The organism is Chloroflexus sp. MS-G, from assembly GCF_000735195.1.
In the GTDB taxonomy this organism is placed as follows: domain Bacteria; phylum Chloroflexota; class Chloroflexia; order Chloroflexales; family Chloroflexaceae; genus Chloroflexus.
On record NZ_JPIM01000019.1, the window covers coordinates 1 to 51,194 of the forward strand.

General features: G+C 55.7%; 39 protein-coding genes and 2 pseudogenes. 31 read left to right on the top strand and 10 right to left on the bottom strand.

Going from position 1 to position 51,194, the window contains the following annotated elements:
* Positions 1–48: 48 nt before the first annotated feature.
* The gene (locus JE47_RS0105225; protein ID WP_031458738.1) at positions 49–2,007 is read right to left on the bottom strand and encodes a tRNA uridine-5-carboxymethylaminomethyl modification enzyme MnmG/GidA; all 1,959 of its coding nucleotides are present in this window, start codon (positions 2,005–2,007) and stop codon (positions 49–51) included.
* Positions 2,008–2,082: 75 nt separating this feature from the next.
* On the opposite strand from JE47_RS0105225, the gene JE47_RS0105230 reads away from it, so the two are divergent.
* The gene (locus JE47_RS0105230; protein WP_031458739.1) at positions 2,083–3,036 is read left to right on the top strand and encodes a response regulator; all 954 of its coding nucleotides are present in this window, start codon (positions 2,083–2,085) and stop codon (positions 3,034–3,036) included.
* A gap of 76 nt (positions 3,037–3,112) precedes the next feature.
* On the opposite strand, the gene JE47_RS0105235 is transcribed toward JE47_RS0105230, so the two are convergent.
* Both JE47_RS0105235 and JE47_RS0105240 read right to left on the bottom strand, forming a co-directional pair.
* Positions 3,113–3,652, bottom strand: coding sequence for a cob(I)yrinic acid a,c-diamide adenosyltransferase (locus JE47_RS0105235; protein ID WP_031458740.1), 540 nt, complete (start codon positions 3,650–3,652; stop codon positions 3,113–3,115).
* Positions 3,653–3,816: 164 nt separating this feature from the next.
* Positions 3,817–4,077, bottom strand: a complete 261-nt coding sequence (locus tag JE47_RS0105240) for a BglII/BstYI family type II restriction endonuclease (protein ID WP_031458741.1) — start codon at positions 4,075–4,077, stop codon at positions 3,817–3,819.
* Positions 4,078–4,210: 133 nt separating this feature from the next.
* Between JE47_RS0105240 and JE47_RS0105245 the strand changes: the two genes are divergently transcribed.
* Positions 4,211–5,173 (top strand): cation diffusion facilitator family transporter, encoded by a 963-nt coding sequence (locus JE47_RS0105245; RefSeq protein ID WP_031458742.1) that lies wholly within the window; start codon positions 4,211–4,213, stop codon positions 5,171–5,173.
* A 275-nt stretch (positions 5,174–5,448) separates the two neighbouring features.
* Here JE47_RS0105245 and JE47_RS0105250 read toward each other — a convergent pair whose 3' ends face one another.
* From JE47_RS0105250 to JE47_RS0105260, 3 genes are all read right to left on the bottom strand, one after another.
* Positions 5,449–7,320, bottom strand: coding sequence for a DUF5671 domain-containing protein (locus JE47_RS0105250; RefSeq protein ID WP_031458743.1), 1,872 nt, complete (start codon positions 7,318–7,320; stop codon positions 5,449–5,451).
* Complete coding sequence (locus JE47_RS0105255; protein WP_031458744.1) at positions 7,317–7,811, bottom strand: hypothetical protein; 495 nt, start codon at positions 7,809–7,811, stop codon at positions 7,317–7,319. Before JE47_RS0105255 ends, JE47_RS0105250 begins: the two co-directional genes overlap by 4 nt.
* An 82-nt stretch (positions 7,812–7,893) precedes the next feature.
* Entirely contained in the window at positions 7,894–8,469 is a 576-nt protein-coding gene (locus JE47_RS0105260; RefSeq protein WP_031458745.1) for a metal-binding protein, read from the bottom strand.
* A gap of 190 nt (positions 8,470–8,659) precedes the next feature.
* Here JE47_RS0105260 and JE47_RS0105265 point away from each other — a divergent pair, with 190 nt between their 5' ends.
* From JE47_RS0105265 to JE47_RS0105295, 7 genes are all read left to right on the top strand, one after another.
* Positions 8,660–10,030: an ATP-binding protein gene (locus tag JE47_RS0105265; protein ID WP_031458746.1), complete on the top strand. Its 1,371-nt coding sequence runs from the start codon at positions 8,660–8,662 to the stop codon at positions 10,028–10,030.
* Positions 10,027–10,740 (top strand): RNA methyltransferase, encoded by a 714-nt coding sequence (locus tag JE47_RS0105270; RefSeq protein WP_031458747.1) that lies wholly within the window; start codon positions 10,027–10,029, stop codon positions 10,738–10,740. The genes JE47_RS0105265 and JE47_RS0105270 overlap by 4 nt, the downstream gene beginning before the upstream one ends.
* A 109-nt stretch (positions 10,741–10,849) precedes the next feature.
* Positions 10,850–12,106, top strand: coding sequence for an MFS transporter (locus JE47_RS0105275; protein ID WP_031458748.1), 1,257 nt, complete (start codon positions 10,850–10,852; stop codon positions 12,104–12,106).
* Between the two features lie 205 nt (positions 12,107–12,311).
* Positions 12,312–13,760, top strand: a complete 1,449-nt coding sequence (locus tag JE47_RS0105280; RefSeq protein WP_031458749.1) for an isochorismate synthase — start codon at positions 12,312–12,314, stop codon at positions 13,758–13,760.
* An 11-nt stretch (positions 13,761–13,771) separates the two neighbouring features.
* Positions 13,772–15,535 carry a 2-succinyl-5-enolpyruvyl-6-hydroxy-3-cyclohexene-1-carboxylic-acid synthase gene (gene menD, locus JE47_RS0105285; RefSeq protein ID WP_031458750.1) on the top strand — a complete coding sequence of 588 codons (1,764 nt, stop codon included), beginning with the start codon at positions 13,772–13,774 and terminating at the stop codon, positions 15,533–15,535.
* 28 nt (positions 15,536–15,563) lie between these two features.
* Positions 15,564–16,754, top strand: a complete 1,191-nt coding sequence (locus tag JE47_RS0105290) for an aspartate aminotransferase family protein (RefSeq protein ID WP_031458751.1) — start codon at positions 15,564–15,566, stop codon at positions 16,752–16,754.
* Between the two features lie 143 nt (positions 16,755–16,897).
* Entirely contained in the window at positions 16,898–17,371 is a 474-nt protein-coding gene (locus tag JE47_RS0105295; RefSeq protein WP_031458752.1) for an NUDIX domain-containing protein, read from the top strand.
* 73 nt (positions 17,372–17,444) lie between these two features.
* Here JE47_RS0105295 and dprA read toward each other — a convergent pair whose 3' ends face one another.
* A complete protein-coding gene (dprA, locus tag JE47_RS0105300; RefSeq protein ID WP_031458753.1) occupies positions 17,445–18,530 on the bottom strand; it encodes a DNA-processing protein DprA in 1,086 nt (361 codons plus the stop codon).
* A 185-nt stretch (positions 18,531–18,715) separates the two neighbouring features.
* Here dprA and JE47_RS0105305 point away from each other — a divergent pair, with 185 nt between their 5' ends.
* On the top strand, positions 18,716–19,003 hold the full coding sequence (locus JE47_RS0105305; RefSeq protein ID WP_031458754.1) for a DUF427 domain-containing protein: 288 nt from the start codon (positions 18,716–18,718) through the stop codon (positions 19,001–19,003).
* A 256-nt stretch (positions 19,004–19,259) separates the two neighbouring features.
* Here JE47_RS0105305 and JE47_RS0105310 read toward each other — a convergent pair whose 3' ends face one another.
* Positions 19,260–20,141, bottom strand: coding sequence for a LysR family transcriptional regulator (locus tag JE47_RS0105310; protein WP_031458755.1), 882 nt, complete (start codon positions 20,139–20,141; stop codon positions 19,260–19,262).
* A gap of 335 nt (positions 20,142–20,476) precedes the next feature.
* On the opposite strand from JE47_RS0105310, the gene JE47_RS0105315 reads away from it, so the two are divergent.
* The 3 genes from JE47_RS0105315 to JE47_RS0105325 are packed head-to-tail and all read left to right on the top strand — an operon-like array spanning position 20,477 to position 26,082.
* Positions 20,477–22,156 carry a 4Fe-4S dicluster domain-containing protein gene (locus JE47_RS0105315; protein ID WP_031458756.1) on the top strand — a complete coding sequence of 560 codons (1,680 nt, stop codon included), beginning with the start codon at positions 20,477–20,479 and terminating at the stop codon, positions 22,154–22,156.
* A gap of 12 nt (positions 22,157–22,168) precedes the next feature.
* Positions 22,169–25,138 carry a molybdopterin-dependent oxidoreductase gene (locus tag JE47_RS0105320; protein WP_031458757.1) on the top strand — a complete coding sequence of 990 codons (2,970 nt, stop codon included), beginning with the start codon at positions 22,169–22,171 and terminating at the stop codon, positions 25,136–25,138.
* On the top strand, positions 25,135–26,082 hold the full coding sequence (locus JE47_RS0105325) for a TorD/DmsD family molecular chaperone (protein ID WP_031458758.1): 948 nt from the start codon (positions 25,135–25,137) through the stop codon (positions 26,080–26,082). Before JE47_RS0105320 ends, JE47_RS0105325 begins: the two co-directional genes overlap by 4 nt.
* A gap of 346 nt (positions 26,083–26,428) precedes the next feature.
* Here JE47_RS0105325 and JE47_RS0105330 read toward each other — a convergent pair whose 3' ends face one another.
* A complete protein-coding gene (locus JE47_RS0105330) occupies positions 26,429–27,217 on the bottom strand; it encodes an ABC transporter substrate-binding protein (RefSeq protein WP_442856916.1) in 789 nt (262 codons plus the stop codon).
* Between the two features lie 153 nt (positions 27,218–27,370).
* Here JE47_RS0105330 and JE47_RS0105335 point away from each other — a divergent pair, with 153 nt between their 5' ends.
* The 16 genes and pseudogenes from JE47_RS0105335 (at position 27,371) to JE47_RS0105410 (ending at position 45,718) form a co-directional block, all read left to right on the top strand.
* Positions 27,371–29,350, top strand: coding sequence for an AAA family ATPase (locus tag JE47_RS0105335; RefSeq protein ID WP_031458760.1), 1,980 nt, complete (start codon positions 27,371–27,373; stop codon positions 29,348–29,350).
* Positions 29,351–30,171: 821 nt separating this feature from the next.
* Positions 30,172–31,002 (top strand): NADPH-dependent oxidoreductase, encoded by an 831-nt coding sequence (locus JE47_RS0105340; RefSeq protein ID WP_031458761.1) that lies wholly within the window; start codon positions 30,172–30,174, stop codon positions 31,000–31,002.
* A gap of 108 nt (positions 31,003–31,110) precedes the next feature.
* The gene (locus JE47_RS0105345) at positions 31,111–31,737 is read left to right on the top strand and encodes a MerR family transcriptional regulator (RefSeq protein ID WP_236631141.1); all 627 of its coding nucleotides are present in this window, start codon (positions 31,111–31,113) and stop codon (positions 31,735–31,737) included.
* Positions 31,738–31,740: 3 nt separating this feature from the next.
* Positions 31,741–33,090 (top strand): BCD family MFS transporter, encoded by a 1,350-nt coding sequence (locus JE47_RS0105350; protein WP_031458763.1) that lies wholly within the window; start codon positions 31,741–31,743, stop codon positions 33,088–33,090.
* Between the two features lie 117 nt (positions 33,091–33,207).
* Positions 33,208–33,960 carry a DsbA family protein gene (locus JE47_RS0105355; protein WP_035419047.1) on the top strand — a complete coding sequence of 251 codons (753 nt, stop codon included), beginning with the start codon at positions 33,208–33,210 and terminating at the stop codon, positions 33,958–33,960.
* A 422-nt stretch (positions 33,961–34,382) separates the two neighbouring features.
* Entirely contained in the window at positions 34,383–34,664 is a 282-nt protein-coding gene (locus JE47_RS0105360; protein ID WP_031458765.1) for a 4a-hydroxytetrahydrobiopterin dehydratase, read from the top strand.
* Complete coding sequence (locus JE47_RS0105365) at positions 34,664–35,434, top strand: alpha/beta fold hydrolase (protein ID WP_031458766.1); 771 nt, start codon at positions 34,664–34,666, stop codon at positions 35,432–35,434. The genes JE47_RS0105360 and JE47_RS0105365 overlap by 1 nt, the downstream gene beginning before the upstream one ends.
* Before the next feature lie 63 nt (positions 35,435–35,497).
* Positions 35,498–36,637, top strand: coding sequence for an acyl-CoA dehydrogenase (locus JE47_RS0105370; RefSeq protein ID WP_031458767.1), 1,140 nt, complete (start codon positions 35,498–35,500; stop codon positions 36,635–36,637).
* 39 nt (positions 36,638–36,676) lie between these two features.
* Positions 36,677–37,306, top strand: a complete 630-nt coding sequence (locus JE47_RS0105375; protein ID WP_031458768.1) for a histidine phosphatase family protein — start codon at positions 36,677–36,679, stop codon at positions 37,304–37,306.
* 4 nt (positions 37,307–37,310) lie between these two features.
* On the top strand, positions 37,311–40,112 hold the full coding sequence (gene ppc / locus JE47_RS0105380; RefSeq protein ID WP_031458769.1) for a phosphoenolpyruvate carboxylase: 2,802 nt from the start codon (positions 37,311–37,313) through the stop codon (positions 40,110–40,112).
* A complete protein-coding gene (locus JE47_RS0105385; RefSeq protein WP_031458770.1) occupies positions 40,112–41,167 on the top strand; it encodes an L-threonylcarbamoyladenylate synthase in 1,056 nt (351 codons plus the stop codon). The genes ppc and JE47_RS0105385 overlap by 1 nt, the downstream gene beginning before the upstream one ends.
* A 37-nt stretch (positions 41,168–41,204) precedes the next feature.
* Positions 41,205–41,813, top strand: coding sequence for an IS607 family transposase (locus tag JE47_RS0105390; protein ID WP_031458771.1), 609 nt, complete (start codon positions 41,205–41,207; stop codon positions 41,811–41,813).
* A gap of 18 nt (positions 41,814–41,831) precedes the next feature.
* Positions 41,832–43,172 (top strand): RNA-guided endonuclease InsQ/TnpB family protein, encoded by a 1,341-nt coding sequence (locus JE47_RS0105395; protein WP_031458772.1) that lies wholly within the window; start codon positions 41,832–41,834, stop codon positions 43,170–43,172.
* A gap of 66 nt (positions 43,173–43,238) precedes the next feature.
* Entirely contained in the window at positions 43,239–44,063 is an 825-nt protein-coding gene (locus JE47_RS0105400) for a DNA-methyltransferase (RefSeq protein ID WP_031458773.1), read from the top strand.
* Positions 44,060–44,802: pseudogene (locus JE47_RS20360) on the top strand (PmeII family type II restriction endonuclease). The gene JE47_RS0105400 and the pseudogene JE47_RS20360 overlap by 4 nt, the downstream one beginning before the upstream one ends.
* Positions 44,803–44,836: 34 nt before the next feature.
* Positions 44,837–45,718, top strand: a complete 882-nt coding sequence (locus JE47_RS0105410; protein WP_031458774.1) for a DNA recombination protein RmuC — start codon at positions 44,837–44,839, stop codon at positions 45,716–45,718.
* A gap of 31 nt (positions 45,719–45,749) precedes the next feature.
* On the opposite strand, the gene JE47_RS0105415 is transcribed toward JE47_RS0105410, so the two are convergent.
* A complete protein-coding gene (locus tag JE47_RS0105415; RefSeq protein WP_031458775.1) occupies positions 45,750–46,790 on the bottom strand; it encodes a patatin-like phospholipase family protein in 1,041 nt (346 codons plus the stop codon).
* A 345-nt stretch (positions 46,791–47,135) separates the two neighbouring features.
* Here JE47_RS0105415 and JE47_RS0105420 point away from each other — a divergent pair, with 345 nt between their 5' ends.
* Together JE47_RS0105420 and JE47_RS22110 are read left to right on the top strand one after the other, a co-directional pair.
* Complete coding sequence (locus tag JE47_RS0105420) at positions 47,136–47,450, top strand: caspase family protein (RefSeq protein ID WP_031458776.1); 315 nt, start codon at positions 47,136–47,138, stop codon at positions 47,448–47,450.
* A 1,933-nt stretch (positions 47,451–49,383) separates the two neighbouring features.
* A pseudogene (locus tag JE47_RS22110) lies at positions 49,384–51,194 on the top strand (hypothetical protein); the annotation flags it as partial.

Below are 51,194 nucleotides of genomic sequence, written 5' to 3' on the forward strand. Positions count from 1 at the left end.
AGTGGGAGAGGAAGGGGGCTGGGGGGAAGGGGAGGGAGACCAGCCGAATTATGTCACCTCACTCGATGACATCTGCCGTCGTTCGAGCGCGAAGAGCAAAATTGCCACATCTGCCGGGTTGATCCCGGCTAATCGTCCGGCCTGGCCCAACGTTGCCGGACGAAAACGCATCAAGACCTGCCGCGCTTCGTTACGTAAACCCGGCAACGAAGCATAATCAAAATCGGGAGGAATACGCCGATGCTCCATCTTCTGCATGCGCGCTATCTCGCGCTCTTGGCGGGCAATATAGCCGCTGTACTTACAGGCAATTTCTACCTGTTCCACGACTGCTGCCGATAGTTCCGGTAAATCAGGCACTACGTTCCGTAGTTGGCTATAATGGGCATCGGGCCGGGCCAACACCTCGGCCACGGTGGCGGGCTGGTTTAGTGGCTTCAACCCCTGCTCTTCCAGAGCGATATTCACCGCCGCCGAAGGAAAAATACGGCGCTCACGCACCTGGTGTAAGGCCTGCTCGATCTGCCGCCGACGCTCTTCGACCACAGCGGCGCGATCACCATCAACTAGCCCCAACTTGTACGCTAGTGGTGTCAACCGTAGATCGGCGTTATCACCACGCAAGAGCAAACGGTACTCGGCCCGCGAGGTAAACATTCGGTACGGTTCACGAATCTCTTTGGTCGTCAGATCATCAATCAAGACGCCAATATATGCCTCGGCCCGACCCAGAATAACCGGTGGCTTACCCTGCACATAATGCGCCGCATTAATCCCCGCCATCAGTCCCTGCGCTGCTGCCTCTTCGTAGCCGGTGGTTCCGTTGATCTGACCGGCGAAGAACAACCCTCGCATACGGCGCGTCTGCATATCGGCGGTAATCTCACCGGTTGCTACAGCGTCATACTCGATTGCATACCCAATGCGCATCAGCTCTACGTTGCGCAGCGCAGGAATCGAGCGCAGCATTGCCCACTGCACATCTTCGGGCAACGAGGTATTGCACCCCTGCACATAAACCTCGGCAGTCGTCCAACCCTCCGGTTCTAGAAACAGACTATGGCGTTCTTTATCGGCGAAACGCACAATTTTATCTTCAATACTCGGACAATAGCGTGGGCCAACACCCTCAATGATCCCGCTAAAGAGCGGCGCCCGATGCAGGTTTTCCCGAATGATCGCATGAAATTCCGGCGTGGTATGAATCTGATAACATGGCAACTGCGGCCGCCAGCCATCGAGCTGCGGGTGCGGATAGACCGGCGCCGGTGGGCCGTAGTATTCGGGAGGCGGGATCGACTCACCGAGTTCGGCGTAGTAGTGCCCGAACGCCAACGGCGTTGTACTTCCCGGTTGCAATTCGGTCAGCGAGAAGTCAATGGTTGCAGCAGCCAGGCGAGGCGGCGTACCGGTTTTGAGCCGTACCAGCGGAAAACCGAGCGCAGCCAAATCCTGACTCAGCGTCATTGCTGGCGCTTCACCTGCCCGCCCGGCGCCCCATATCGCCTCGCCGGTAATAGCCCGTCCACGCAAGAACGTACCGGTGGTTAGAATGACTGCTGGCGCCGTATACTGCCAGCCGGTATGGGTCGTGATCGTAAAGCATTGGGTGTCAGCGTTTGGCGGCGCAATGTGCTCAACCATTGCCTGCCGCAGATCGAGATTGGGCACCCGTTCAAGGGTCTCTTTCATCAGCCGGGCGTACAGGCGTTTATCACACTGCGCTCGTAATGACTGCACCGCAGGTCCTTTGCTCTCATTGAGCAGCCGAATCTGTATCGCACTGCGGTCGGTAATACGAGCCATTAGACCACCCAGCGCATCAATCTCGCGCACCAGATGGCCCTTCGCCGGCCCGCCGATACTCGGATTACACGACATATGGGCCAGCTTGTCGAGGTCTATGGTCAACAACAGCGTCCGGCATCCCAGCCGGGCCGCCGCATGGGCTGCCTCACAACCGGCATGACCGGCGCCAACCACAATCACATCATAACGTGTCTGCATATCTCTGAACATGGTATAATGACGCATCGTGCAACAAAGGTCTCTGCTAAGTATGTTATCTATAATATTATACGTATGCGCACCATTCTTATTATAGACGATGACGTCGCCTTTACGGCGAAACTGAAAGAACAGTTAACCGAAGCTGGCTATCGCGTCTTGACCAGTAACTTCATCGCGCCAGGTGAGAGTCTCTGCGTTCGGGAACATCCAGATCTCGTCTTGCTTGAAGGACAAACCGAACGCGGCGCCGGTTGGGACGCATTACCGCGCCTATCCGCACTCCAACCGGTCATCGTTCTAAGCAGCATCGGCCTGGAGGAGCAGGTGATGAAAGCCTTTGCCAACGGAGCTGCCGATTATGTCACCAAACCCTACCGTACCGGCGAACTGCTGGCGCGAATCCAGGCGCGCATGCTCCCAGAGGCGCCGGTGATGACCCCATCATCACCGCCGACAGCCAGTGCCGCCGCTGTCGCACCGCCAATCGCATCGGGCAAGCGGCGTCCTGCTGAAGAGGAGAGCGAGTCGGTCTTTATGAGTGAAGCGGAGGAGATGGCCTTACTCCGCAGCACCGAAGGAGCGAGCGAAATCCGCCAACTGAGCGAGAGCGAAGAACGGGCCAGCTTTGGCCGTCGGTTACGCGCCGAACGGCAACGCCGACATCTCACCCTCGTTCAAGTAGAGAATGAGATCAAAGTTCGCATGTACTATCTGCAAGCCATCGAAGACGAACAATGGTCTCTGCTACCACGTGGCCCGGCTGCTCTGCGCATGATGCGCGCCTACGCCAACTTCTTTGGCATCGACTCATCTGCTGCCGAAGCTGAATACCGTTCGCGCTACCAGGTAGAAGAGAAACCGCAGCCGTTTTCGTTCATTGTCGGCAATGTCAACACGAGGGTCAGACAGGCCACTTCTGCCCGCTGGCTGATCGTGCTGCTGGCAATTGTGTTAGCGCTGGTAGTTGCCAGCGGGGCAGTGTATCTCTTCGACCCAACCCTGTTTAGCCGGATCGTGGGTGGATAAGTCGTCTTGTACCATCGCTGTGTCCTACAACGGTAGGGGTGCATAATCGGTACCCCTACCGTAGCGTGCCATAGCATCAACTCTTCTGCCAGGGTACATCGCCAAGCCCGGCCCGGGCATTCGCAACGCGAGCAGCCACAAACAGAAAATCCGACAACCGGTTAAGGTAGGTCAGAATCTCGGCCCGCACCGATTCCTCGGCCGCCAGCGTCACCGTGACCCGTTCCGCTCGTCGACAAACAGTACGGGCCAGATGCAGATGGGCCGCCATGAGCGTCCCACCGGGCAAGATAAACTGCTTAAGGGGTGTCAATTCAGCCTCCATCGCATCAATCTGCGCTTCGAGGAAGGCGGTCATTTCTTCGGTGACCCGTGGAATATACGGCGACTCATCTGGTGAAGCGAGATCGGCTCCAAGCACAAAGAGCTGATTTTGCACCACTGCGAGCACAGCATCGAGCGCCGGATCAGAACCACTGGCGCGCGCCACACCGATTGCCGCATTACATTCATCAACGGTTCCATACGCCTGCACTCGCAGATCATCTTTCCGAACCCGCTGCCCGCCGAACAAACCGGTTTCGCCATTATCTCCCGTGCGAGTATAAATTTTCATGCCGTGGTTCACCTTTCACAGACCTTGAGGTAATGTGTGATGTACGATTCTGTTCTATTGCCTTGCAACATCTTTGCTTGGTTCATTTCGTAGTATACACCACCACTCGTATCTTTTCTGGCATGCCTGGGAGATAATGTGTTCAAACACAATGATGTCGCTCACTACGTTTCTGCTACTCCCAATATCAGCACCGGTATATCTATATCAGTAACGCCGCGCTGTTCCAAATCCCACACAAACTGCTCGAAATACGACACGCCTGTTGACATCTCTTCTGCAAAGCATTGGATCGGCACAATCTCAATCCCTACGTTGATTACTTCCAGCTTATGGAAAATAGTCATTGTGGCACAAACGTTGTAGACCATAAAAGCATACTTGCAGCATAGCGTTCCACAGAAGCCAAGAGCAAGTTCAGACATCCCAGATGTCCTTTTTTCGTGGTCACGAAACCATCAGATTGTGGCAACCAAAGATTTGCCTGCGATCTTGCCAAAATCACCGCTTACCGGTTATCCTGAAAACCGGAATGTAGAACATCTGTGAAGCAGAACCGTGATTGAACGACAAACCCTGACCCGCTATGCCTGGCTGTCTATTGGCACTGCAGCAGCCACTATCTGCCTAAAACTCAGCGCCTGGTGGCTTACCGGATCGATCGGTATGTTGGCCGATGCGATGGAGTCACTGACAAATCTAGTTACAGCAGGGATGGCGCTTCTCGTGTTAACGATTGCTGCCCGCCCCGCTGATGAGGATCATGCCTACGGTCACGGCAAGGCTGAATACTTTGCCGGTGCCCTGGAAGGCATTCTTATCATGTTGGCTGCGGCCGGTATTGGCTGGACGGCTGTGCAGCGCCTGTTTACTCCCCAACCACTCGAACAAACGGTTGCCGGTTTGCTTGTTGCTGGGGTGGCGACCGCAATCAACGGAGTTGTCGCATTCATCCTCTTACGAGCCGGGCGGCGCTACGATTCGCTCACGCTTGAAGCTGACGGTCAACACTTGCTGACCGATGTCTGGACATCGCTGGGTGTTGTGGTCGGGATTGGGCTGGTTGCGCTGACCGGCTGGTATGTTCTCGATCCGGTGATCGCATTGGTGGTAGCGCTGCATATTACCGTTACCGGTATTCGGCTGGTACGGCGCGCCGTAGCGGGTCTGATGGATACAGCATTGCCAGCAGAAGAACTGACTGCCATTCACAATGCACTTGCCAATCTGAATGATCACGGATGTGATTATCACGCGCTCCGTACTCGTCAATCAGGAGCACGGCGCTTTATCTCGTTCCATTTGCTGGTGCCCGACACCTGGAGTATTCAGCAGGCTCACGCAATGGCCGAGCAGGTGGAGGCTGCTGTACGGGCGGCTGTTCCCAACAGCACGGTCTTCACCCACCTTGAACCACGAAACGATCCGACGGCATTGGCCGATGTGACGTTGGATCGACACGATCCTGCGACGGATGCCGAACCGACCCTCGCCGAAAGTCACTCATCATCTCCCTGTTAACCTTTTCGATATATGGGAGTCATCAGCACTTCTCTCTCCTCACCGACGAGGGATTCGATCACGCTTTCAAAATAACTTCACTGCAAAAAGGTGATCTTCTCACCACAGAGACCACGGAGATCACGGAGACTAAAGATAATGTTATCTTTCATTGAATATAGGGTTGTGAATTTTTTTCTTCTTACATGCACCCAATGGCCAAAAATTATCCTTTTACTCATAAATCTTAGATGCTCTGCGCTCTGTGTGCTCCATGGTGAGTTTTTGCAGTGGACTCAAAATACAAATAACGAGAATAGAAATATCAGTGTGCCGCTGAGGAGCAGGATAATCAATAAAACGGCAATCACCCCTCCTAGCACGACTCCAGCACTCAGCCCGCGTTGCGGACGAAGTGGCTCACCGGCCAGAAACTGACGTACAGCCTGTACCAACTGGCGCGAGATGTCGGTTTCGGTCGCCGGTTCAACACCAATCCACATCCAATTCTGGTCGGCGAGTGGGACGAGCAATTTGTACGCCGGGGAACGGGTAAGCTGCGAGAGATCATCGGATGGTCGCCACGCACCGACAATCATGTCGGCAGTCGCCAGTTGCTGTGCGTCATCGGTACCCGGCTCTTGTCTGGCAATAGCCAGCTTCAATTCTGGAAATTGCTGCTGCAATGCCGTCATAATCTGCTGCGCCAGTGCTTCCTCGGCAAAGATCACAGCCCGCTTCTGCGCCTGGCGCGCTCGTTCAGCCGCTTCGCGTAACCGATTGTCGGTTCGCAACGCAAGGCTGTGGGTCGCCAGTACACCACCGGCAATCAGACTGTATGCGATGGCCTGGGCAAGATCGGCAACCAGGTCACCGGCAAACGTTTGACCAAGGGCAATGCTGATCAATCGGAAGAGAATGTACATCAGCGCGATGAGGATGGTTAACGAGGCGACAAACAAAAAACCAAAGAGATAGATTCGGCGGGTAAGCGAGCTACGTTCCAGCAACCCTATCTCACCGCCGAGGGCAGCCATCTGTTGCACTCGACGCCAACACCATCCCCAGACCACAATACCAACGATGATCATAGCGCTGAACCACGCCAGCGGTTCACGCAGATCGCTCACGACACCGGCACCCGCAAGACTGCGAATGAGGACGCTGAGCAGTCCGCCCAGGCCGGCGACCATAGCCAGTTGACCGACCGCTGCCACCAGATACCACGCCACACGACGAATACCGGCCTGTCGTGGCGCCTCGGAAACGAGAGTTGCGTCAGTCTGCAAGATATGGCCGTGGTAGAGCGCAATCAGCGTCGCGACGATAACCGGCGCTAACCCATCGATCAGTTGACCAAAGACCGGTAGACCGAGGGCCTGGCGGAAGAGACTGGCCAGGATTATCGTAGCATTCGTGACGGCTACCATGCTGGCGATCACGATCACCAGGTAGAGGTACACTTTGCGTAAGACCGACTGCTGTTCTATTTCATCGGCGCCGACGAAGAGTTGCTGGAGAAGCATCCAGTGCCCGACCCAGACCCCTAGACCGACAATGGTACCGACACTCGCATCGACGAGCCGTGACAGAGAAGATACACTGCTTGCGCCAAGCACCTGGATGAGACCGACAGCACCACCGGCATAGACGATCAAGCCGACACCTGCCGCAACGAACAGGTAGAGGCGGCGAAGAAAGGCGCTCGCATCTGGCAAGAACACCAGCCGGGCATCGTTACGAGCGACCAGACCATGATAGGTGAAGAGGACTCCCAGGGTACATGAGGCAATGGTGCCATACCAGAATTGGGCCATCGGATCGGCTGGAGGCCGATTGACGAGCAAGCGCAGCAGAACGCTCAACAGGTCGGTGACACTCCCGATCAGCGGCAACAGAAACGCCGTCAAATGACCGTACAGGTACAGTTGACGGATCCCCGAAGCACGCTCATCAGGATAACGGTCAGCCAATCGCTCTGCCCACCACCAATGGCCTAACCAGAGCGGTAAACAGACGATCAAAGCAGCCAATTGCAGTGCCGTTGTCTCAATGAGTTGCCCGCTGGTGACAAAAACACCGTAGAGCAGCCAGATGAATGACCAGGTAAAGCCCTGCAAGCCGATTGTAGCGCTGACAAACAGGTACCACCGTCTGACCACCATCATCGGCAGCCCCCTTCCTGCTCCCAACACCAGCTCCACGTTCGCCAATTCGTATTGCTCACCAACTGCCAGATGCCATCACGTCGCTGAAGTCCAACGGTAAATACAGACGTGGCGGTATTGCTACCAAACAGTCCACTCCGATAGACAGTCGTTTCGCGCACGTCCACCGTTGCCCAATCACCGTCGATCCGCAAACTGATCACCGTAAAACTGACATCTTCGTTGGAAAAATTCGCCGGTGGCAGTTGGGAACGCATCTCTTGCACATTGCGCGGGTACCCCGGCAGCGTTGGTGAGAGGAAGCTATAAGCGCGCTCATAATCTCCCTGCTGAACAGCCAACAGATAATTGAATACCACATCAGCCGGTTCATTACCGGTACGGTACGCTGGCGTGGCACGATTCAGCACGATCACCACCGCAATGATGATCAACAGCACCGATCCCACCACGATCCCGATCAGAAAGCGATCACTCGCCGGGAGACGCATCGTATGTACCCTTTCTGTTCACCGCTTCTCCATATCTGAACGTACACCGTATGCGACGCTGCCAGAGACAAGAACGTTCCCCTCACTGGTGATCGCGGTAGCGACGTCGCAAGCGCCGACCATACCTACCGAGCAACCAATACCCCTTTGTTACCAGCCAATCGGCGATAGTATGAGCAGCGCTACCGGTGCAGAAGCCTATCACAAATGCCCCAACCTCATCTGGCCTGGTTTTGATCAGCGTGTATATCTGCTCAACAAACTCGCGGTGAAACGCCGGCGGTATTAAACCGATCTGACTCATCCCCAAACTCATCACGAAGAGCAGGCCGTAGACTACGATGACAAAATAGCCGAGTCGGAGAAGTGGGGAAATAATCAAACTATGGCTCCAGAACGACCGGTGCGGGATGAACCACATATAGGGTCGCCAGATCCAGAAAAAGATCCCCCAGCGATTATCAATGGTCGAGTCGATGTCGAGATCGGGTGAAAACATAATACCCGATAGCAGATGTGCGCTGCCCAGCCAGAAACTGCATGCTAGTGCTGTTGATGGGCCGAGTTGAGTGTACTCAAGGGCGGCGTAATAGGTGATGGGCGTCATGATGGCCCCACTGATAATGGTAATAGTATCATGCGTTCGTGCAGATGGCATAACCAACCTGTAACGATGTATCTGTCGAGCTTTCTCTCTACTTCCCCGAGATTGCCGACCAGCGACCCATGTCATGCAGAAGGTGGAGTATGTGGCCGGAAATCTTCAGTTGGTGCATCAACTCTCGGCTGCGGTAGTTGTTCACTTCTGTTATAATAGCACGTGTGTTCGCGCCATGGCGGAGGTTTGTATGGACATGCCACCTCTCACCGAACTTCCCGGTCAACCACCGGGACCAAGGCTTGCTTTTGCCCATGATCGGCAGAGTATCGCTGAGATTGCCGAAACCCTGGCCGCGCTGGCAAATGCCCACGGCGGTGCTGTCGTCGTGAGTGGTGGGCGTGGCACACATCTGGCTGCTCTCCACAATCCCGCCGCGGCAACCGAGCTAGTGCTGGCCGCAGCTCTATCGTGTACTCCGCCTTTAATCATCCCACTTCCCCAACTGGTTGTCTACCACGAGATACCGGTGCTAGTCGTGGAGGTACCGGCTGGCCTTCCCTACGTGTATGCCGTCAATGGGCGGTACCTGCGTCGTGAAGGGGCAAGCAATCAACCACTTTCCCCAGCAGCACTGCACCGGCTGTTTAGCGAGCGCGCCGACCTCGGCTGGGAACGTCAGATTCCACCCGGTGCTTCCTTAAAAGAATTGGACGATGAGCTGGTGAGAGCTTACGCCCGGCGGGTAGGGCCACCTGCCGGTGATGATCCGCTAGCACTCTTAACCAGACGTGGCTGTCTGATCGACAACATTCCGACCAATGCTGGCCTCCTGCTCTTCGGGCGCGATGTCGCTGCTCGCTTTCCCCAGGCTGAGCTAACCCTGGTACGGTACCATGGTCGCGAACCGGCAGACATCTTCGAGCGAACAGATATTTGTGCTCCGCTTCCAGAGGCTATTCGGCGCGCTGAACGTTGGTTGAACGACCATATGCGTAAGGGTTCGCGCATGGTGGGGCTGGAGCGGGAAGACTGGACCCAATTCCCGCCTGGAGCCGTTCGTGAAGCCTTGGTCAATGCAGTGGCACACCGTGACTACAGCAGCCGGGGGGAAGGGATTCGGATTACGATGTTCAGTGATCGGCTTGAAGTCTACTCGCCGGGTCGCTTACCCGGTCATGTTACGCTCGAGAATCTTCGCGCCGAACGATTTTCGCGCAATCCGGCTATCGTGCAGGTGCTGGCCGATCTCGGTTTGGTTGAACGGCTCGGCTATGGGATCGACCGGATGCTTCGTCAGTTGGCGGCAGCCGGCTTGCCGCCGGCCACCTTCCGCGAAACAGCAGCCGGCTTTCTGGTCGTGTTGCCGGGTCAACCAATGGCCGAAGCGGTGCCCGGCGGGGTCGATACCAGCGCCTGGCGTCGGATGGGCTTGAACGACCGCCAGATCGCCGCCTTACTGTTTGTAGTAGAACAGCAACGAATTACCAACCGTGATCTGCAAGAGATGCACCCCGATGTCAGTGCCGAGACGATTCGACGTGATCTGTCCGATCTGGTCAATCGCGGTCTCTTACTCAAAGTAGGTGATAAGCGAGCAACCTATTACATCCTCAAATGAAGAACATCATCGTTGTGCTTCATCAACCGCGTGATCCACGCAATATCGGCGCCGTCGTGCGGGCAATGCTCAATACCGGCGTTCACCACCTGCGTCTGGTTGATCCATGCCCGTTCGAGCCAGAGGTGATTACCGCTGTAGCTCATCGCCCTGAACCGGTACTGGCGAACCTGGCGGTATATCCCGATCTGCAACAGGCCATCGCCGATATACAACATCTTGTCGGTACCACCGACCGACCGCACCCCAATTTGCCGTGGCGCACCGATATTCGGCAATGGGCGGGTGAGATTCGTCAACGTGCAACTAGGTTCGGCCCGGTCGCTATCCTTTTTGGCAGCGAAGGCAATGGCCTGAGTCGACGTGAACTCAGCCTGTGCCACGAGATCATCGGCATCCCGATGGCGCCGGAATACCCTGTCTTAAACCTTGCTCAAGCCGTCTTGATCACACTCTACGAGTTGCAACAGGCAAGCCCTCCCTCTCCACCATCACCGGGAACAGCCGAACCTCCGGCGTCACTGGCTGCACTCGATACGCTTGCAAGCATCCTTGACGAACTGATCACGGCAACCAATTTTGTGAAAAGCGGAAACGGCTATGCGTTACGTCACCGCCTGCGCGCCATTATGACCCGTGCTGCACTGAGCGAACGTGATGCCGCCATCCTGACCGCTCTGCTGCGTGAGGCGGTGCGGCAGATACGGTAGTAGCGTTGCACGATAACTGTATACTGCAATCCCGCCGGTTTTCTGTTTTTGGTTATTATTGTATTATCAAATATGTACTTGACCATTTTTGAATGGGACCTCATTTTGTATGGCTACTACTGTTCCGTTTGCGGCATTCTACTCACGTGATTTTCGTCTGCTCTGGTTTGGTAACTTCGTTTCTTTAACCGGTACCGAGATGACTCGAGCCGCAGTAAGCTGGCATATTCTCGAACTTTCTAACGGTGATCCACTGGCGCTTGGTGCGATTGGTGCAGCACGGCTCATCCCATTAGTCTTACTAGCGATTGGTAGTGGGGTATTGGCTGACGCTATTGATCGCCGCCGCCTCATGATTGGCGCCCAGGTCGCTATGATGGTTTGTTCGTTGATCCTGGCACTTACAACCAATGTTGGTCTGTCAGCACTTTGGACGATTTACACGGTTACTGCACTCGCAGCAGCAGCCAATACGATCGGTCTTCCTGCTCGTCAAGCCCTGATACCTTCGTTAGTTCCACGCGAACACCTTGCTAATGCGCTGAGTCTCAATATCGTTGCGTGGCAATTGGCGACCATTGTTGGCCCAACGATTGGTGGCATCTTGATCGAATATGGCGGGGTTGGGTTAGTTTACTGGATAGACGTGGTGAGTTTCACTGCTATCTTGCTTGCCCTATTGCTCATTCACCCAAAACGAGTTGTTACCGAGAAACGTGATATTAGCTTGCAAGCCGCGATTGAGGGATTACGATTCGTGTGGCGCACACCACTGATCTGGAGTACCATGATACTCGACTTTCTCGCCACCTTTTTCAGTGCGGCCACCACTTTATTGCCAATTTATGCGCAATCTATTTTACAGGTTGGGGCTCAGGGGTTGGGTCTGCTTTATGCTGCACCGTCGGTTGGAGCTGTGATTGCCAGTATCATCTGCTCAATTCGAGGTGTCGGCAAGCGTCAGGGAGCGTTGCTGTTGTGGTCTGTCGCCATCTACGGTTTCAGTACAGCAATTTTCGGACTGAGTACTCATTTTTGGTTATCGCTCTTCATGCTGGCAATTAACGGCGCTGCTGATACGGTAAGTATGGTCGTGCGCGGCAACATCCGTAATCTTGAAACTCCTGATGAATTGCGCGGACGTATGGTGGCAGTGAATATGCTCTTCTTCGCTGGTGGGCCACAACTTGGCGAGATCGAGGCCGGCATCGCTGCCCGTCTACTCGGCACCCAACTTTCTGTGGCGGTCGGTGGTTTAGCTTGTGTCCTTATGACCGCAGTAGTTGCTGCGAAGGTACCAATTCTACGCTGCTACACTGATGGTCACAGACCAACACCAGCCTCAACGGTGAGCACAACTGGATAAAATACGTACCTGCTTACGAATCCTTACCTGAACGCCAAACTCCGAGAGAAGCCAAGAGCTACTTCGGACAAGATGAAAAACGGACAGTAATTTACAGATGCGCTCGCAAAACTGCTGGTCTATCGAAACGTGATACAATGCATACAGGAAGTTTACAGCCCTCCCTTACGTGAACTCTGCAGGGAGGGTTATGATATGTAGTAGTATGACAAATCCTCTCATCGGGGTGCGGGTAACAACCGCTACCTTGCGCGAAGTCGCTCGGATGGAAGCCGCGGCAGAGATTGCGCGGCAACGGGCTCGTGAACTAGGACGACCGGTGCTGGTCAGCATCACAACTCGGGTCGGGCTGCGCGATCCGCTAGCACTGTTTGCGCGTGGCGCCGGAGTGACGCATAACCGGTTCTTCTGGAGCACACCAGCGGCTGATGTCGAACTGACCGGTCTCGGTGCAGCGTGGAGTTTTACACCAGCACCATCGGAAAACCGCTTTGCCGCCAGTGCAGCAGCATGGCGACAACTGGTGTCTGAGGCGGTCATTGATGTTGATCCCAATCTGCCGGTACAGGGGCCGCTGGCAGTAGCCGGTTTCCGTTTTGATCCTGACCAGCCTCCGAGTGAGTTGTGGCGCGATTATCCGCTTGGGTTACTCGTCGTGCCACGCTTGTTGATTGTGCGCCACGGCGACCTGACTACGCTGACAGTCAATGGCATGGTTGATGAGCGCAGTTCAACGTTGGCGCTGGGTGCAGCGGCTGCCCGCCGTCTGCAAGCCTTGATCGGCTTACCGTTTCGTCCACAGCGGTTGCCGACCGATGTACAAGTTGATGTATCGCTCGATCCAGACGAGTGGAAAGCAATTGTCGCTGATGCAGTAGCCGATCTGCGCGCCGGTCGGTTAGAAAAAGTGGTGCTGGCTCGTGCTGTTCGCCTGCGCAGTGCTGAACCGTTTGATACGGCAGCCACACTTGATGTATTGCGTAAGAATTATCCGCACACGTTCGTCTTCGCGGTTGCTCGTGGCGGTCGTACCTTTCTGGGTGCGTCACCAGAACGATTGGTTGCGTTGCGTCATGGTGCAGTAGCAGCTTCAGCTCTGGCCGGTTCAGCGCCGCGTGGCAAAACGCCTGAAGAGGATCGCGCCTTCGCCGAGGCCTTACTGAAGAGTACAAAGGATCGTACCGAGCATGCCTTTGTGGTACAGATGATCTGTTCGGCGTTAGCCGAGTTTTGTGACCAGGTGTCTGCGTTAGAGTCACCCGAAATAATGCGGGTGCGGAACGTTCAGCATCTATTTACTCCCGTCACTGCCCGCATCCGCCCTGGCTACGACATTTTCGATCTGGTCGGTCGGTTGCACCCAACGCCAGCGGTCGGTGGTAAGCCCGGCCCAACGGCACTGGCCTGGATTCGCGCCCGTGAACGGCTTGATCGTGGTTGGTACGCAGCACCGGTTGGTTGGGTTGATGCTCGTGGTGACGGTGAGTTTGCTGTTGCGCTTCGTTCGGCACTGATCGGGCGACACGAGGCAATGCTCTTTGCCGGGTGTGGGATCGTGGCTGCTTCTAATCCCGAACGGGAATTAGCCGAAACCCGCATCAAGCTACGGGCAATGTTGGAAGCCCTCGGTGCAAGTGATGAGATGATCGGCTGAGTGAGGTGGGTATGGAGGTCACAGCGCATATCGAGGCGCTGACCCACTGGGTGGTTGAAATTGCGCAAAGTCTGGCAGCCCATGGGGTGAAAGATGTGGTTGTGTGCCCAGGTTCGCGGAGCACGCCACTAGCGTTAGCCGTAGCACGTCATCCGGCGTTGCGGGTCTGGATGCATCTCGATGAGCGCTCGGCCGGCTTTTTCGCGCTGGGCATAGCGCGTGCTCGTCATCGCCCCGCCGCTGTTCTTTGCACCTCCGGCACCGCCGTTGCCAACCTCTTACCCGCCGTCGTCGAAGCCCATCTTGCTCGCGTCCCATTACTGTTGCTTACTGCCGACCGCCCACCGGAACTACGCGACAATGGTGCGCCGCAGACAATTGATCAGATCGGTATTTTTGGTCGCAATGTGCGCTGGTTTATTGATCTACCCGTCCCGCAGATGACGCTCTTGCCGTTTCTACGCGCCACGTTGGGCCGGGCCATTGGGCTGACCCAGAGCGCTCCGGCTGGACCGGTGCATCTCAATCTGCCCTTCCGCGAACCACTTGTGCCCGATCGTTCACTGATGGTAACACTGCTGGCTCAGACACCGTCATCGGTGCAGGTAACTCCGGCGCGGCGGATGCTCGGTGGCGCTGAGCTGGCAACGCTGGCGAGCAGTTTGATTGAATATCGACGCGGTCTGATCATCGCCGGTCCTGATTGTCCTGCCGATCTCGGACCTTTACTGACCATCCTTGCTCACCGTTTACGCTTCCCTGTCCTGGCCGATCCACTGTCAGGGGTGCGCTACGGTCCGCATACCGATGACTACATCCTTGGTGCCTACGATGCTTTCCTGCGTGATGAACGTTTTGTTACCCATTATGCTCCAGAAGTCGTGTTGCGTTTTGGTGCGATGCCAACCAGTAAACCGCTCTTGCTCTATTTGCAGCACCATCCGCAAGCGCGTCAGCTAGTAATCGACGGCGGCGCCGGCTGGCGCGAGCCAACCAGCCTGGCCCGAGAGCATCTCCAGGTTGATGAACACTGGTTTTGTTTGGCGCTGGCCGATGCTTTGGCGTCATCGCAACGTGAGGGACCAACACTCTGGCTGCGGGCATGGCAAACTGCCGAGCAAACGGCGCGCACAACGATACAAGCCCATTTGCTGGCGCAGGAGACGATCAGTGAACCGGGGTTGTTTGCACGCCTTGGTACCTGGCTGCCCAACGGAACAACACTTTTCGTTGGCAATTCGATGCCGGTGCGCGATTGCGACACGTTTCTTGCTCCTCGTTCGACACCGTTGTATGTCATTGGAAATCGCGGCGCAAATGGGATCGATGGCTTAGTTTCCACCGCACTTGGCCTTGCGGCTGGCGACGCTACGCCCCTGGTGATGGCGCTCGGTGATCTCTCGCTGATCCATGACACCAATGGCTTGATCGCCGCTCGTCTCCATCGACTCAATGCAACCATCTTACTCATCAACAACGACGGCGGTGGTATCTTCTCATTTTTACCCCAAGCCAGTGAAACCGATCAGTTTGAACTCCTCTTCGGTACGCCTCATGGCACTGATTTTGCGCCACTGGCGGCCCTGTACGACGCACAGTATACCCTCGCCTCCGATTGGGCAACAGTGCATGCCGCACTACAGACCAGTTTCGCCGGAGGATTGCATCTCATCGAAATTCGGACTCGGCGCGATCAGAATGTTCGCGATCACCGCACGATCTGGCCATTGGTCAGTGCAGCCTTAGAGCGCGTTGGTGTGATACAACCTACCTGATATGCAGCAAGTATCTAAGGATACACCCATGACGAACATTACGCTCAGTACAAATGCCGAAATTATTGCGCAAGAGAGTCGGTACACTACCGGACTATACCCGAAACGGCCGCTCGCGATTGTGCGTGGCGCGGGTGCTCATCTCTACGATGCCGAGGGTCGGATGTACATCGATTGTGTTGGCGGTCAGGGGGCCGCCAACCTCGGTCACGCTCATCCGGTTATCGTGGCAGCAATTCGTGAACAGGCTGAACGTTTGATCAGTTGTCCCGAAATTTTTCCCAATGATGTGCGGGCTGCGTACCTGAGCGAGCTGGCAGCAGCACTGCCATTCCCTGCTCGTATCTTCCTTTGCAACAGTGGCGCCGAAGCGGTGGAAGCTGCGCTCAAGTTTGCCCGTCTGTTGACCGGTCGTCCTGGTATTGTGGCGACAATGCGCGGATTTCATGGGCGCACCATGGGGGCCTTAAGCGCCACCTGGGAAAGTAAATACCGTGAGCCATTTTTGCCACTCGTACCCGAATTTAGCCACGTACCCTACGGCAATCTTGAGGCCCTACAATCGGCAGTTGGCCCGCACACAGCGGCTGTAATCGTTGAGCCGGTACAAGGTGAAGGTGGTGTACGTCCGGCGCCGGCCGGCTATCTCGAACAGGTTGCTGCCATCTGCGCCGCTAATGGTTCGCTCTTGCTGGTTGATGAAGTCCAGACCGGTTTTGGCCGTACCGGTAAGCTCTTTGCAATTGAACATAGTGGCGTTACACCCGACATCCTCATTCTTGCCAAGAGTATTGCTGCCGGTGTACCGATGGGTGCGGTAGCGATTCACGAACGGCATGGCACGTTACCGGCGGGAGCTCACGGCTCAACTTTCGGTGGCAACCCACTGGCGTGCGCTGCGGCACGGGCTGCCCTTCAGGTCTATCAGACTGAACGTATTCCCGAACAGGCGGCAAGGAAAGGTGCCTGGCTGATCCAGGCGCTGCGCGATCTGCGCTTGCCGGCGGTGCGAGAAGTACGCGGATTAGGCTTGCTGGTTGGCCTTGAGCTGAAGAGCCGTGTCCAACCGGTGATTACTTCCTTGATTGACCAGGGTGTGCTGGCATTGCCCGCCGGACCCAATGTTCTACGTCTGCTCCCCCCATTGGTGATTGAACAGACCGATCTTGAGCGGGTTGTAACGGCCATTGCGACTGTGCTACGTGGCGAGGAGCATTAGGAGCGCGAAAGGATTACCAGCGCAAACACGACTAACGACGAAAGTGGCGAGTTCCACGAGGCCACTGCCCAACCCAAGCCCGGCAGCGTGATGCTGAAGCACAATCTGTTATAATGACCGGCAAACGAGCAAAGGAGCCAGGTATGACGGTCAAGTATACGCGCTGGTTGCGTAGCTATGTTGGTCACCAACGAATCTTACAGGTACGTGCAAGCGGCTTTGTTCGCAATGAAGCCGGTCACATCCTACTCTGCCGCCGGGCCGATGTCATGCTCTGGGATGTACCAGGAGGAACGATTAACCTCGACGAATCACCGGCCCGTGGCCTGGTTCGCGAAGTGTACGAAGAGACCGGCCTGATCTTAAAACCAGAAAAGCTCATCGGCGTCTACAGCGGCCCTGATTTCGCCTGGAGCTATCCCAACGGCGATCAATCCCAGATTCTGGCGATCTTCTTTGCTGCCCGCATCGTCGGCGGTGAACTCCAACAAGTCGGTGATGAAAATGTCAACGTAAAATTTTTCGATCCCGATCACTTGCCGCCGTTACTCAACCGCACCCGCCGCATGCTAGCCGATGCGTTTGCCAATCGTGTAGAAGCACATTTTGATTTTTGACAACCGTGCCGAGGCGGGTATGGGCAAGTCCTAACACCGAACAGACATCAAACCACATTACCCGCCGAGCATTTCACCTCCCCCGTGCGTAGTAGAGCGGTGCGACCTGACGCACCAATCCCTTCAACTCCAACAGTGCCAGTGCCGCAGCCGTCGCTGCTGCCGACTGACCGGCAGCGCGACCGATTACGTCAATATGCTGCGGTTCTGCCGAAACTGCACCGTAGATCGCCTCCTCTTCAGGCGTTAGCGCTATGTCGAGTGGCGCGTCGTGCAAAGGAGTCTGCTGATCAAGGTTGAGCACCGCCAGCACATCATCGGCATTGGTAATGATCGCCGCGCCATCACGGATCAGGCGATGCGGCCCGGCACTAAGCGGGCTAAAGATCGACCCCGGCACTGCCATGACCTCACGTCCCTGATCGAGGGCAAATTGTACCGTTATAAGTGCACCACTGCTTTCGCCTGCCTCAACTACCACCGTTCCCAGACTCAACCCGGCAATAATGCGGTTACGTGGCGGAAAATTGAGTGGCGCCGGTGGGGTGCCAAGCGGATAATCACTCAAAAGCGCACCGGATGTGGTGATCCGCTTAGCCAGAGCCAGATTTCGTTCTGGATAGATCCGATCAACACCACTGGCTAGCACGGCAATCGTGCGCCCGCCAACCTCAAGTGCGGCAGTATGGACAATCGTATCGATCCCTATTGCCAGCCCACTGACAATCGTTATTCCGGCAGCCGCCAGATCATGTGCTAGCCGTCGTGCTACTTCACGGCCATAATGACTGGGATGGCGCGTTCCGACAATCGCAACTGCTCGCTGATCGACAGGCGTAAGCGTGCCGCTCAGATAGAGCAACGGTGGCGGCGCCGGAATCATCCGCAAGAGTGGTGGGTAACGCGGATCGGCAATCGCTATCGGTGTCACCCCGGCTGCACGGAGACGTTCCAGTTCGCCATCAAGATCGATCCGCTGGCGAACCTCACGTAATCCGGCCATACTCCGTGCATCAAGACCGGACGCGATCATCATCGTTTCATCGGCATGCCAGGCAGCCGCTACCGATCCACACCGTTCGATCAAGCGCGCTAAGCGCAGTGGTCCAATTCCTGGGACGAGGTTGAAACCAATGTAGTAGCGAATAACATCTTCCATACGTTTCATCTTTCGTTCCTAATGCGAGGGTACCCGCGCATCATCCTCCAACCTCTCTCCTGGGAGTACCACCGTATACGAAAGGCGAGGTTAGATGCTCTATAAAGAAACCGTTTATCAGCCGCAAAAGATACGCAAATTGTGGCATCATGGAGAAAAATGTTTACCGAAACAGGGAGAACGCTATGCCACGTGCAATCTGGAACGGAGCCGTCATCGCCGAGAGCGATGCAACCATTGTGGTTGAGGGAAATCATTACTTTCCGCCCGATTCGGTCAAGCGTGAATACCTGCGCGACAGCCAGACACATACCGTCTGTCCGTGGAAGGGTACTGCCAGCTACTACGACGTGGTAGTAGATGGGCAGGTTAATCGTGATGCAGCCTGGTATTATCCAACCCCGAAAGCGGCAGCCAGCCAGATTGCTGGCTACATTGCCTTTTGGCGCGGCGTTCGGATCGAGCCAACGTGAGATTATTGACTAGATGACGTGTAGATGCACCGATTGGTGGGTTTAGGTAGGGGCGCGGCAGTACCGTGCCCACGCTGCCCACTGCACAGCGCTGCTATCAGGTGCATGCCGTGACCATCATCATCCCCGCATCGATGATGGATTATGCGGATAGGCTCTTAACAGGAGCGAGTTTTCAATCTGCTCAGATAGTACACTGATGTGCCGGTCGCCAGCAGAATGTCGCATCCGCACGTTGCCTGTAAGTATCTTTATGTCAACCGCGAGATTTAAACCATGCCTCGAGTGCCTGACTCAGAGGCCGGTCGTTCAGGCGTACTCGGCTCAACTGACGTTGAACTGTCAGATCAGGGATGTTGAGCACCCGCAGTCTGCCGGCAATCAACTCCGATTGAATAGTCACCCGCGAAACCATACTCAGACCCAAACCGGCACTTACTGCCTGCTTGATGGCTTCAGTGCTGCCCAGTTCCATAACCGGTCGCACTGTAATCCCGCGCGATGCCAGGGCCTGCTCCATCACTTCGCGGGTGCCTGAACCGGGTTCACGGAAAACAAATGGCGCATCCTGCAGATCGGTACAACTGATGGTCACCCGTCGCGCAAGAGGATGATCGGGAGAGGCAATAACGACCAGCTCGTCACTCCGCCAGGGCATAATATCTAAATGCTCGTCAGGGGCTACCGGCCCTTCGACATAGGCGACATCAATCCGATATGCAAGCAGATGTTCCATGACTTGCTGTGTGTTGCCGATGTCGAGAAAGAGTTCGATGCCCGGATAACGACGGTGATAGTGGCCGAGGAGAGGTGGTAGGAGATAGATACCAATCGTACTGCTAGCGCCAATTGCCAACCGTCCTCGCTGAAGACCGCGCAGTTCGTTCAGGGCCTCGATAGCCAGCCGTTCATGTGTAAAAATACGTCGAGCATGTTCGCCCAGAATAGTGCCGGCTATCGTTGGCGCTACCCCCCGTGAACGCCGTTCGAGCAAGACTGTTCCCAGTTGCCGCTCGAGTTCTTGCACTGCACGAGATACAGCCGACTGGCTCATGGTTAGTACCTCGGCTGCCCGTGTAAAACTACCCTGCTCGAGCACGGCAACGTAGATCCGCAACAGATGCAGGTTGAGCGTCACACTTCCTCCTAACAACCTCTTGCAGACGAGTGTGATCACGTGACCGAGACAACAGCGATGGTGCCGTCGCGCTCCATGCTGTTTACAGACAGGTATCGCTGCTTAGGCTTTCGGCGTAATTGCTTTATTGTACCGCAAAATAGACGGTGTCGGGGTGTGGTTGTTGCGTGTCGTGAATGGACAAGGCGCAGAACCGATTCCCGTGCGGAATCCTCCAACAATCTATGCACAGCTTCGATACTATTTATCGAAAATATCTGCTTGTTCGATAACTTTCTTTTTGCTAAGATACCTGATAGGCATAAGTATTATTCCATAGCCAGAAAGAGCTGGCCATGACAAATTACGGCTTCCTCATCGATCAGCGGAAGTGTATCGGGTGCCACGCATGCAGCACTGCCTGCAAGTCGGAAAATGAAGTTCCGCTTGGGGTCTATCGCACGTGGGTGAAATACGTTGAAACCGGTACCTTCCCTCACACCCGTCGTCATTTTCAGGTGACGCGCTGCAATCACTGTGCCAATCCGCCCTGTGTCCGCATTTGTCCGGTTACCGCCATGTACCAGCGCACCGACGGGATCGTGGAGTTCGATCCGAAGGTGTGTATCGGCTGCAAAGCCTGTTTGCAGGCCTGTCCCTACGACGCGATTTACATCGATCCAGAATCGCACAATGCAGCGAAATGCCATTTCTGCGCCCATCGCATCGATCAGGGGCTGAAACCGGCTTGCGAGATTGTCTGTCCTGAACAGGCGATTATCTCTGGCGATCTCGATGATCCCAACAGTCTTATCAGCCAGTTGATCGCTCGTGAGCCGATAGCAGTGCGCAAGCCTGAACAGGGAACGGCGCCGAAGTTGTTCTACATTGATGCCGATCAGACAACACTGACGCCAACGGCGCCAGCGGTCGCATCAACGTTTATGTGGGCTGATGTGGTAAGTGAGCAATTGGTCGGTCATCACAACGGCAACGGTCATCGCCGGTCAGGGCGTGAAGTGATTCCACTTACCGCTGCCTCCGGCGCAAAGATACGTCCGCCACGTGAGCAGGGACTGGGAATTGGTCAGAGTGCCTTAATGCTTGGTGGGCGAGTCGCCGGTCATATGGTGCAAACCGGCTATAACGCGCAACACAAGATACCTTGGCATTGGCCGGTGCCAGCTTATCTGGTCACGAAAGGGATCGGGAGTGGTATCTTCATGGTCGTGGCTGCCGCTGCTGGTTTGGGGCTGGCTCCACTAGCTGCACCATTTCTGGCGATCACGCTCTTTGTCAGTCTACTCTTTATCGGTATCACCACTGGCTTGCTGGTCTTCGATCTGGAACGGCCACACATGTTCTTTACCATTCTCACCCGACCCCAATGGCGAAGTTGGTTGACCCGTGGTGCCTTTATCTTGATCGCTTTCTCTGCTGTGGCTGGCATCTGGTTCCTATCTGAAGCTGGTGCTGCACTGAATATGTGGCCAGAAACCGCCATTTCAGCATTCCGCCCTGCTCTGGCCTGGATCGGCATCCCATTGGCGGTGTTGGCTGCTATCTATACGGCATTTCTCTTCGCCCAGGCCGAGGGGCGCGATCTCTGGCAGAGTCCGCTCTTACCGGCCCATCTTTTGGTGCAGGCACTGATGGTTGGAAGTGGCACCCTGCTGTTGCTTGCGCCCTTCGTTGCGATGCCAGCAGCGTTGTTCGAACTGTTCGGCTGGACGTTTGCGGGTAGTCTGTTGCTCGATCTCTTCATGCTCTTGCTCGGCGAGTTCGGTATTCCGCACGCCAGTGAGGTAGCTGCCCGCGCCGCCCACGACATCAGCCACGGTCGCTTCCGCCGCCATTTCTGGCAGGGGTCTATTCTCCTTGGTCATGTTGCACCGGCAGCATTGATCGGTCTGGCTGTATTGATACCAGCTCTTGCCGTTCCGCTGCTGGCTGTCGCCGGTTTGACTTCTATTGCCGGGTTGTACGCCTTTGAATACGCTTTCGTCATGGCGCCGCAACACGTGCCAAACAGTTAGAAAGGTGTGGTCATGACGACATCATTGCTCAATCGGTTGTTAGGAACTTTCAGTCAGCGCTCGCAATCGCGGGTTGAGCCGCTGACCCCGCCAGTGCAGGCCTATGTGAAGAGCACAGCACCTGCTGCAACACCGATCAGCAGCCAGGAACTGCGCGATTATCCACCGGTGGAACGGTGGAATGATTGGACAGAATACGACCCAAAGGAATGGCCACGAAAAGTTGCTCGTCGTTACACGTTGGTGCCAACCGTCTGTTTCAACTGCGAGAGCGCTTGTGGTCTGCTGGCGTATGTTGATGTCGAGACGCTCAAGATCAAGAAATTCGAGGGTAATCCGCTGCATCCGGGCAGTCGTGGTCGCAACTGTGCCAAAGGCCCGGCAACCCTCAATCAGGTCTACGACCCTGACCGTATCTTGTACCCGCTAAAGCGCGCCGGGAAGCGCGGTGAAGGAAAATGGGTGCGTGTTTCCTGGGATGAAGCGCTTAACGAGATTGCCGGTCGGATCCGCAAGGCGATTATCGAACAGCGACAGACAGAGATTATTTATCACGTGGGCCGCCCCGGTCACGATGGCTTTATGGAATGGGTATTACCGGCTTGGGGCGTCGATGCGCACAATTCCCATACCAATGTCTGTTCGTCTGGTGCCCGTTGTGGGCAGGCTATGTGGATGGGCCTTGATCGACCATCGCCTGATCATGCCAATGCTCGTGTCATTCTGCTGATCAGTTCTCATCTCGAAACCGGCCATTATTTTAACCCACACGCACAGCGGATTATGGAAGGTAAAATGGCTGGCGCCAAGTTAATTGTGCTCGATACCCGTCTCTCCAACACGGCCTCACTCGCCGACGAATGGCTCTCACCGTGGCCGGGCAGCGAGACGGCTATCCTCCTGGCGATTGCCAATCACCTGATCCGCACCGGTCAGTACAATCGCGATTTTGTCCGCCGTTGGGTGAACTGGGCTGATTATCTCCGCGCTGAGCACCCCGACCTACCGGTCAGTTTCGAGCATTTTGAAATGAAGTTGCAAGAGCTTTACGCTCAGTATACCTTTGAATTCGCCGCCCAAGAGAGTGGGGTCAGCGCCGAGCAAATTGAACGGGTGGCGAAGATCATTGCCCGCTGTGAAGGGAAACTGGCGACCCATAGCTGGCGCAGCGCTACGAGCGCCAACCTGGGTGGCTGGATGGTTGCCCGTTGTCTGTGGTTCCTTAATGTCCTGACCGGTTCAATCGGCGTTGAAGGTGGTACCTCAGCTAACGTTTGGGATAAATGGATTCCTCGCCACCCCAACATGGCGCCACACCCCAAAGTCTGGAACGAGCTAACATGGCCGCAAGAGTATCCGCTCAACTTCTACGAGATGAGCATCTTACTGCCACACTTCCTCAAAGAAGGACGGGGCAAGGTCGATACTTACTTCACCCGCGTCTACAACCCTATTTGGACCAACCCCGACGGCATGAGCTGGCTGGAGGTGCTGACCGATGAGAGCAAAATCGGTTTGCACGTCCATCTCTCGCCGACGTGGAGTGAGACGGGTTGGTTTGCCGACTATATTTTGCCGATGGGAGTGGGCGCCGAGCGACACGATATGATGAGCCAGGAAACTCACGCCGGTTGCTGGATTGCCTTCCGTCAACCGGTACTCCGTGAGGCTATGCGTCGGTTGGGGAAGCCGGTGAAAGATACCCGTGACGCGAATCCTGGTGAAGTCTGGGAAGAAGTTGAGTTTTGGATCGAGTTGTCATGGCGGATTGACCCCGATGGAAAGCTGGGCATTCGTAAAACCTTCGAGAGTCCGTACCGCCCCGGCCAGAAGATTACGGTTGATGAACTCTACGGCTGGATGTTCGAGAACCACGTTCCCGGTCTGCCGGAGGCAGCCGCGAAAGAGGGCCTGACTCCACTTGAGTATATGCGCCGCTACGGTGCGTTTGAGATTCGGAAAGGAGTGCAACCTACGTTCGATAAGCCGCTCAGCTCCGCTGAGCTGGCCGATGCGACCATCGATCCAGATACCGGGATTGTCTACACCAAAGCCCCGGCACCGCCATCGTCGAACATCACACCACTACCATATTTCGAGCCTGATCCCGAACGGGGCCGACCGATTGGTATCAAGCTAGAGGATGGTTCCATTGTGGCTGGTTTCCCAACACCCTCGCGTCGACTTGAGTTCTATTCAACCACGCTGCGCGATTGGGGATGGCCGGAATATGCGATCCCGACTTACATCCATAGCCACGTCCATCCGAGTAAGATTGATCGCAGCAAGAACGAGGCTGTGCTTCTCTCGACATTCCGCCTGCCCACCCTGATCCACACGCGCAGCGGTAACGCGAAATGGCTGTACGAAATCAGCCACAAAAATCCGGTTTGGATTCATACCAGTGATGCCGAACGGCTTGGTTTACGCACCGGCGATCTGGTGAAGGTCATTACCGAGATCGGTTACTTCGTGGATCGGGTTTGGGTAACGGAAGGCATTCGTCCCGGTGTGATCGCCTGTTCACACCATCTGGGGCGGTGGCGATTACAGGAAGACGGTGGTGGTCGGCTGTCTACTGCGCTGGTTGAACTCAAGCAAGAGGGGCAAGGGGAATGGCGTATGCGCCAGATTCATGGTATCCGCCCCTACGAGAGTGATGACCCCGATACCGCTCGCATCTGGTGGGAAGATGCCGGTGTCCATCAAAACCTGACCTTTGCCGTCCATCCTGATCCAATCAGTGGTATGCACTGCTGGCATCAGAAGGTACGGCTTGAGCCGGCCGGCCCGAATGATCGCTACGGTGATATTTATGTCGATACCAAACGAGCGCACGAAGTCTACCGCGAATGGCTGGCAATGACCCGCCCGGCTTCAAAGGTATCGCCCAACGGCATGCGGCGTCCGCATTGGCTCCTGCGCCCCTTCCGCCCGGCTCGCGAAGCGTATTTCTTACCCGGGAAGGGAAAGAAGTCGTGAACGACCATACGACACTGGTAGCACGTCAGGCCATGGCCGATATGATTGGCCGTCTCCTGCTTGCGCCGCCTTCGCCTGCTCTATGGGAGGAGGCGGCCATACTGGTCGATCTGGCTGCGGTGACCGATAACCGGCCAGAAGCGCTGGCAATTGCTTACGAATACGTTTTCGGGCGTAACGTCTATCCCTACGAGTCGCTCTACTGCGACGAAGAGCTTATGCTCAACACGGCGACCGCCGAGCAGGTTGCCGCTACGTACAATACCTGTGGGTTCTTGCCAACGCAAAACGTGGGTGCGCCCGATCATCTCGGCCTGGAGTTCATCTTTCTGGCGCGGCTGATCGCCACCGAAGCAACCGCACTCTCCGCCGAGAACCTTGATCGGTACTACTGGGCACGGCAACAGATGGCTGCTTTTCTTGCCGACCATCTTGCGGTCTGGGTGCCGATCTGGGCGCGGGCCGTGCAACGTATTCCGGCCCATCCGTTCTACCAGACTCTGGCAAGTCTCACGGTTGAATTCATCGGGAGCGAACTGGAGAGGCTCTCTCCGCCGATGCCTGTGTCCCCGACATACATCCCGCTCCAGTCAGCAACAGCTCCGGCGGAAGTCGATGAACTCGGTGCTCTGGTTCGCCACCTGATCACACCGGTGCGAGCAGGAATCTTCCTCAGCCGCGCCGATTGTACAATGCTTGCCCGTCAGTTGGGCTTTTCGGTTCCTATCGCTGATCGCTTTACGATGGTGCGAACCCTCTTCGAGACAGCGGGGCAGTTTGAGCAGGTGATCGATCTAGTTACTACACTTGAAAATGTTATGTCAAATGAAATACAGGAACTGCACCGTCTGATCACTACTCAATCGGTCTGGCAACCGCTCCTGCAACCGTGGGCGCAACGGCTTACGCAGAGCATCCACATTGTTCGCACCGGTTTGGGGTAAACCCAGACGCAGGACATATGCCAATGCTGGCAAACCGTACCGGCTAGCATCGTACCAACCGCCGGATGCACCAATCTCATCACATGCACTACCTTCCGTGCACCGACAATTGAATTTGGTGTAGTGGGAACAGGCTTTTTATATCAAGACGATGCTGGGAAAGAGGAGAGTGCAGCACGTTCGCCGGTGGACAATCACTGGCTGGCTATTCACTGCTTCTTGACGGGAGACGACGGGGTTAGTAGTGAGTGAATCTATCCCCCTCTCCTCATTTCTCTTTCTGCTCGGTAAGCTAGAGGCAGCGCATCCAAATGATTACGTGAATGCGGGAACTATCGGTAGCGCCTCACCGATCATGCATCATCCAGCGACGCTGCAACTCGATCAGCACACCCTGTTCTTCCAAACGGGCGAGAGCACGATTGATCTCGTGCTCAAGCTGAAACGCTGCTGCTGGCATCGCCAACACATACGGCTCATAACTCAGGGCCGTGGCAATACGGAGATCGCCAGCGGCTACGGCACCTAATGCGGAAACATGATCGAGAATCACCGCATCGATCACGCTGGATCGTAGCGCATCAACCAGAGGACCGACTTCATCGGCGGTGTAACGAACCACCGACGCCGTCGAAGCAAACCGGCGAACCAGGGCATCGCCCTCACTCCCCAACACAACACCGATTGCGCGATCACGAAGATCGTCGAGACCGGTAATCGTACTCTCGGCAGGAGTTACTAACATCAACCCACCATCGAAATATGGACGCGAAAATCGGGCGCGGTACCCCTGTTCCGGCGCATATGGCAATGCTGAGGCGATCAGGTCGGCCTGGCGACTGGTCAATTGATCGTACAGCGCATCGAATCCACTTCGCACGAACATCACCTCTACCCCCAACTCGCTTGCCAGCGCCTGCACCAGGTCGATGTCGAAGCCAACCAGCTTATCGTTACGCTCTTCGACAAATGGCCGATACCCGACATCAACGGCGACCCGCAAGATACCCTGCTCGCGTATGCTGGCGTAAACCGGATCAATAGCCGCTGTGCCGCTCTGTACACTCAATGCCAACCAACCGTAAGCCAGCAAAATGACCACTGCCAGAGCATCGATCCATCGTCGCCAGCGCACCACTCGCATTTCCTTAGAGCTTTCTCATTTTTTTGCCTTGACCGAATATCTTTCCGTCGGTATACTTCATTATACAGTAGCTATAAAAGTCCCCTTATACTCGTTGGTGCTGTCCTGATTTAGTTTAGTTATCCTGAAAAACGGGAGTCGTGCATGGCAATCGAGCCTTACCGCCCAACCCCTGACCAAAATCCTGCCAACCGCGAGCAAGAGCTGGAAAAGAAGATCGCCAAACTCTTCGAGCGCTGGAATTGGAAACTTTTCCGGTTCTTGCGAGCAATGCTGTTTTTGGCCATCGGTGTCTGGCTGGCAGTGAATCTGTTACCGGGAATATTCAATGTCATCATCACCGGTGAAATCGGTAACATTATTCTACAAATCATCCCGGTAGCCGTCTATCTATTCTTCTTCATTGGCTTTCAATTCTGGCTCATGTACTTTTTCATGGCCCGCACCCGCATTTACTGGGTAAAACCCGGTGAGACTGGAGTGAGTTTTAAGGATTATCGTGGTAATCCAGAAGTCCTGGAAGCTGCCCGCCGGGTGGTAACCCTGCTCAAGGGGGCCAAAGAGTTTAAACAGATGGGTGGCGAAGTTACCCGTGGCATTCTGCTAGTTGGCCCGCCCGGTACCGGGAAAAGCTACCTGGCACAGGCTATTTCTACTGAAGCTGGCGTGCCGTTTGGTTATCTCAGCGCCCCATCGCTGCTCTCGGCATGGATGGGTATGGGCAACATTAAGGTGATGAACCTGTACCGCAAGGCTCGTCGTTTGGCGCGTGAGTACGGTGCGTGCATCCTCTTCATTGATGAAATTGACGCTATCGGGATGGCTCGTAGCCCAAATCTCATGGGCGCAGGGGCAGCCGGCGCCGGAATGAACAACCGCGAGAACGTGGTGATGGGGGTCGGCGGTATGATGGGTGGCGGCAGCAGCCTGCTCAACGAGTTGTTGCTCCAGATGGATCCACCACCACAGGAGCAAACCTGGTGGGGGAAACTCCTCCGTATTGTTGGCCTGCGTCGTGGAAAGGCAGAGATGCCCCCCGTGCTGACGATGGCGGCTACCAATCTAGCTGAGACTCTTGATGCTGCGCTCCTCCGCCCTGGTCGTTTCGACCGCAAGATAGCAGTAGAGCCACCCGATGCTGATGGTCGCCGTGAGGTGATCGAATATTACCTGAGTAAAGTCAAGCACGAACCAATGCCGATTGATCGCATGGTTGCCGATACAATAGGCTATACACCCGTGGCGATCAAATACGTCATCAACGAAGCGACAATCCACGCGCACTTCGATGGCCGGTCGGCGATCAACTATTGGGATTTCACTCAGGCTCGCGAGGTTCACGAGTGGGGCTTGAAGCAACCGATCCGTAGTATGTCGTATGAAGAGCGGCGTCGTATCGCTTACCACGAGGCAGGTCATGCTTATGCAGCCGTGAAACTGCTCAAGAAAGAGCGGCTGACCAAAGTGACCATCGTGCGGCACGGGAATGCACTCGGTTTCGCAGCCTGGAAACCTGAAGAGGAGATTCATACCCGCACCCGCGAAGAGCTGCTTGATCGGATCAAGATTGCGCTGGCCAGCCGAGCAGCCGAGGAACTCTTCCTTGGCACGCAAATGAGCGGCGTTACCAGCGATCTCCAGAGTGCTACCGGTATCGCTGCCATGATGGTCGGCGCCTACGGTATGGATAACAGCTTCTTCTCATATCTCCTGTTTGGAATGCAGGGACTGTCGGCACCCGATGTCAAACCGCGCGTCGAAGCAATTCTGCAAGAGCAGTACCGGATCGTGAAGCAAATGCTCGAGCAGAACCGCATGGCCGTGATCGCTATCGCTGAAGCGTTGATCCTGCGCAATGAGCTGACCGACATTGATGTGAAAGAGATACTGGCACGTGTTGAAGCAGAGCATCCGTATCTGCCGCCAAACGAGAAGCCTGAACGACCAGCCTTCGGTTTCGCTGCTGCGCTGAACCGCTCGCAAACCACGCTGGTTCGCCGTCGCCGTGAGACGGTTGCGCTGCCAACACCAAATCGACCGAAGCCGGAGATCACGATTATTGATGCCCAACGTCGAGATGATCCGGCAGGTGAACAGTCGTCGGCACCTGACTCGGGCAACTGAGAGCCTATCCGTGATACCCTGACGTAGAAGAAGACGGGCGCAGCGGCGCTGCGCCCGTCCATCTATCAGATTTTATCTGCCGTACCGTGAGACGATTATTTGGATAGGCTCTTAGAGCGCGTCTGAAAAAATGTTGAGTTATGTACAACACTGAGACTTGACTTCAGCAAGCCAATCATTCCGTCAATCCTTGGTCAGCAAGGGAATATTCAGAGACACGCTCAGGGAATTGAAGCAGAGCCTGATGCCGCACCGCTGCATCTCCGGCCCCGTCTCCCATATCGATACCCCGTCCTAATGCCTGAAATCGCTCTCCCCCCTTTTTAACCCATTGTCTGGGGATCGTCCTGATCCTGCATACGTGCCTCATCGCCGTTGTTGCCAATCTCTAAGGTTGGTAGGATATGATGTTCGTCTGTTCTGTTCGTTCAGATCATCACGTATCCATCAAAACCCTCAACCAGATACATTTCAGACACTCTCTTGGTGTCACCGCCGTACACCTCTACTCTTCCTCGCAACCGTTGAGACGGGTTCCCACCTACCTGCATACTGTTGGCGCATACTCATGCCCATCTTCGCCGCCGTTGAAGTGGGTTCCTCATTCCATCCACATACCGTCGCTAACCACCCCTCTCAGTCTCCAAAACTTATCTACCCCTGGCCTGGCGGCGTTGAAAGAGGCGCTTCCCCCTGGTTGAACGATGTTGGGAGGAGTCACCTCATCCCTAGTGGAAGTTGCGTCACATCGATGTCAAGCTATCGAGTATAATCCGTAGTATATTTGACATGACAGCAACAAAGACGAGGAACAACAACGTATGACCGAGACCACAATAACAACTCAGGAACTCCTACGCCAACGTTACGGAAACGATATTCCGCCATCAATTATCAGCAGTCCGGTTATCGACCTGTTACTGAGCCACCGCTCGGTACGTTCATACAGCAACGAGCCGCTCCCAGAAGGGACGCTTGAAACCATGATTGCCGCTGCGCAGTCGGCTGCTACTTCTTCAAACTTGCAAACCTGGAGTGTGGTAGCAGTCACCGATCCCGACCGGAAACATCGGTTGGCGACCCTGGCGGGCGATCAAAACCAGATTCGACGTGCCCCTCTCTTTCTTGTCTGGTTAGCCGATTTAGCCCGCATTGCTCAGGCGGCAGCAGACCGTCACATGCCGCACGAAGGTCTTGACTACCTCGAAATGTGGTTAGTTGGGGTCATCGATGCAGCACTCGCCGCCCAAAATGCCGTCGTTGCCGCTGAATCGCTCGGTCTTGGCACTGTCTACATCGGTGCTATTCGCAATCACCCACTCGAAGTAGCCGCCGAGTTACAGCTTCCTCCACTGGTGATGCCTGTGTTCGGGATGTGCGTTGGCCGCCCCAACCCCGCTCGACCGGCGGCCATCAAGCCGCGCCTTCCGCAGGATGCCGTTCTTCACCGTGAAGTATACCGACCTGAACAGATTCCACCAGCAGTAGAGCGTTACAATGAGACAATGAAAGCATTCTACGCCGCTCAACAGATGAACGTTGAAGGCGATTGGGTCGATCACTCGGCTCGCCGTGTAGCCGGACCACATACGTTATCGGGTCGCGATGTGCTGCGCGAGGTCCTTCACCGCCTTGGTTTTCGGTTGAAATAAGACAACATTTCGCACGATCATTTCGCTCTCCCGCCTGGTAGTGAAGAACCTGGCGGGAGATATGTTATACTTTAACATGTAGTTTTATGCAGCTTTATGTAGATTACGATGATGGACGACAAGGAAGCACCAACCTATCTCTCGTTATCGGCAGCCAGTCGGTTACTCGGCGTCCACGCCTCGACGCTCCGGCGCTGGGCGGATGAAGGTGCGGTACCGGTGTACATTACGCCGGGCGGTCATCGTCGTTTTGCGCGTGCCGACATTTTAGCGCTGGCATCACGCCGACCATTGCCGACCCAGTCGATCAGTAGCGTTCTCGCCAGCAAAGCGCTGGCGCAAACACGCACTGAACTAGCGCATTCGCCCTCAGTGCCGGCATGGATGGCAACGATGAGTGAACAGGAACGGCTGGCATGGCGGCGAGTCGGTCAGCAACTGATGGGAATTATTTTGCGGTACGTAAGTACCCATGACGAGCAAAGTCCACTCTTGGAAGAAGCACGCGCAGTCGGCCAGAGCTATGCTCGTCTGGCACGTAACGCTGGTCTCTCGTTGAGCGATGCCATCGCCGCCGCGCTGTTTTTCCGCGACTCGCTGGTTGAAGCGACGATGGACCTTCCCGAAGAAGCGCATGTACGACCGTCAGAGAGTGCTCGCCTGCTGCGCCGAATCAGTCGGGTTGCCAACGAGGTACAACTGGCAGTCGTTAATGGATACGAAACGGAGGAGTAAGCTGTGAAGACCGACACCGATCAACGTCTGAACGTACCTCGCACGCTCAAGTTGGGCACCTTTCACATCGGTTCATCATTTATCGATCTGTTGACCTCAGGAGTGCTCAATCGCGTACTGATCACGGATCTGGCTCTCCCTGCAACACCGGTCGCGCTCCTTTCGGCCTTGCGGTATCTATTGGCGCCGCTGAGTATATGGGCGGGTTACCGTTCTGATCTCCGTCCCCCCGGTACGTTACGTCGCTTGCCCTTCATCTGGGGAGGACGCTTGCCAATGCTCCTTTCGCTCCCGCTGCTGCCAATTGTGACCGCGTTATTGGCTACCGATCCCGCATCGGTGGCAGGTTGGACGTTAGCGCTATTCGCCTTTCTCATCTATGGCGTCGGTACCCTTATTTCTGGCAGTACGTACCTCAGTCTGGTACGTGATAGCGCACCACCAGCCCGCCGTGGGCAAGCCCTGGCTATTGTGCAGGTCTTCCTGGTGATCAGTTTTCCGGTAGCCGGTGTGGTCTATGGTCTGCTGATGCCGGTCTACGACCAGGAGAGCTTCTGGCGCCTGGTGTTGATTGGCATGGCGATTGCCTTTGGCTTTATTGCCTTTGCTCTCTGGGGTGCTGAAAAACCGGCTAGCGTACCTGCCGGTGTTGATCCAACTCCACCTGAGCCATTCCTGCCCCTCTTACGCCAGATGTGGTCTGATGTGCGAGCACGCCGCTTTTTCCTCTTTCTGGCTCTGGGCGCCGTCAGTGCCTTTGCCCAGGATGCAGTCCTCGAACCGTTTGGCGGTGATGTGTTTGGGCTGGATAACGGCCAGACCACGCGCTTCAATGCCTATTGGGGCATTGGTGTCGTGATCAGTCTGTTGGCAACTGTCTATTTCACCCGCCATCGCGCTGCACACGAGCAGACCGGAGTAGCCAAGATTGGATTGGCACTGACTGCTCTGCCGCTCTTTCTCCTAAGCGTTCTGGCAGTCACAGAATGGCAGGTGCTTCTAATCCCGGTACTGGTGATGTTTGGCCTGGGCTTTGGTATTTACACCGTAGGAGCGGTTTCGCTCTTAGCCGCAATGACCACCGAACGCCATGCGGCAGCCTACCTCGGCCTCTGGTCGATGACCCAACTCCTTTTCCGCGGTCTGGGGATTTTTGCCGGTGGTGCGGTACGCGATGTTGCACTCGGCATCAGCGGGTCGTATGCCATTGCCTACGCCAGTGTGTTTCTGCTAGAGGCGATTGGCCTGATCGCCTGTATCGCGATCTTGCAACAGGTTGATGTCCCTGGCTTTGCCCGTGGTGAAGCAAAACCACTCGGTGCCACTGTTACATTAGCGGCTGCAGATGGTTGACGCCACAGCCTGATGCGGGTATAAAGAACGACAACCTATCGCGCTGCTCGTCCTCACTCAGCGTTGAGTGAGGACGAGACGGCGAACCGCCATTATTTTATTTTGCGCCGGAACCTTATGCAAGTACTCAAACACTGGTCAATCGTATTCGTTCTCCTGATCGTCGGTTGTGGCAGTGCTGCACCACCAGTACCAACCCGTTCAGCGGTAGAAATCCGTCAGACCCAACTCGCCCTCCAGGGTCTACCGACAGTGCCGCCAGCACCCGATGAATTACGCCGACCAACGGTAACACCTTCACCACCTATTGATCTGATCGAGATCCTCAATCTGACCGCTGATGATCCGCGGGCGTTGGGTGATCCGAACGCTCCGGTGTTAATGATCGAATTCACCGACTACGAATGCCCGTTCTGTGCCCGCTTTGTCAGTGAAACCCGGCCACGCCTGATCCGTGAATTCGTCGAGACCGGCCTGGTCAGGCTGGTGGTGCGCGACTTTCCGCTGACATCGATCCACCCTTCGGCAGTACTGGCGGCCAGTGTTGCCCACTGCGCGGCGGCGCAGAACCAGTTCTGGCCGATGTACGAGCTGCTCTTCCAGAGCCACGGTGTCGAATGGGGTGGCGTCCCGCGTCGTGACCGGGCAGCTTTGATCGAGCTGGCCGGTAACCTGGGGATCGCTACCGATCAATTGACTGCCTGCCTCGACGATCCAACGACTGAAGCGACGATTAGCGCCGAGATCGAGGCAGCAACGCGGCTGGGCATCAATTCGACCCCTAACTTCATTATCAATGGTCAAATCGTGCGGGGCGCTTTGCCGTTTGAGAACTTTGCCGGCCTGATCCGGCAACTGCTTAGACAGTAGGGGCTGCGAATAGGGTTTCTCAACAGGTTTTTCCTGGCTGGCAGTAGTCCGTGTTACCGCCATTTGCCTGTCCATCCCATCGATACGTTCAATGGTGGACATTCGGGTGGACAGATCGTACCGACGGTGGCAATCCGATCTCCCATTATCGGCGCCGTACCCCATCAGTGACAATGGCAGTGACATCGGCGTGACCCCATTACAGCAGTTCGGAAGAGAGCGAACTTAGTGGTGAGCCGTAATCGAGTGAAGCCGTTCTGAATCTTGGTTCTATCACAATGCTTCTGAATCGGCTCTATCGGAGATATTAGTATTTAATCACGCTCTGACAACCACTAACCACTCTGTGGTATCATACACAGTGCTGAGAACCTGTTTTCCTGCTCGCGGAATGTTCTTGTAATAAAGGAGTGTAGACAGCTATGCCACGGCTAAGTGATGCTGAAATTGCCGAACAGTTGGCGCAGCGCCCTGATTGGAGTCTTGAGAACAACGAGATTGTTCGTACTTTCCGCCTGGCGAACTTCCCCGCCGCGATTGCCTTCGTGACCCACGTTGCATTTCTGGCCGAAGCAGCCGGTCATCATCCCGATATTGATATTCGTTATAATCGAGTGCGGTTGGCGCTGACCACGCACGATGCGGGTGGATTGACCGAAAAAGACTTTGCGTTGGCGGCTGCGATTGATGAGATCATGGGCTAATGCCACTCGTAAACACGACAACCGGTGATCTGTTTGTGATGCGGCGTGGTTCGTCCGGGCTGCCGCTCATCTTTATTCACGGCGCCGGTGGCAGTAGTCGGCATTGGGGACGATTGCTTACCCTATTGCCGTCGACCATCCAGATGATCGCGGTTGATTTACCCGGCCATGGACGATCACCGGCGAGCGAGTCCATTTCGATTGCCGACTATGCTCTGCACGTGATTTCGCTGCACCAGGCTCTCGGCTTACCACCAGCACTTGTCGTCGGTCATTCAATGGGTGGCGCCATCGCATTGCAGATCGCGTTGACCGCGCCGCACATAGTGGCCGGGCTGGGATTGGTGAGCACCGCAGCCCGTTTACGTGTCGCTCCGGCGCTACTCACCGGGCTGGCCGGTGATCTCGCGGCGCGCCGTGAAGCGATCACAACGCTGGTCAACTGGTTATTCAGCCCAACAGCAAGCCCCGACCTGATCACCGATGCCCTGGCCGAATATACCGCGCTCGATCCGGAACTCTTACTGGCCGATCTCCGCGCCTGTGACGGTTTTGATCTCCGTTCACGACTGGCCGAAATTCGTTGTCCGGCACTGGTGATCACCGGAACTGATGATCGACTGACGCCGCCAAAACTCGGCGCCGAGCTGGCGGCTGGGCTTGGTGTTCCCCACCATCTCCTGACCGATGTTGGTCATATGCCGATGTTGGAAGCACCTGACCGCCTGTCCGATCAGCTTTTACACCTGCTGCTTGCCTGCAATAAGTAGCTCACGTAGAATGGAAAGAGCGGTCAAAAGAAGGACAATTTTATATCTACCGAGGAGGCGATCATGGAATTCCAGCTTACCGAAGATCAACTGATGCTGCGCGACATGGTGCGTCAGTTTGTCGAAAAAGAGGCCAAACCAACCGTCGCCGAGCGAGACGAACACGCTCGCTGGCCGACCGAGCTGGTACGTAAGATGGGTGAACTCGGTCTGATGGGAGTTGCTGTCAGCGAGGAGTATGGCGGCGCTGGGATGGATTATGTCTCGTATGCGATCGTGATCGAGGAATTATCACGGGTCGATCCCTCGCTGGGCGTGATCGCCTCGGTGAATAACTCGCTAGTCTGCTACGGGATCGAGAAGTTCGGCACTGAAGAGCAAAAGCGTGAGTTGTTGACACCTCTTGCCAGTGGTCGGATGCTTGGTGCGTTCTCGCTCAGCGAGCCAGGCGCTGGGTCGGATGCTGCCGCTCAACGCACCACTGCCGTGCGTGATGGCGATTACTATATCATCAACGGTGTGAAAAATTGGGTCACCAACGGCGATCACGCCGATACCATCATTCTGATGGCAATGACCGATCCGAGCAAAGGGACCAAAGGAATCACCGCCTTCCTGGTTGACACCCACGCTCCCGGCTGTCGTGTCGTCAAGGTTGAAAACAAACTGGGCATTCGCAGCGCTCATAGCTGCCAGATGGCGTATGACAATTACCGTCTACCGGCGTGGCGCCGTCTTGGTGAAGAGGGTCAGGGCTTCAAAATCGCGATGACCATCCTCAACGCCGGACGAATCGGGATTGCCGCACAAGCGGTCGGGATTGCGCAGGGAGCCTTCGAGGCGGCTCTGGAATACAGCAAGGTGCGTGAACAATTCGGCAAACCGATTCACGAATTCCAAGCAGTTGGCTTTACGCTCGCCGATATGGCAACCCGCATTAAGGCTGCGCGGCTGCTCACCTACGAAGCTGCCTGGCGTAAAGATCAGGGCCTTGACTTTATCAAAGATGCTTCAATGGCGAAACTCTTTGCCTCAGAGACAGCAATGTGGGTCGCCACAAAGGCCGTGCAACTCCACGGATCGAATGGCTATTCAAAGGAATATCCGGTAGAACGCTTCTTCCGTGATGCCAAGATTACGGAGATTTATGAGGGAACGAGTGAGATTCAGCGCCTGGTGATCAGCCGTGAACTGGTGCGCTGATCAAACAGACGGCGGCGCTGCGTCGCTCTTATAGAAGCTATGCGTCTGATTTTTGTGCGACACGGCGAGACACCGTGGAATCGAACACTGCAATATCAGGGCCAGGCGCCAATCCCGCTCAATGAGCACGGCCGTGAACAGGCACGTCGGGTAGGACAGCGCCTGGCTCGCAGTGGGGCGGTGGCACTCTACAGTAGCGATCTGCCTCGCGCATGGGAAACTGCCGAGATTATTGGTGAGTATGTTCATCTCCACCCGATTGCAATGCCCGATCTGCGCGAGATTGATGTCGGGTTGTGGCAAGGGCTAACGCCAACAGAGCTGTATCAGCGGTTTCCCGAGCATATGCGCGAGTACGACCGTGACCCAGCGCATACCGTTCGCCTCGGCGGTGAAAGTTATGCCCAACTCCAGGCAAGAGTTCTGCGGGCTTTCACGCAGATCGAGGCGGCCCACCGGACAGGTGAAACGATTATCGTGGTCTCGCACGGTGGCTCAATTCGGGCGTTATTCTGTCATATTATCGGTCTTGATCTGGTAAACTTCGGTAAATTATGGCTCGACAATGGTTCGTTGAGCGAAATCGTCCGCGGGCGAAGTGGCTGGCGGCTATTACGGATGAACGATGTCGCCCACCTTGAAGACCTGGTGGTAGAAGGCGGCGAGTAGACGTATGAGCGGACGAACGACTGCTGTTGAACATGATTTGCTGTCGGCAAACATTCGGGCGCTGGGTGATATTCTTGGTCGGGTAATTACCGGACAGCACGGCGAAACAACGCTGAACCTTGTTGAACAGGTGCGCCGTATGGCGAAGGAATTGCGTAACGCTCCTACGCAAACTGATCCCAATGCCCTGCCGCGCCTGATCGCTGACCTCAGCCTCTCGCAGTTACAAAGTCTGGTTAAGGCATTTACCCTCTATTTCGGTTTGGTCAATCTGGCCGAAGGGGTTGAACGTTTACGGGCACTGCGTGCTCGCGATGTGCGCCATGCCCCTGCGCCGCGTGCTGAGAGCATCGCCGACGCTATCCATCTGCTAAAGCAACATGGAGTACCGGCAGCAGCAATCCAGGAATGGCTGGATCACGCACTGATCATGCCGGTACTCACCGCACACCCTACCGAATCGCGACGGCGAACGATTTTGATCAAGCTGCGCCGCATCTTCGATAGGCTGATCGATCTGACATTCGGGGAGCGGCTGGTTTTACCGGCTGACCGTCAGGCCGCTATCACGGCCATCGAACGCGAAATCGTTGGTCTCTGGCAGAGTGATGATGTTCGGAACCGGCGACCCTCAGTGCTCGATGAGGTCGAGAACGGTCTGTTTTATTTTCAGACGGTGCTCTGGGACCTGTTGCCACTCCTTTACCGTGAGACTGCCGAGGCGCTTACTGCCGCGTACCCCGACCATCAGTGGCATCTGCCGCCTTTCCTCCGCTTCGGAAGCTGGATGGGTGGTGACCGCGATGGCAATCCCTTTGTGACGCCAGAAGTCACGGTCGAGACGGTGCGTCTGATGCGGAGCGCAATGCTGCATTACCTGATTGGATGCCTTGATCGCCTGATTACCGATCTCAGTCAGTCGGTACAGCAGGTGAAGGTTGATACTGCGATCATCGACCGGATTGCCGAGTACCGTGAACTGATGCCTGACGCGGCGGCAACGCTCAACCCACATTACCGCTGCGAACCGTACCGTCAGTTATGTCACTTCATTCAAGCCCGCTTGCAGAAAACACTGCACTACACCTTACACCATACCCCTCGTTGGGGTGCCGATCCGCAGCCCCCGCGTATGCGCGACATTTACTACCATAGTCGTGAACTGTTAGCCGATCTCGATCTGATCGATGCCAGTCTGCGCAACAATGGCGGCGCCTTAATTGCCGATGGCCTGCTCCGCGATGTCCGCACAAACGTAGCCGCCTTTCGTCTGCACACCGCCACCCTCGACGTGCGCCAGCACGCGAGTCGGCATACCACTGCGCTGAGTGAAATCCTGGCTGCTGCCGGTGTCGTGAGTAACTATGAAGCTCTCGATGAGTCTGAACGAGTGGCAGTACTGAGTGTCGAAATTCGGCGACCCCGCCCGCTCACCCCTAGCCGCCTCAGCCACCTTAGCCCGGCAACGGCAGAGACGGTGGAAACATTTCGCGTTATGTCGGCGATCAGCGAACAGCTCGATCCCGAGATTTTTCAGACCTACATCATCTCAACCACCAGCCAAGTCAGTGATCTGCTGGCCGTCTTGCTCTTCTGCCGTGATGCCGGCCTGTATCAGCCCGGCCAATACAGTCAGTTGAATATCGTGCCACTGTTCGAGACCGGTGACGACTTACAACGGGCACCACTCTTGCTCGACGAATTACTGCAATTGCCGGTGTACCGTGAACATCTGGCACTCCGCGATAATCTGCAAGAGGTGATGCTCGGCTATTCTGACAGCAACAAAGAGGGTGGCTTTGTCGCTGCGAACTGGGCACTCTACCGGGCGCAGGTTGCCTTGACAGCCGTCACCGACCGGCACGGTGTCCGTTTACGACTATTCCACGGTCGGGGTGGTGCCGTTGGGCGCGGTGGTGGCCCGGCTGGGCAGGCGATTCTGGCCCAACCGCCGGGTACGCTTCACGGTCAGATTAAAGTGACCGATCAGGGTGAGATGATTTCAGATCGCTATCTCGATCCGCGGACTGCTCATCGCCATCTCGAACAGGTGGTGAATGCCGTGCTCCGCGCCGGTTTCCCCGGCATGGCTCGCCACCCCGAACCAGAGTGGGTTGCCGCAATGGAGCGTATGGCCGAAACGGCGCGGACTGTCTATCGAAGTCTAGTCTACGAAGACCCTGATTTTCTGATCTATTTTCGCAACGCAACTCCGGTTGCTGAATTCAACCGCTTACGGATCGGATCACGTCCGGTCTCGCGGCGTAAGAGTGACCGGATCGAAGACTTGCGCGCCATTCCGTGGGTGTTTAGCTGGATGCAAAGCCGACACACGTTGCCCGGCTGGTTTGGGCTGGGGAGTGCGCTGGAAGAGTTTGCCGAAGCCGATCCCAATCATCTACATCTGCTGCGCACGATGTACCGCCACTGGCCGTTTTTTACCACGCTGCTCGACAACGCGCAGATGATTATGTTAAAAGCCGACATGAACATCGCTCGCGCCTACGCTGGTTTGGTACCGGATCAACAGCTTGCCGCACGCATCTTCCAGCAAATTGAGAACGAATTCCGGCGCACTGAACGGATGATTTGCCAGATCACCGAACAGAACGATCTCTTAGCACATCAACCTGTTCTGCAACGTGCGATTCGGCAGCGCAATCCGTACATTGATCCACTAAGTTTCATTCAGATCGAGTTGCTGAAACGTTTACGGGCTGCGCCACCCGAAGAACAGGTTGAACTGGAAACAGTGCTTCTGATGTCGATTAACGGCATCGCAGCCGGCTTGAAAAATACAGGCTGATGCAAACCAAACGACTCGATACATCACCCGCAGCAATTGCACTGGCCGCTACGCTCATCCGTCGCGGTGAATTGGTCGCCTTCCCGACCGAAACCGTCTATGGACTGGGAGGTCACGCGCTTGACGAGCAAGCGGTGCAGGCGATCTTCACCGCTAAGGGCCGTCCGGCCAGCGATCCGCTGATCGTTCATTTGGCCGATCGTCGTGATCTGCCGCACGTTGCTGCCAGCATCCCGCCACTGGCGGCGCAACTGGCGGCTACCTTCTGGCCCGGCCCGCTCACGCTCATTGTCCCGCGGCATCCACAGGTTCCGCTCGCGGTCACTGCCGGGCGCGAGACAGTAGCAGTGCGTGTACCTGCCCATCCGGTCGCGCAAGCACTCTTGCAGGCCGCCGAGGTACCGGTCGCCGCGCCGAGTGCGAACCGCTTTGGTCACACCAGTCCAACCACCGCCGATCACGTTCTAGCCGACCTCAATGGACGGATCGCTGCCGTGATCGATGGCGGCCCGACCCCAATCGGGATCGAATCGACGGTTCTTGACTGTACCACCAGCCCACCTACGCTGTTGCGTCCTGGCGGAGTGAGCCTTGAAACATTAACAGCATTGATTGGCCCGATCGAGGTTCATCGTTCGTTCAAGACTGATACCGAGGAGACGCAGGGTCTGGTCTCACCTGGACTGCTTGAGCGTCACTACGCTCCCGATCACGAACTGTGGCTCTTTAGTGGCCGACCAGAGGTCGCACGAGCGCACCTGCGAGCCGAGGCTGAACAAGCACTTGCCAGCGGCATGCGCATCGGATTACTCTTGCCCGAGGAAGACCTGGCGCTCATGCGTGATCTACCGGCAGAGGTCGAATCGCTCGGCCCAACCGCCGATCCAGAGGCAATGGCGCGACGGCTCTACGCCGCCTTGCGCGCACTCGACGAGCGCAAACCCGATCGCATGTTTGCCCGTGATTTCGACGATACCGGCCTGGGTCGCGCCCTCCGCGACCGACTGCGTCGGGCAGCGACGCGGGTCATCGTGATTGACGGAGCCGGACTCTAGCTTGACTTCTAGTACGCGATAGTGTATAACGGTGCTCATGGAAAACACCATGTGCACAGGGAAAGCCGCAACACTCCTTGGTGTCTCGGTCAAGACGTTGCAGCGTTGGGAATGCGAAGGAAGGCTGATGGACAGCAACCGCCGTCTCTCCCCTGAGACGCAGATCCGTGCGGTCATCGGTTTGCGGCAGGCGAACCATGCGCCACCCACGCCGGTCGCCTCCTGTCGGGTATCGAGTGTGGCACAGAAGCCGGACCTGGCGAATCAGCGCAACGTGCTGGAAGAGGTCGTGGTGGCGAAGGGATTGGCGGGGGTTGAGTGTATCGAGGAAGTGGGCGGCGGGTTGAACTTCAAGCGCAAGCGGTTTCTGGCCCGTATGGACGAGATCGGGCGACGGGACGTCACGATGCTGATCCTCGCGCACCGGGACCGCCTCACCCGTTTCGGCGTTGAGTGGTTCGAACGTGACGCCAAAACCCATGGTTGCGCAGTGCTGGTGCTCACCCAGGAACGGCTGTCTCCCGAACCGGAAATGGGGCAAGACGTGATGACCATCGTGCACGGTTGTTCGTCTCGGCGATACGGTTTGAGAAACTATCGAAAAAAGTTGGACGAAGCGCTAAAACAGGATGCGAGTCATGAGTAATGCCAAGAAGGCCAAACGATGCAACTAACCCACAAGATCGCCCTTTGTCCGACTCCTGAGCAAATCGACTACTTCAAGCGTGCCTGCGGCACGGCCCGGCGCGTCTGGAACTGGGCGCTCAATGAATGGAACAAACAATACGCAGCAGGCGGCAAGCCGAACGCAATGGCGCTCAAAAAGCAGTTCAACGCCATCAAATACACCGACCCACAGTGGCTCGACGAGAAGGGACGGCCTTGGTTGCGAGACATTCACCGGGACGCACACGCACAGCCGTTTGCCCATCTCGCCAAAGCCTGGGAAAGATTCTTCACTGATCTCAAGGCTGGCAAAGAGGCGCACGCGCCGCGCTTCAAGAAAAAGGGGCGTTGCCGCGACAGCTTTTATGTTGCCAACGACAAGTTCCGTCTGGACGGCAAGACGATCCGTCTGCCCAAGATCGGCGACGTCGCCATGACCGAGGAACTGCGATTCAAAGGAAAGATACTGGGCGCGACGGTCTCGCGCACGGCGGATCGTTGGTTTGTGGCAATACAGGTCGAAGTGCCCGATGCGCAATGCTATCGGCGTCGCACCTCCCATGAGGTCAATGGCATCGACTTGGGCGTTAAGGCTGCCGCAACGATCTCCAGCGGCGAAGTCATCGAAGCGCCAAAGCCGCTCAACGCAGCGCTGCGTCGCCTCAAGATTCGCGGTCGGCGTCTCAGCCGCAAGCTGGAAGCCGCCAAAGAGATGGCGGGGTTTGGACGCCATGCCTGCCTGCCCAAAGGAACGCGCCTGCCGGTCTCGAACAACCGGCAGAAGTCCGCTGCGACATTGGCAAGGCTCTATGCCCGCCTTGCCAATCTCCGAGCGGACTTTACTCATAAGCTCACGACCCGACTCTGCCGCGAAAACCAAGCGTTAGTGATCGAGGATGTAAACGTCAAGGGGATGCTCGCGAACGAGAGACTCGCCCGCGCCATCGCTGACGTTGGCTTTGGTGTGTTCCGCTCGCAGGTGGAATACAAGGCGAAACGCTACGGTACTCATCTCATCATCGCCGATCGTTGGTATCCAAGTAGCCGACTCTGTTTCAAGTGTGGCTGGAAGAACGAGGCGCTGACGTTGAGCGATCGAGAATGGGTGTGTGCGCAATGTGGCGAGCGCCATGACCGAGACCTCAATGCGGCGCGGAACCTGAAACGGCTGGCAACCGAAACTGCCCTACCCGTGGCGAGTCCGACCAGTAATGGCGGCGCTGCAGCGGGGACCGTCCCCGCCGCAGCCGGGAAAGTCACGCCTGTCAGAGACGACGGTGGTCATCAAGACACGTCGGGGCAGGAAGAGAAGTGTGCGCACTTTTGCGCACTTTCTTGATAGCAGAAGAAAGAACAGCATAAAATACGAAATCATGTTCTTCATTTGTGTTGGATTGAAAGACTTATGAACGAAAGCACGAAGCTCATTTTAGGTGATTGTCGAGAGGTATTGAAAGAGATACCAGACAATTCAGTTGATCTTATCTTTACCTCACCACCTTACGCTGATCGCCGTAAAAACACATACGGGGGGATTCATCCTGATGCATATGTGGAATGGTTCCTCCCGATCGGTCAAGAACTCTTCCGAGTCCTCAAACCTGATGGGACGTTCATGCTCAACATCAAGGAAAAAGCGGAAAATGGTGAACGCCACACGTATGTTATTGAGTTGATTCTTGCGCTGCGCAAACAGGGATGGTTGTGGACGGAGGAGTTCATTTGGCACAAAAAGAACTGCTACCCTGGAAAATGGCCGAATCGGTTTCGTGACGCCTGGGAACGGTTGCTTCAGTTCAACAAAACGAGACGCTTCAAGATGTTTCAAGAAGCGGTTATGATACCAATGGGGCAATGGGCCGATAAACGACTCAAGAATCTCAGTCAAACCGATCAGGTTCGTGATAATTCAAGAGTAGGAAGCGGCTTCGGAAAGCGAGTAGCAAACTGGCTGGATCGGCAGATGGTCTATCCAACGAATGTGCTCCATTTAGCAACCGAAACGAAAAACCGTCGCCACAGCGCTGTCTTTCCAGAGGCGCTCCCTGAGTGGTTTATCAAACTCTTCACTCAGGAAGGTGATATGATCCTCGATCCGTTTATGGGTTCTGGGACAACCATTAAAGTTGCCCGTCGGATGAACCGTCGTGCGATCGGCATCGAGATTCTTCCTGAGAATTTTGCATTGGCGGAAGAGGAAATTGCCCGAGAAGCGCCAAGACTTTTATGAATGATGCAAACCTGATCGAAAAAGTAAGGCAGTATGTATATGCACACATCGGAACGTTTCACGAGTCCAGATTAAACAGCTTGCGCAATCTAGAGCTAAAGCAGTTATTGAAACGTAAAAATCCGTATCTGTTCCGAGCAAAAATATTCTCGTTGCTTCTGATCCGATTCGATCACTTCTCGAGGCTCATCTCTCTTCACAAGAAGAAACTATGTTTGGTGAGTTTCTTGAAGGTCTAGCGATTTACATTTGCCAGGAAACGTTTGAAGGGCGGAAATCTATTCGCCCAAGCATTGACCTAGAGTTTCAAAAAGGAAAGGAATATTATCTGGTATCTATCAAGTCAGGGCCAAATTGGGGAAATGCCGATCAAATCCGCAAAATGCGCGAAAATTTTCAGGACGCAATTATAGACATCAAGAAGTTAAATCCTGAACTTCAAGTCTTTGCAGTCAATGGTTGTTGTTATGGCCAAGATAATGGAGATAAAGGAGGCTATGAGAAGCTCTGTGGTCAAGCATTCTGGTCATTTATCTCAGGCGGTGTTGACGAACTATACACACAAATTATCGAACCACTAGGATTCGAGGCAAAGGAGCGAAATGAAGCGTTTCAACGAGCCTACGCCGCGATTATAAACGCATTTACGCAAGAATTTATCGCGGCATTCTGTGAAAATGGTGATATAAATTGGGAGAATTTGATCAGATTTAACTCGGCTCGTTTGTTAGTCAGATAATGTAGACCGCGATACTCTTAGGGGGTATTCAACGATGTCATTCTCAGAAGTCATGTTGATCATTACGTTTGTACTCTTACTCGTTGTTCTCTACAAGGTTTTTAAGCAGGATAGTCTACAGCCAAAAGACGTAGAGCATGTTATCTCACGAGCATGGAATCAATCAGGGATTGAAGAAAAAATCGGTCGAATTGCAACATACGCAGCAGACATCAGAAACGACTATCGAGCGCTTGATCAAATGCTACGATCGCCAAAGCAACGCGGTTCAATTGGAGAAATAGCATTGGAAGCTATTCTTTCCGATCAATTGCCACCCGACAATTATGGAATACGGAAGCCCGTTCGGAACGGAAAAATTCCTGATGCGCATATTGTTTTGCCAAATGAATATATTTGTATTGACTCAAAGTTCCCTCTCGATAATTATCGGAAGATGATTGATACTAATGATGAAAGGGAACAACAGAGTGCGAAGAGGCAATTTCTCAAAGATGTTGAAAAACATCTCGCCAAAATTGCACAAGACTACGTGTCTCCTGAGCAAGGTTCGGCACCGTTCGCACTGGCGTTTTTACCGTCTGAAAGTGTGTATTATTTTCTTGTTACTGAACCTGACGCCTATTCCATGCTTCAACAATACGTAAGAAAAGGCGTACAAGTAGTATCTCCCCTTACGCTCGAACACAAACTTGCACTCATTAAAACCGGAATTCTCGCATACCGGCTCTCGGAGAAAGCAGAACAGATACGCAGCGATGTGAGAAACCTAGCGGAGCAGTTTGAGACCCTGAGAAGTTTGTGGGAAACTCTATCTACACATGTACGAAATACGAGTAATAAGATGCAAGAAGTAGACCGTGTATACAAACGACTTAGTAATGAGTTTGAACGTATCAAGCGAGACGTAGGATAAGTATGGGAACACGGCACTGCCGTGTTCCTACTCACGAAACCGGTAGCGGCGGGTTGTCAACCTTCCCGTTCGCAAGTGGCGTACCGCTTGCTCGCATACGATTGCTGGCAGCGCTGGTGAGTCTGGTCGCTTGCGCCTTGTACGTTCGGCTCCGCGGCTTTCTGGACTGAGCAGCCAGTTCGATGCCGTTGCGCCACAATCGGAGATCGATCAATTCACCGGCTAGCTCACGCGCCGCATCCAGCCCGATGGCATACCCCTTTTCGGGCGTACTCAAATCGAGGGTTGCAATAGAGGTCACATCCGGCTGGATGAGGAGGTCTGGCGGATGCTGTTGCAGACGGAGTTCGGTCGCCTCGGCCATCAGCAGGCTGAGCGCCCGTTGTGCAACGGCAAACTGTTTTGGCGCAAACATGAAGCGGGCAAACAGACTGTCGTTCTCTTCAGACTGGAGCGAAAATCCGGCCTGCGCATCGCGCAGATCGACGGCAATCACCCGCTGCGCACCCAATTCATAGGCGACATCAACCGGTAAATTGTTGAGAATACCACCATCGGCGAGCAGCATATCGCCGTAGGGTACCGGTGGGAAGAGCGCCGGTAAGGCAGTCGTTGCTAGCAACGCCGGAACTAACGGCCCCTCGCGCAAAACGACCATCTCACCACTGACCAGATCGGTCGCTACGACAGCGCACGGAATGCTGAGGTCGGCAAACGTGCGCTGACCGAGAAGACGGTACAACATCTCTTCGCGCCGACGCTGACCGATGATGCCGGTACCGCTCGGATCAGGCGTGGCGATCCGGCGCAGGGCACTCTGGCGAAAGACATCTTGGATTGCAGGCAGATCAAAGCCTGCTGCATAGAGAACTGCCACCGCGCCACCAGCCGAGGTACCGACGATGAGATCAATGGGAATATCCAGGTCACGAATGACCTGCAAGACACCGATGTGCGCGGCACCTTTCCCACCACCCCCACTGAGCGCCAGCCCCAACCGCCGTTCTGCCGATGGTACAGCAGGTTGATGAATACGTTCTCGGATGTGTTTGATCCAGTTTATGATGCTCATAATTCCAATTATACGTTACCTGTCTATATCAGACAGCGACTTGCGACCGATTTAGTGACTATCCGGAATACCCTGTCTTAGAAGAAGATTCGGTTGAGGCGCAGCGGCGCTGCGCCCGTACATCTGTTAGATTTTATCCGCCGTACCGTGAGACGATTATTCGGATATGCTTTTAGAGGTGAAACCCTTTACCAATCCCCAAACCCTTATCTTCTCCCACTAGCGGAGCGGAATCGGTTCCCTCCACTCCCCGTTTCTTCTATCTTCTCGTTCCGCTTCACAACCGATGATTTCATGGTATACTCCTCGTATCACGAACGACATGCTCGCGTCTTGTTTGCGCCTATGTCTTTTTCCCACGGCTATGCTCTAATTGTTGGTGTTGGTCATTACTGCTTTGCGCCTTATCTGAACGTACCGTGTACTGTGAACGATGCCGAAGCGGTAGCGATGCTATTGCATGATCCCCATTTTTGCGGTTATCCCCCTGCCAACGTGACGCTCCTCACCGGCGAGCAGGCTACTCGCGACGAAGTACTGACGGCGCTTGACACTCTCGCCAAGCACACCACGCCCCCCGATACGATACTGCTCTTCTACAGTGGTCACGGTGAGTATAGCGCCGATGGTGCGACATTCATATCGGTCTCAGCTACGTAGACCGACATGAATGTCGGTCAGGGAAGGCTTACGGAAAGTGAGCATGATAGCAGTTCCCACAGCGGTTGAACCAATAGGACAGAGTTACACGCTCCCAGCGTCGCGCTCCTGACACCGTGACCGCAATACATTGCGGTCTACGCTGTCTAAATGTAAAAGCGCTGTCGTACACCGGCTTGGCAAACGGGCGACACACTGACCGCAATGAATTGCGGTCTACGCTGTCTAAATGTAAAAGCGCTGTCGTACACCGGCTTGGCAAACGGGCGACACACTGACCGCAATAAATTGCGGTCTACGCGGTGCCGAAAACGGCTCAAGCTGTAGACCGCCATTTATGGCGGTCACCGCGTGGCACACGTGCGGCAGGAGCGCCCTACTCAAGCCGTAGACCGACATTCATGGCGGTCTCAGCTACGTAGAACGCCATTCATGTCGGTCAGGGAAGGCTTACGGAAAGTGAGCATGATAGCAGTTCCCACAGCGGTTGAACCAATGGGGCAGAGTTACACGCTCCCAGCGTCGCGCTCCTGACACCGTGACCGCAATAAATTGCGGTCTACGCGGTGCCGAAAACGGCTCAATCCGTAGACCGCCATTTATGGCGGTCACCGCGTGGCACACGTGCGGCAGGAGCGCCCTACTCAAGCCGTAGACCGACATTCATATCGGTCTCAGCTACGTAGACCGCCATTTATGGCGGTCAGGGAAGGCTTACGGAAAGTGAGCATGATAGCAGTTCCCACAGCGGTTGAACCAATGGGACAGAGTTACACGCTCCCAGCGTCGCACTCCCGACACCGCGACCGCAATGCATTGCGGTCTACGCTGTCTAAATGTAAAAGCGCTGTCGTACACCGGCTTGGCAAACGGGCGACACGGTGACCGCAATAAATTGCGGTCTACGCGGTGCCGAAAACGGCTCAAGCCGTAGACCGCCATTTATGGCGGTCACCGCGTGGCACACGTGCGGCAGGAGCGCCCTGCTCAAGCCGTAGACCGACATTCATGTCGGTCTCAGCTACGTAGACCGCCATTCATGGCAGTCAGGGAAGGCTTACGGAAAGTGAGCATGATAGCAGTTCCCACAGCGGTTGAACCAATAGGACAGAGTTACACGCTCCCAGCGTCGCGCTCCTGACACCGTGACCGCAATACATTGCGGTCTACGCTGTCTAAATGTAAAAGCGCTGTCGTACACCGGCTTGGCAAACGGGCGACACGGTGACCGCAATAAATTGCGGTCTACGCGGTGCCGAAAACGGCTCAATCCGTAGACCGACATTCATGTCGGTCTCAGCTACACGGGCGACACACTGACCGCAATAAATTGCGGTCTACGCTTTGCCGAAAACGGCTCAAGCCGTAGACCGCCATAAATGGCGGTCACCGCGTGGCACACGTGCGGCAGGAGCGCCCTACTCAAGCCGTAGACCGACATTCATATCGGTCTCAGCTACGTAGACCGCCATTTATGGCGGTCAGGAAAGGCGTATGGAAAATTGAGAACTATAGCAGTTCCCACAGCGGTTGAACCAATGTGACAGAGTTGAACGCTCCCAGCGTCGTGCTCCCGACACCGCGACCGCAATGAATTGCGGTCTACGCTGTCTAAATGTAAAAGCGCTGTCGTACACCGGCTTGGCAAACGGGCGACACACTGACCGCAATAAATTGCGGTCTACGCTTTGCCGAAAACGGGCGGAATAATTATAATCACTCAAAAAACCATTAGCCCGCACGTGCGGATTCACGTCCGACGACGGACGATTGATGAGAATTGCTACATTTCTTCAAAGACTATAACGCGAGCAGGGGGAGGGCGATGGAGACGGGAGATTCGATCTCTACCGGCGATGTGAAGGGTCAGACGATTGCTAAATGATAGCAGTGCATAGCAGGGCCAACGTAGCCATACATAGGAGCATAGCTTATGAACACGCAGCCCCCTCACAACCAGCCACGTGGTGACCGTTCGGTGCAGGCTAACGGCAATATCGCACAGAGCCTGCTTATCACCGGTGACCACAACATCGTCTTCCAGGCCATCTTGCAACCGCTACCGGTATCGGCGCGTGGCGCAGTGCAAAGTTTGCTCACCTACTACACCGATAACGTGTTTGGCGGCCGCGATGCCGAGCTGGCCGCGCTCGATGGTGTATTGCGTGGCGAACAGCTCTACACTCTGATGGTGGCTCCAACCGGACGAGGTAAAACGGCGCTCCTCGTGCATTGGGTTAACCGTCTTCTCCGGCGAGGCGAATGGCGAGTGATCTTTGTGCCGATCAGCATCCGTTTTGGGACGGCCGGCGAACAGATGGCGCTCGAAATGCTGGCGGCCGGTCTGGCTGACCTGCACAACGATACAGCCAAGTTCCAGTGCTCTGAACGTTCACCGTTTGGCCTGCGAGCAATGATCGGCGATTACCTGAACCGTCCTTTGCCAGCAGAGACGCGCTGCCTATTGGTGCTCGATGGGATTGACGAAGCGGTAGGCTGGAAAGTTGGTCCGCTCTGCGTGGTACCGCCCAACAGCCCGCTGAAGATCGTTGCCGCCGCCCGCCAGCGCGCCGACCGTGGGTATGAAGACTGGCGCGAACATTTGGGCTGGCAGCCGCACCGCACCCGCGCTTTCCCCCTTGGCAATCTCGACCGCGCCGCGCTGATTGCGCTGCTCAAAGCGCAGGACGAGCGCCTGGCCGCCCTGGCTGACGATCCCGCATTCGTTGCTCAGTTCGAGCGCGTCAGTGAAGGCGACCCACTGACCTGCAACCTGCTGATCAAAGCCCTGCTTGGCAATACCCTATCCCCCACCGACCTGAGCCGACGCCCGCCCGGTCTGGAAGCCTTTCTCTGCGACTGGGTCGAAACCCTGCGCAAAAAACGCCAGGAGAGTGCCGCAATCCGCGAGCTACTGGCGCTCTGCGCCGTCGCGTATGGACCGCTGACCAGCGACGATCTATCAGCACTGGCGCCGACGGTGTTTAGCGACCAGAGCGCGATTGTTGATGCGGTACGTAGCGATGAGGTTGCCCGCTTCATTATTACCGTCGGCGAGCACAGCTACGTCTTCAGCCACCAACGCCTGCGCGAAGTCTTCCTCGAACAGATTTACCCGCCCACAGAGCGTGAACGGTTGCACCGGCGGATGGTAGACTACGGTAACGCCTGGTGGGCCGACCGTCATCAGCCGCTTTCCGAATACCTGCGCCGCTTCTGGCTGCTGCACTGCGCCGAGGTGGGCGAATGGGAGCGGATCCGTGAGGTGGTCAGTGCGATCGTGCCGACGAGGGACGGGAGTGGCGTTGAACAACCCTGGCAGACGGCGCGCTATGCCGCCGAGGGCAGCAACAGCGGCTATCTGGGCGACCTGGAGCGGCTCTGGACGCGGGCCGAGCAGCAGGGCGATCTGGGGCTGGCGCTGCGCTGCGCGCTGATTGCAGCCAGCCTGCGCAGCCAGAGCGGGAACCTGAGTCCGGAATTGCTGGTTGGGCTGGTGCAGGTCGGCACGCCGGCGGGCACATGGAGCGCAGCCGCGGCGCTGGAGCATATTGCGCTGATGCCTGACAGCGGGCGCCAGGCTGATCGTCTACGGGCGCTGCTGGTGGCGGGTATCGCTTTGCCCTGGGCGCGGGCGCTTGAGGTGGCGCTGGCGATTGCGGATGAGCATGCGCGGGCCACAGCGCTGGCGGCGCTCGCCCCCCACCTGCCCCCGCACCTGCTCGCCGACGCCCTCGCCGCCGC

What these genes read in the sequence shown, in the direction of transcription:
- JE47_RS0105225 (WP_031458738.1), bottom strand. Translation starts at nt 2,007, where the DNA reads ATGCAGACACGTTATGATGTGATTGTGGTTGGCGCCGGTCATGCCGGT.
- JE47_RS0105230 (WP_031458739.1), top strand. Translation starts at nt 2,083, where the DNA reads ATGCGCACCATTCTTATTATAGACGATGACGTCGCCTTTACGGCGAAA.
- JE47_RS0105235 (WP_031458740.1), bottom strand. Translation starts at nt 3,652, where the DNA reads ATGAAAATTTATACTCGCACGGGAGATAATGGCGAAACCGGTTTGTTC.
- JE47_RS0105240 (WP_031458741.1), bottom strand. Translation starts at nt 4,077, where the DNA reads ATGTCTGAACTTGCTCTTGGCTTCTGTGGAACGCTATGCTGCAAGTAT.
- JE47_RS0105250 (WP_031458743.1), bottom strand. Translation starts at nt 7,320, where the DNA reads ATGATGGTGGTCAGACGGTGGTACCTGTTTGTCAGCGCTACAATCGGC.
- JE47_RS0105255 (WP_031458744.1), bottom strand. Translation starts at nt 7,811, where the DNA reads ATGCGTCTCCCGGCGAGTGATCGCTTTCTGATCGGGATCGTGGTGGGA.
- JE47_RS0105260 (WP_031458745.1), bottom strand. Translation starts at nt 8,469, where the DNA reads ATGCCATCTGCACGAACGCATGATACTATTACCATTATCAGTGGGGCC.
- JE47_RS0105265 (WP_031458746.1), top strand. Translation starts at nt 8,660, where the DNA reads ATGGACATGCCACCTCTCACCGAACTTCCCGGTCAACCACCGGGACCA.
- JE47_RS0105270 (WP_031458747.1), top strand. Translation starts at nt 10,027, where the DNA reads ATGAAGAACATCATCGTTGTGCTTCATCAACCGCGTGATCCACGCAAT.
- JE47_RS0105275 (WP_031458748.1), top strand. Translation starts at nt 10,850, where the DNA reads ATGGCTACTACTGTTCCGTTTGCGGCATTCTACTCACGTGATTTTCGT.
- JE47_RS0105280 (WP_031458749.1), top strand. Translation starts at nt 12,312, where the DNA reads ATGACAAATCCTCTCATCGGGGTGCGGGTAACAACCGCTACCTTGCGC.
- menD (WP_031458750.1), top strand. Translation starts at nt 13,772, where the DNA reads ATGGAGGTCACAGCGCATATCGAGGCGCTGACCCACTGGGTGGTTGAA.
- JE47_RS0105290 (WP_031458751.1), top strand. Translation starts at nt 15,564, where the DNA reads ATGACGAACATTACGCTCAGTACAAATGCCGAAATTATTGCGCAAGAG.
- JE47_RS0105295 (WP_031458752.1), top strand. Translation starts at nt 16,898, where the DNA reads ATGACGGTCAAGTATACGCGCTGGTTGCGTAGCTATGTTGGTCACCAA.
- dprA (WP_031458753.1), bottom strand. Translation starts at nt 18,530, where the DNA reads ATGGAAGATGTTATTCGCTACTACATTGGTTTCAACCTCGTCCCAGGA.
- JE47_RS0105305 (WP_031458754.1), top strand. Translation starts at nt 18,716, where the DNA reads ATGCCACGTGCAATCTGGAACGGAGCCGTCATCGCCGAGAGCGATGCA.
- JE47_RS0105315 (WP_031458756.1), top strand. Translation starts at nt 20,477, where the DNA reads ATGACAAATTACGGCTTCCTCATCGATCAGCGGAAGTGTATCGGGTGC.
- JE47_RS0105320 (WP_031458757.1), top strand. Translation starts at nt 22,169, where the DNA reads ATGACGACATCATTGCTCAATCGGTTGTTAGGAACTTTCAGTCAGCGC.
- JE47_RS0105335 (WP_031458760.1), top strand. Translation starts at nt 27,371, where the DNA reads ATGGCAATCGAGCCTTACCGCCCAACCCCTGACCAAAATCCTGCCAAC.
- JE47_RS0105340 (WP_031458761.1), top strand. Translation starts at nt 30,172, where the DNA reads ATGACCGAGACCACAATAACAACTCAGGAACTCCTACGCCAACGTTAC.
- JE47_RS0105345 (WP_236631141.1), top strand. Translation starts at nt 31,111, where the DNA reads ATGATGGACGACAAGGAAGCACCAACCTATCTCTCGTTATCGGCAGCC.
- JE47_RS0105355 (WP_035419047.1), top strand. Translation starts at nt 33,208, where the DNA reads ATGCAAGTACTCAAACACTGGTCAATCGTATTCGTTCTCCTGATCGTC.
- JE47_RS0105360 (WP_031458765.1), top strand. Translation starts at nt 34,383, where the DNA reads ATGCCACGGCTAAGTGATGCTGAAATTGCCGAACAGTTGGCGCAGCGC.
- JE47_RS0105365 (WP_031458766.1), top strand. Translation starts at nt 34,664, where the DNA reads ATGCCACTCGTAAACACGACAACCGGTGATCTGTTTGTGATGCGGCGT.
- JE47_RS0105370 (WP_031458767.1), top strand. Translation starts at nt 35,498, where the DNA reads ATGGAATTCCAGCTTACCGAAGATCAACTGATGCTGCGCGACATGGTG.
- JE47_RS0105375 (WP_031458768.1), top strand. Translation starts at nt 36,677, where the DNA reads ATGCGTCTGATTTTTGTGCGACACGGCGAGACACCGTGGAATCGAACA.
- ppc (WP_031458769.1), top strand. Translation starts at nt 37,311, where the DNA reads ATGAGCGGACGAACGACTGCTGTTGAACATGATTTGCTGTCGGCAAAC.
- JE47_RS0105385 (WP_031458770.1), top strand. Translation starts at nt 40,112, where the DNA reads ATGCAAACCAAACGACTCGATACATCACCCGCAGCAATTGCACTGGCC.
- JE47_RS0105390 (WP_031458771.1), top strand. Translation starts at nt 41,205, where the DNA reads ATGGAAAACACCATGTGCACAGGGAAAGCCGCAACACTCCTTGGTGTC.
- JE47_RS0105395 (WP_031458772.1), top strand. Translation starts at nt 41,832, where the DNA reads ATGCAACTAACCCACAAGATCGCCCTTTGTCCGACTCCTGAGCAAATC.
- JE47_RS0105400 (WP_031458773.1), top strand. Translation starts at nt 43,239, where the DNA reads ATGAACGAAAGCACGAAGCTCATTTTAGGTGATTGTCGAGAGGTATTG.
- JE47_RS0105410 (WP_031458774.1), top strand. Translation starts at nt 44,837, where the DNA reads ATGTCATTCTCAGAAGTCATGTTGATCATTACGTTTGTACTCTTACTC.
- JE47_RS0105415 (WP_031458775.1), bottom strand. Translation starts at nt 46,790, where the DNA reads ATGAGCATCATAAACTGGATCAAACACATCCGAGAACGTATTCATCAA.
- JE47_RS0105420 (WP_031458776.1), top strand. Translation starts at nt 47,136, where the DNA reads ATGTCTTTTTCCCACGGCTATGCTCTAATTGTTGGTGTTGGTCATTAC.